At 71.0% G+C, this 43,895-nt stretch carries 33 protein-coding genes; 17 read left to right on the top strand and 16 right to left on the bottom strand.

Annotated elements, in window-relative coordinates; all coding sequences use genetic code 11:
- The 3 genes from QIS96_RS17905 to QIS96_RS17895 form a co-directional block, all read right to left on the bottom strand.
- Positions 1 to 1,458 (bottom strand): exo-alpha-sialidase (locus QIS96_RS17905; RefSeq protein ID WP_282543626.1); only part of this gene is annotated, 1,458 nt, incomplete at its 3' end.
- A gap of 25 nt (positions 1,459 to 1,483) precedes the next feature.
- Positions 1,484 to 2,497 (bottom strand): acetylxylan esterase, encoded by a 1,014-nt coding sequence (locus QIS96_RS17900; RefSeq protein ID WP_282543625.1) that lies wholly within the window; start codon positions 2,495 to 2,497, stop codon positions 1,484 to 1,486.
- A 244-nt stretch (positions 2,498 to 2,741) separates the two neighbouring features.
- On the bottom strand, positions 2,742 to 3,461 hold the full coding sequence (locus tag QIS96_RS17895) for a FadR/GntR family transcriptional regulator (protein WP_282543624.1): 720 nt from the start codon (positions 3,459 to 3,461) through the stop codon (positions 2,742 to 2,744).
- A gap of 192 nt (positions 3,462 to 3,653) precedes the next feature.
- Between QIS96_RS17895 and QIS96_RS17890 the strand changes: the two genes are divergently transcribed.
- From QIS96_RS17890 to QIS96_RS17860, 7 genes are all read left to right on the top strand, one after another.
- The gene (locus QIS96_RS17890; protein WP_282543623.1) at positions 3,654 to 5,252 is read left to right on the top strand and encodes an ABC transporter substrate-binding protein; all 1,599 of its coding nucleotides are present in this window, start codon (positions 3,654 to 3,656) and stop codon (positions 5,250 to 5,252) included.
- A 78-nt stretch (positions 5,253 to 5,330) separates the two neighbouring features.
- Positions 5,331 to 6,281: an ABC transporter permease gene (locus QIS96_RS17885; RefSeq protein WP_282543622.1), complete on the top strand. Its 951-nt coding sequence runs from the start codon at positions 5,331 to 5,333 to the stop codon at positions 6,279 to 6,281.
- On the top strand, positions 6,281 to 8,260 hold the full coding sequence (locus QIS96_RS17880; protein WP_282543621.1) for a dipeptide/oligopeptide/nickel ABC transporter permease/ATP-binding protein: 1,980 nt from the start codon (positions 6,281 to 6,283) through the stop codon (positions 8,258 to 8,260). The genes QIS96_RS17885 and QIS96_RS17880 overlap by 1 nt, the downstream gene beginning before the upstream one ends.
- A gap of 47 nt (positions 8,261 to 8,307) precedes the next feature.
- Positions 8,308 to 9,297 carry an oligopeptide/dipeptide ABC transporter ATP-binding protein gene (locus tag QIS96_RS17875; RefSeq protein ID WP_282543631.1) on the top strand — a complete coding sequence of 330 codons (990 nt, stop codon included), beginning with the start codon at positions 8,308 to 8,310 and terminating at the stop codon, positions 9,295 to 9,297.
- Between the two features lie 231 nt (positions 9,298 to 9,528).
- The gene (locus QIS96_RS17870; protein ID WP_282543620.1) at positions 9,529 to 10,842 is read left to right on the top strand and encodes an MFS transporter; all 1,314 of its coding nucleotides are present in this window, start codon (positions 9,529 to 9,531) and stop codon (positions 10,840 to 10,842) included.
- Between the two features lie 91 nt (positions 10,843 to 10,933).
- Positions 10,934 to 12,163, top strand: coding sequence for an aminopeptidase P family protein (locus QIS96_RS17865; RefSeq protein WP_282543619.1), 1,230 nt, complete (start codon positions 10,934 to 10,936; stop codon positions 12,161 to 12,163).
- 92 nt (positions 12,164 to 12,255) lie between these two features.
- Positions 12,256 to 13,074 carry an IclR family transcriptional regulator gene (locus tag QIS96_RS17860; protein WP_282543618.1) on the top strand — a complete coding sequence of 273 codons (819 nt, stop codon included), beginning with the start codon at positions 12,256 to 12,258 and terminating at the stop codon, positions 13,072 to 13,074.
- Positions 13,075 to 13,160: 86 nt separating this feature from the next.
- Here QIS96_RS17860 and QIS96_RS17855 read toward each other — a convergent pair whose 3' ends face one another.
- Positions 13,161 to 14,051, bottom strand: a complete 891-nt coding sequence (locus QIS96_RS17855; RefSeq protein WP_282543617.1) for a polysaccharide deacetylase family protein — start codon at positions 14,049 to 14,051, stop codon at positions 13,161 to 13,163.
- Entirely contained in the window at positions 14,048 to 15,580 is a 1,533-nt protein-coding gene (locus QIS96_RS17850; protein ID WP_282543616.1) for a purine-cytosine permease family protein, read from the bottom strand. The genes QIS96_RS17855 and QIS96_RS17850 overlap by 4 nt, the downstream gene beginning before the upstream one ends.
- Before the next feature lie 150 nt (positions 15,581 to 15,730).
- Between QIS96_RS17850 and QIS96_RS17845 the strand changes: the two genes are divergently transcribed.
- A complete protein-coding gene (locus QIS96_RS17845) occupies positions 15,731 to 17,236 on the top strand; it encodes a PucR family transcriptional regulator (RefSeq protein ID WP_282543615.1) in 1,506 nt (501 codons plus the stop codon).
- 90 nt (positions 17,237 to 17,326) lie between these two features.
- Here the strand turns inward: QIS96_RS17845 and QIS96_RS17840 are convergent, their stop codons facing one another.
- Both QIS96_RS17840 and QIS96_RS17835 read right to left on the bottom strand, forming a co-directional pair.
- Positions 17,327 to 18,853 carry an APC family permease gene (locus QIS96_RS17840; protein WP_282543614.1) on the bottom strand — a complete coding sequence of 509 codons (1,527 nt, stop codon included), beginning with the start codon at positions 18,851 to 18,853 and terminating at the stop codon, positions 17,327 to 17,329.
- A 63-nt stretch (positions 18,854 to 18,916) separates the two neighbouring features.
- Complete coding sequence (locus QIS96_RS17835) at positions 18,917 to 20,029, bottom strand: DmpA family aminopeptidase (protein WP_282543613.1); 1,113 nt, start codon at positions 20,027 to 20,029, stop codon at positions 18,917 to 18,919.
- A 203-nt stretch (positions 20,030 to 20,232) separates the two neighbouring features.
- Here QIS96_RS17835 and QIS96_RS17830 point away from each other — a divergent pair, with 203 nt between their 5' ends.
- Entirely contained in the window at positions 20,233 to 20,841 is a 609-nt protein-coding gene (locus QIS96_RS17830) for a TetR/AcrR family transcriptional regulator (protein WP_282543612.1), read from the top strand.
- A 19-nt stretch (positions 20,842 to 20,860) separates the two neighbouring features.
- Here the strand turns inward: QIS96_RS17830 and QIS96_RS17825 are convergent, their stop codons facing one another.
- Together QIS96_RS17825 and QIS96_RS17820 are read right to left on the bottom strand one after the other, a co-directional pair.
- Positions 20,861 to 21,643 carry a class II aldolase/adducin family protein gene (locus tag QIS96_RS17825; protein ID WP_282543611.1) on the bottom strand — a complete coding sequence of 261 codons (783 nt, stop codon included), beginning with the start codon at positions 21,641 to 21,643 and terminating at the stop codon, positions 20,861 to 20,863.
- Positions 21,644 to 21,651: 8 nt separating this feature from the next.
- The gene (locus QIS96_RS17820) at positions 21,652 to 22,638 is read right to left on the bottom strand and encodes a C-terminal binding protein (RefSeq protein WP_282543610.1); all 987 of its coding nucleotides are present in this window, start codon (positions 22,636 to 22,638) and stop codon (positions 21,652 to 21,654) included.
- Positions 22,639 to 22,841: 203 nt separating this feature from the next.
- Here QIS96_RS17820 and QIS96_RS17815 point away from each other — a divergent pair, with 203 nt between their 5' ends.
- The 3 genes from QIS96_RS17815 to QIS96_RS17805 all read left to right on the top strand — a co-directional run bounded on the left by QIS96_RS17815 (position 22,842) and on the right by QIS96_RS17805 (position 27,000).
- On the top strand, positions 22,842 to 23,741 hold the full coding sequence (locus QIS96_RS17815; RefSeq protein ID WP_282543609.1) for an Lrp/AsnC family transcriptional regulator: 900 nt from the start codon (positions 22,842 to 22,844) through the stop codon (positions 23,739 to 23,741).
- Between the two features lie 149 nt (positions 23,742 to 23,890).
- Positions 23,891 to 25,552, top strand: a complete 1,662-nt coding sequence (locus tag QIS96_RS17810) for an amidohydrolase (RefSeq protein WP_282543608.1) — start codon at positions 23,891 to 23,893, stop codon at positions 25,550 to 25,552.
- A 107-nt stretch (positions 25,553 to 25,659) separates the two neighbouring features.
- Positions 25,660 to 27,000, top strand: coding sequence for an MFS transporter (locus QIS96_RS17805; RefSeq protein ID WP_282543607.1), 1,341 nt, complete (start codon positions 25,660 to 25,662; stop codon positions 26,998 to 27,000).
- A 125-nt stretch (positions 27,001 to 27,125) separates the two neighbouring features.
- Here the strand turns inward: QIS96_RS17805 and QIS96_RS17800 are convergent, their stop codons facing one another.
- The 3 genes from QIS96_RS17800 to ald all read right to left on the bottom strand — a co-directional run bounded on the left by QIS96_RS17800 (position 27,126) and on the right by ald (position 31,669).
- Complete coding sequence (locus QIS96_RS17800) at positions 27,126 to 28,634, bottom strand: amino acid permease (protein WP_282543606.1); 1,509 nt, start codon at positions 28,632 to 28,634, stop codon at positions 27,126 to 27,128.
- Between the two features lie 463 nt (positions 28,635 to 29,097).
- The gene (locus QIS96_RS17795) at positions 29,098 to 30,468 is read right to left on the bottom strand and encodes an aspartate aminotransferase family protein (RefSeq protein ID WP_282543605.1); all 1,371 of its coding nucleotides are present in this window, start codon (positions 30,466 to 30,468) and stop codon (positions 29,098 to 29,100) included.
- Between the two features lie 85 nt (positions 30,469 to 30,553).
- Entirely contained in the window at positions 30,554 to 31,669 is a 1,116-nt protein-coding gene (gene ald, locus QIS96_RS17790; protein WP_282543604.1) for an alanine dehydrogenase, read from the bottom strand.
- A 336-nt stretch (positions 31,670 to 32,005) separates the two neighbouring features.
- Between ald and pdxR the strand changes: the two genes are divergently transcribed.
- On the top strand, positions 32,006 to 33,466 hold the full coding sequence (gene pdxR, locus QIS96_RS17785; protein ID WP_282543603.1) for a MocR-like pyridoxine biosynthesis transcription factor PdxR: 1,461 nt from the start codon (positions 32,006 to 32,008) through the stop codon (positions 33,464 to 33,466).
- A 40-nt stretch (positions 33,467 to 33,506) separates the two neighbouring features.
- Here pdxR and QIS96_RS17780 read toward each other — a convergent pair whose 3' ends face one another.
- From QIS96_RS17780 to QIS96_RS17770, 3 genes are all read right to left on the bottom strand, one after another.
- Complete coding sequence (locus tag QIS96_RS17780) at positions 33,507 to 35,273, bottom strand: cobaltochelatase CobT-related protein (RefSeq protein ID WP_282543602.1); 1,767 nt, start codon at positions 35,271 to 35,273, stop codon at positions 33,507 to 33,509.
- On the bottom strand, positions 35,270 to 36,277 hold the full coding sequence (locus QIS96_RS17775) for an AAA family ATPase (RefSeq protein WP_282543601.1): 1,008 nt from the start codon (positions 36,275 to 36,277) through the stop codon (positions 35,270 to 35,272). Before QIS96_RS17775 ends, QIS96_RS17780 begins: the two co-directional genes overlap by 4 nt.
- A 144-nt stretch (positions 36,278 to 36,421) precedes the next feature.
- On the bottom strand, positions 36,422 to 37,219 hold the full coding sequence (locus QIS96_RS17770) for an IclR family transcriptional regulator (protein ID WP_282543600.1): 798 nt from the start codon (positions 37,217 to 37,219) through the stop codon (positions 36,422 to 36,424).
- A 195-nt stretch (positions 37,220 to 37,414) separates the two neighbouring features.
- Between QIS96_RS17770 and xsc the strand changes: the two genes are divergently transcribed.
- From xsc to QIS96_RS17755, 3 genes are all read left to right on the top strand, one after another.
- Complete coding sequence (gene xsc / locus QIS96_RS17765) at positions 37,415 to 39,223, top strand: sulfoacetaldehyde acetyltransferase (protein WP_282543599.1); 1,809 nt, start codon at positions 37,415 to 37,417, stop codon at positions 39,221 to 39,223.
- 320 nt (positions 39,224 to 39,543) lie between these two features.
- The gene (locus tag QIS96_RS17760) at positions 39,544 to 40,722 is read left to right on the top strand and encodes a phosphotransacetylase (RefSeq protein ID WP_282543598.1); all 1,179 of its coding nucleotides are present in this window, start codon (positions 39,544 to 39,546) and stop codon (positions 40,720 to 40,722) included.
- A 124-nt stretch (positions 40,723 to 40,846) separates the two neighbouring features.
- On the top strand, positions 40,847 to 41,548 hold the full coding sequence (locus QIS96_RS17755) for a phosphonatase-like hydrolase (protein WP_282543597.1): 702 nt from the start codon (positions 40,847 to 40,849) through the stop codon (positions 41,546 to 41,548).
- 137 nt (positions 41,549 to 41,685) lie between these two features.
- Here QIS96_RS17755 and QIS96_RS17750 read toward each other — a convergent pair whose 3' ends face one another.
- A complete protein-coding gene (locus QIS96_RS17750; protein ID WP_282543596.1) occupies positions 41,686 to 42,609 on the bottom strand; it encodes a LysR family transcriptional regulator in 924 nt (307 codons plus the stop codon).
- Positions 42,610 to 42,717: 108 nt separating this feature from the next.
- Between QIS96_RS17750 and QIS96_RS17745 the strand changes: the two genes are divergently transcribed.
- Positions 42,718 to 43,848 carry a YeiH family protein gene (locus QIS96_RS17745; RefSeq protein WP_282543595.1) on the top strand — a complete coding sequence of 377 codons (1,131 nt, stop codon included), beginning with the start codon at positions 42,718 to 42,720 and terminating at the stop codon, positions 43,846 to 43,848.
- Positions 43,849 to 43,895 lie beyond the last annotated feature (47 nt).

Raw genomic sequence — 43,895 nt, 5'->3', positions numbered from 1 at the left:
CGGGGCGGTGATGTTCAACGAGGCGTCGCCATAGGCGTGTTGGCGGCTGCGGACCTGGTAGTCCGCGGTGGTCTTGACGGGGCCCGCGGCGGCGTTCGCGGGGACGCTGACGGGCACCTTCACCGTCGCGCCCTCGCCGGGGTCGAGGGCGGGCACGGTCACGGTCGGCGCGCTGTAGCCGTCGGGCAGGTCGAGCGTGACCGAGCCGGCGGGCAGTGCGACGTCGTTCTGGCTGACGACGCGCACGGCGACCTCGGTGGTGGCGCCGGCGCGCAGGCCGGACGGCGGCGTGACGGTGACGGGCGCGCACACACCACCGAGCCACTGCAGGTCGAACGACGAGTAGGTGATGTGCTTGTAGCCGGCGCGTTCCCACAGCAGGCCCATGCGGGGGTTGGCGCCGGTGCCGTCGCTGAGCGGGGTGAGGGTCGAGTACGCGGCGGAGCCGGGCTCGACGGTCTTGCGCATCGGCCAGTTCTCCCCGTTGTCACAGGACATCCGGACGGTGAGGTTGCTGCGGCTGTCGGTGGTCGCGGTGTTGCTGAACATCAGCCAGGATGCGCGCGGGTGCGAGGCGTCGACGTCGGGCGCGAAGCGGGTGATGGAGCCGTTGTTGGCCGGGTCGGGCAGTTCGGTGTCCGGCTTGAAGGGCGTGTAGGTGACGCCGCCGTCCTTGGAGTAGGCCACCGTGCGGTACGGCTTGGAGCGGTTGTTGAGCATGACGCGGCCGTCGGAGAGTTCGACGGTCTTGTTCTCGTCGCCGCCCGGCCCGACGGGGGTGCCCATCTTCCAGGTCTTGCCGTGGTCGTCGCTGTAGGCGCTCACCGCGTAGTTGGCGCCGTTGTCGCGGATCGCGTACTGCTGGATCAACCGGCCCTTGTACTTGCCGTGGCGCAGTTGGATGCCTTCGCCGGAGGCGGCGAACATGCCTGCCCAGGCGGGGTTCTTGATGTCGGCGGTGATGCGCTCGTGCTTCCAGGTCCGGCCGTCGTCGTCGGAGTAGCTGTAGTCGGCCTGGAGGACGTCGGGGTCGTTCTCGTCGTTGCCGGTGGCCGAGCCGAAGAAGCCCTGGTTCACGGAGGCCGCGTAGAAGACGAAGATACGGCCGGTCTCGCGGTCCACGAGGAGGCTCGGGTCGCCGTAGCCCTTGGGGGCGGGGTCCTTGCGGACGGTCTGCTGGGCCTGCCAGGTGGCGCCCCCGTCGGTGCTGCGGCGCACGACCACACTGATGTTTCCAGGCAGGTCGGCGAGGGTGGGACGGGCGTCGTAGGCGGCGATCAGCGTGCCGTCGTTGGTCTTGGTGAGCGCGGGGATCCGGTAGTACGGGGAGCCGGTGCCGGCCGTCGCCAGGTCCTCGGAGGCGAGCGTGCCGATCTCCGCACCGTTGGCACCGGTCGTGGTGGCGGCCACCACGGCGAGTGCGGCGGCGAGGGTCACCAGGGGGACTCTTGTCTGCATGGACGGGCCTCTTCTCGGATGGGGTTCAGGCGAGTTGGGGTGCATGCGGGGGGTGTGCTCCGGTGGGTTTCCCGGCGGCGAGGAGGTCTCGCACCCAGGAGAGCTGTTCGCGCCGGTGGTGGCCCTGACCGCCTTCGTGGCCGTTGAACTCGTAGACGCGCAGGTCTTTTCGGCCGGCGTAGCGGTGGTAGGCGGCGAAGCAGGTGGAGGGAGGGCAGATGTCGTCCATCATCGCGATGGAGAACAGGGCGGGCGCCGTGGCCCGGGAGGCGAGCAGGGCGGCGTCCACGTACGACAGGGTGCGGAACACGGTGTCGGTGCGGTCGCGGTGCAGGCGCAGGTACTCGGCGATCTCGGTGTAGGGGCTCGTGGCGGAGATGCGGGCGGCGCGGCGGATGTCGCAGAGGAACGGGACGTCGGGCATGACGCCGGCCAGGCCCTGGGCGAGCGCGGCCACGGCGAGGGCGATGCCGCCGCCCTGGCTGATGCCGGTCACCACGATCCGGTCCGGGTCGACGGCCGGGTGGTCGCGGACGGCGTCGACGCAGCGCACGGCGTCCGTGAACACCCGTCGGTAGTAGTGGTGTTGCGGGTGGTCCACGCCCCGGGTGAGGAATCCGGGGACCGTGCCGCCGAGGGTGGCCGTGTCGGTGGTGTCGCCACCGGCCGTCGACCAGCCCTGGCCGCGGGTGTCCATGATGAAGTGCGCGTACCCGGCGTTCGCCCAGAGGAGGTTCTCGTGCGGGAGGCCTCGGCCCCGCCCGTACCCGAGGAACTCGACGATGCAGCCGAGGGGTTGGGGTCGGCCGGCCGGCAGGTGCAGCCAGCCGCTGACAGGGTGTCCGTCGTGGCCGGGCACGGTCGCGTCGTAGGTGGTGACCTGAGTCAGGCCGGTGTCCACCGGTGCGTAGCGGGGGCGGGTGTCGCAGGCCCGTGCTTCGTCGAGGGTGCGGGTCCAGAACCGGTCCAGGTCGGCGGGTTCGTCGAGGTCGGGCCGCAGTGCGAGGCACTGGGCGAGCGTGAGGTCCGTCAGTGGCATGTGAGGCCCCGGGGGTGAGGCGTGCGCGCGGCGCAGCACGGAAGTACGGGAGCGCGAGGAAGCCCCGCACACCGGGACAGCAGACGTCTGATGTCCTCTGTCCTGGGACCTTAAGGATCCGCACCACGGGCGTCAAGAGCCGTACGGAGAAGCGGAGTTGAGGCAATTCACCGGAGGGCGCGCCACGGCATGCCGGAGCGGCGCACGCCCTTCGGGGTGTGCGCCGTCCGCGACGGTTACGAGGTCAGCGGCGGGTGCGAGCCTCGGTGATCCGCTGACGCACAGGGCCGTAGTGCTCGGTCAGGGCTGCCGCGAACTCCGCCGCGTCGCGGGCCCGCACGGCGTCCACGATGCGCTGGTGGTTGGCGATGGTGGTCGCCCCGTACTCGTCCGTGAAGACGTCGAGGTGCGGCGCGACGATGACGTACACATCCCAGAACGCCTCGGACAACTGCCCGATGAGGTTGTTGCCCAGCGGCGCGACGAGCAGCGTGTGGAAGGAGCGGTCGGCGTCGACGAAGCCGCTCCCCGCGCCGACTTCGGCCTCGCGCATCCTGTCGACATGCCCCTGGAGGCGGTCGATCTGCTCCTCGTCCAAGGTCTCGACGAGGCGTTCCGCCATGCCGCGCTCGAACAGTTCGCGCACCTCGACGAGGTCCCACAACACCTGGAAGTCGTCGTCCGGGCTGAGCAGACCGCGGAAGGTCAGGCTCTCCACCAGGGCCGAGAGGCTCAGGCGGCCCACGTAGGTGCCGTGACCGTGGCGCACCTCGACGATATCGAGGGCGGTGAGGATCCTGATGGCCTCCCGCACGCTGGAGCGGCTCGCCCCCAGGGCATCACAGAGGGCCTGCTCGGCGGGGAGCGGATCACCGGGACGCAGTTTGTTGCGCAGAATGTACGACTTGATACCGTCGACAACCTCCTGCCTCAAGGGCTGCCGCGCGGACTTGGGCTCCGGCATGATCGGGCTTGCCACCCCCTGCTCAACCGCCACCTCTTGACCCCTCTTCTCGACCGGACTACCTTCCCACACTATCAAGGCGTCAGACATCATACGTCTTACGCCCAGCCGGCGAGGAAGCGAACACTCTCGCCGCAGGACGGCCCCTTCTCCGGCTGTCCTCTCCTCTCTTTCTCCCGCCTGGAGGACCTCTTGCCCTCGTGCAGCGCAGCCGGCGTCGACCGCCGCACCTTCCTGAGAATCACGAGCGCCATCGGTGTGACGACGGCCATCACCACCGGACTGACGGCCTGCGGCGGCCCCGCCTCCAGCGGCGACAACGGGCAGCAGAGCGGCGGCAGCGGTAGCGGCACCCTCGAGGCGGGTCTGTCCTACCCCCTGTCGACCGGCTTCGACCCGATGATCACTTCCGGCGCCACCCCGTACGCCGCGAACATGCACATCTTCGAAGGGCTGGTCGACCTCGACCCGGCCACCCTCGTCGCGGCGCCCGCGCTGGCCACCGCCATGCCGAAGAAGCTCAACGCCACGACGTACCGGGCCACCCTGCGCGAGGGGGCGACCTTCCACGACGGGTCCGCCGTCACCGCCGACGATGTCGTCTTCAGCTTCGAGCGCGTCCTGGACCCGAAGAACGCCTCGCTGATGGCCCAGTTCGTGCCGTTCATCGACAAGGTGAGCGCGGTCGACACGAGCACGGTCGAGTTCAAGCTGAAGTACCCCTTCGCACTGTTCCCCTCCCGGATATCCGTCGTCCGGATCGTGCCGAAGAAGATCGCGGGCGCCGACGCCAAGGCCTTCGACGCGAAGCCGGTCGGCTCGGGCCCTTACCGCTTCGTCCAGGCGGTACGCGAGGACAAGATCGTCATGGCGAAGTACGGCAAGTACAACGGCCCGCACCCCGCCAAGGCGGAGAAGCTGGTCTGGCATCTCATCTCCGACCCCTCCGCCCGCGTCAGCGCCCTGCAGTCGGGCCGTGTGCAGGCCATCGAGGACGTGCCCTACATCGACTTGAAGGGCTTCACCGGCAAGAAGAAGGTCGAGTCCGTCCAGTCGTTCGGGCTGCTCTTCCTCATGTTCAACTGCGCCGACAAGCGGTTCGCCGACAAGCGGGTGCGCCAGGCCCTGCACTACGCCCTGGACACCGAGAAGCTCATCAAGACCGCGCTGCTCGGCAACGCCGAGGCCGCCAGCGGTTACGTACCGCCGAACCACCCCGACTACCACAAGGCCGCCACCGTCTACGGCCACGACGTGGCCAAGGCCAAGAAGCTGCTCGCCGAAGCCGGCGCCGAGAAGCTGTCCTTCACGCTGCTGCTCACCGACACCGGCTGGGTCAAGGACATCGCCCCGCTGATCAAGGAGAGCTGGGCGGAGGCCGGCGTCGAGGTCAAGCTCGACATCGCGCAGTCCCCCGCCCAGTACGCGAAGACGGACAAGGGTGACTTCGACGCGTTGGCCGCGCCGGGCGACCCGTCCGTCTTCGGCAACGACGCCGACCTGCTGCTGCGCTGGTTCTACTACGGCTTCTGGCCGGAGAAGCGGTACGGATGGTCCGGCTCGGCCGCGTACAAGAAGACCAAGTCGCTCCTCGACCGGGCCGCGAACACCGCCGACGAGAACAAGCGCAAGGAGCTGTGGGGGCAGGTCACCGACCTGGTCGCCGAGGAGGCCGCCCTCTACCCGGTGCTGCACCGCAAACTGCCCACCGCCTGGGACTCCGGAGCACTCGCCGGCTTCCAGCCGCTGCCCACGACAGGCCTGTCCTTCGTCGACGTCGGCCGCGCCTGAGCCTCGCGCCGCCCGAGACCGCCGGGCCCGCTCCGATGGTGGTGGGTGGGCCCGGCCCCGATCTCTAGGAACCTCACGATGGTTGCATTCCTCCGGCTCGCGCTGCGCCGCCTCGCCATGATGCCGGTGATGATTCTGGGCATCGCGCTGCTGGTCTTCGTGGTCCTGCAGTTCTCGCCGGCCGATCCCGCGTACAACGCGCTCGGCGACAGTGCGAGCCCGCAGGCGCGGGCCGCGTTCGCCGAAGCGCACGGCCTCAACGACCCTTTGCCGGTGCGGTACTTCGACTTCCTGGGCCGACTGGTGCAGGGAGACCTCGGGATGACGGTGCCGCCGAGCCAGCCCGTCGCGATCCGTATCGTGACAGCGTTTCCGCTGACGCTCCAGCTGACGCTGCTGGGTCTCGCGCTGGCGATCGTGCTCGCGCTGGCCCTCGGCGTCACCAGCGCCATGTACCGGGACCGCTGGCCCGACCAGGTCTTCCGGGTCGTGTCGATGGCCGGGATCGCGCTGCCGTCGTTCTGGCTGGGTGTCCTGCTGATCCAGCAGTTCGCCCTGAACACGCCGCTCTTCCCGACCGGCGGCTACGTCAACCCGGCGGACTCCTTCACCGGCTGGCTGCACAGCATGGCCCTGCCCGCCGTCTCGCTCGCACTGCCCGTCGCGGCGTCGCTCGCCCGGCTCATCCGTACGTCGATGGTGGCCGAACTCGACCGCGACTACGTCCGCACGGCGCGCGGCAGCGGGCTGCCGCCGTCCCTGATCGTCCGGTCGGTGCTGCGCAACGCCCTGGTCACCCCGCTCACCGTGCTCGGCGTCAAGGTCGGCTACCTGCTCAGCGGCGCCGTGGTCATCGAGGCGATCTTCGACCTGCCGGGCATGGGCAAGCTGATCCTCGAAGGCGTCACCGGCGGCGACGTCGCGCTCGTGCAGGGCACCGTGCTCACCATCGCCATCGCGTTCCTCGTGGTCAACGTCGTCGTCGACCTGCTCTACCTGCTCGTCAACCCGCGTATCAGGACGGTGTGATGTTCGCCCCCCGCTCCCTCGCCGAGCGCCTCGCCCGGCCCGGCACGCGCCTGCGCCGCCTGCCGCTCAGCTCCCGCATCGCACTCGGTGTGCTCGTCGTGGTCATCCTCGGCGCGCTCTTCGCCCCCTTGCTCACGCAGGACCCGCTGACCACGGGCACGCCGGCCCAAGCACCGGACGGCGACCACTGGTTCGGCACCGACCGGGCAGGGCGCGACGTCTTCGCCCGCGTGGTGCACGGCGCCCGCTACTCGCTCACCATCGGCTTCGGCGCCACCCTGCTCGCCCTGGTCCTCGGCGCACTGCTCGGCGCGCTCGCCGCCACCTCGCGGCGGCTCGCCGACGAGGGCGTGATGCGCACCCTCGACGTCGTCATGTCGTTCCCGCCGATCGCGCTCGCGGCCGTTCTGGTCGCGGTGTTCGGCCCGAGCCTGCCGGTCATCATCTTCACCATCGCGTTCGTCTACTCACCTTCGCTGGCACGCGTGGTGCGCGCCAACGTCCTGGAGCAGTACGGCGAGGACTACGTCGCCGCCGAACAGGTCATCGGCGCCCGGCGCAGGTACATCGTCGCCCGGCACGTGGCCGTCAACTGTGCTGCTCCGGTGCTGGTGTTCGCCACCGTGATGGTCGCCGACTCGATCATCTTCGAGGCGAGCCTGTCGTTCATCGGCGCCGGTGTGCAGGACCCGGACCCCAGCTGGGGCAGCGTCCTGGCGTACGGCAGGCAGATCCTGCTGTCCGGCGGCTGGTGGGCCACCTTCTTCCCGGGCCTGTGCCTGCTTGTGACCGTGCTCGCGCTGAACATCCTGTCCGAGGGCATGACCGACGCGGCCGCGTCCCCGGACAAGTCCCGTACCGGCGGCAGCGATCCGGCCGAGGCTCCGGCGGCGGCCGCCGCGGATTCCGGTGCCGTCGACGCCGCGCTCGCCGAACTCGCCGAGCGCCTGGCCGCCATCGAGCCCGCCGTCCGGCCGCTTCCGGCCGATGCCCCCGAACTCCTCGTCGTGCGGGACCTGACCATCCGGTTCCCCGACCGGTACGGCGACACCCGTGTCGTCGACGGGATCTCCTTCACCGTCCGGGAAGGCGAAACCCTGGGCCTGGTGGGCGAGTCCGGCTGCGGCAAGTCCATCACCAGCCTCGCGATCATGGGTCTGCTCGCCCGTAACGCCGAGGTCTCGGGCGAGATCCGTTACCGCGGCCGCGACCTGCTGACGCTCTCCGCCAAGGAACGCCGTGCCCTGATGGGTCCGGAGATCGCGATGGTCTATCAGGACGCCATGTCGTCCCTGAACCCGTCCGTCCTGATCGGCACGCAACTGAGGCGCCTCACGTCCCGCGGCGGCACCCGCACTCCTGCCGAACTCCTCGATCTGGTCGGCCTCTCCCCCGAACGCACCTTGCGCAGCTACCCGCACGAACTGTCCGGCGGCCAGCGCCAGCGTGTCCTGATCGCCATGGCGCTCTCCCGCAGCCCACGGCTGCTCATCGCCGACGAGCCGACGACCGCGCTCGACGTCACCGTCCAGGCCCAAGTCGTCGAACTTCTCGTGCAGTTGCGGGACGAGCTCGGCTTCGCGATGGTCCTCGTCTCGCACGACCTCGCCCTCGTCGGCGACCTCTCCCACCGGGTGGCCGTCATGTACGCGGGCCAGGTCGCCGAGGCCGGCGAGACCCGCGCACTGCTGACCGACCCCGCACACCACTACAGCCGCGGCCTGCTCGGATCGGTCGTCTCGCTGGAGGCGGGTGCCGAGCGGCTGCACCAGATCCGTGGTGTCGTGCCCGCGCCCCGCTCCTTCGGCGACGGCTGCCGCTTCGCCTCCCGCTGTGCCGCGGCGACCGAACTCTGCACCACGACACCACCGACCGCCGCCGCACGGGACGCCCACGACGACCATCGGTTCGCCTGCCACCACCCCGCGAACCCGGCTCGCCCGACGCAGCCGGCCCAGCCTCTCGGGAGCACCCGATGACCGCGACGCAGCACTCCCCGGACACCCGGGCCACCGCCGTCGACCCGCTGATCCGGCTCGACCGGATCCACGTACGCCACAAGGCCCGCAGCGGAGGCGTGCTGCGGCGGGACTCCGTCCACGCCCTCACCGACGCGTCCCTGGAGGTGCGCCGCGGCGAGATCGTCGGCATCGTCGGCGAGTCGGGCTGCGGAAAGTCCACGCTGGCCCGCGTCATCACCGGGCTGCAACGTCCCACCGACGGCCAAGTGCACTTCCGCGGTCAGGACCTGTGGTCCCTCAGCCCGTCGGCACGGCGCACCACGTTCGGGCCCGCCGTCGGCGTCGTCTTCCAGGACCCGTCCACCGCGCTCAACCCGCGCCTGCCGGTCCGCCGCATCCTGCGCGACCCGCTGGACGTGCACCGGCGTGGTACGGCACGGGCCCGCGAGGCGCGCGTCCTGGAACTCCTCGATCTGGTCGGGCTGCCGGGCCACACGCTCGAAGCGCTGCCCGGCCAGCTGTCGGGCGGTCAGCGTCAGCGGGTGGCCATCGCGCGTGCCCTCGCCCTCGAACCGGAGCTGATCGTCGCCGACGAGCCCACCAGCGCCCTCGATGTCTCGGTGCGCGCCCAGATCCTCAACCTGCTCACGGAGCTGCGCGATCGTCTCGGCCTCGGCATGGTGTTCATCTCCCATGACGTGCAGACCGTGCGGTACCTCGCGGACCGCATCGCCGTGCTCTACCTGGGCCGTGTCGTGGAGGAGGGGCCCGCGGACCAGGTCACCGACCGGCCGCGGCACCCGTACACCCAGGCGTTGCTGTCGGCCACGCCGAGCCTGCTGGAGCGCCCGGAGCGAATCGTGCTGCACGGCCCCGTGCCCTCCGCCACGCACCCTCCGACCGGCTGCCCCTTCCGTACCCGCTGCTGGAAGGCGGACGACGGGTGCGCCACCGCGTTCCCCGACGTGGAAGAGGGCGACGGCGGACACCGGTGGCACTGCGTGCGCCCGCTGCCCGCGGCGGCAGCGCCGGCTCCGCGCAGCCGCCTCGCTTGAGCAGGGACTCAAGAGACCGAGATCCGTAGAGGACGTCGACAGGCCGTGCCGGAGCTCTCCGGCACGGCCTTCTCCTTGCCTCACACTCGACCAGCTGGTTGCACAAATAGCAACAGTGATGCTGGAGATGCATCTCTTCGCGCCGCCCCTCTTGACACTCCGGAGCTCCGTTCCCATATTGGCACCCATCGTTGCTTCTCGCGCAACACCGATGCATGGGAGCCAGGTTCCATGAGCAACTCCACCGTCCCGCCGGGCACCGACACCGGGACCGACACCGGGACACGTCGCCGGGTCGTCGCCGCCAGTTTCATAGGCAACTTCGTCGAGTGGTTCGACTACGCCGCGTACGGCTACCTGGCGGCGACCATCTCGACGGTCTTCTTTCCGGCGACCGACCGCACCACGGCCCTCCTCGCGACGTTCAGCGTGTTCGCCCTCTCGTTCCTCGTGCGGCCGCTCGGCGGGTTCGTGTGGGGGCACATCGGCGACCGGGTCGGGCGGCGCAGCGCGCTCTCGCTCTCCATCGTGATCATGTCCGTGGCGACCTTCTGCATCGCCCTGCTGCCCAGCTATCAGGCCGTCGGGCTGCTCGCGCCGCTGCTGCTGCTCGCCGTCCGCATCGTGCAGGGCTTCTCGGCCTCCGGCGAGTACGCGGGCGCCTCCGCGTTCCTGGTGGAGTACGCGCCCGAGGGACGGCGCGGGCTCTACGCCTCCGTCGTCCCGGCCAGCACCGCGACGGGGCTGCTGCTCGGCTCGCTGCTCGCGGCGCTGCTGACCGATCTGCTCTCCGCGGAGCAGATGCAGAGCTGGGGCTGGCGGCTGCCGTTCCTCCTGGCCGCGCCCATGGGCCTGATCGGCCGGTACATCCGGCTGCGCCTCGAGGACACCCCGGCGTTCCGCGCCCTTGAGGGGCAGCAGGAGGTCACCCGGACCCCCGCCAAGGAGATGCTGCGGGACAACCGGCGCCCGCTGCTGCTCGCGATGGGGGCCACCGTGCTCAACGCCGTCGCCTTCTACATGCTGCTCAGCTACATGCCGACGTACCTCTCCGAGGAGCTCGGCGTCGACGCCACCGCATCGTTCCTCGCCACCACCGTCGCGCTCACGGTCTACATCGCCTTCGTCTTCTGCACCGGCCTGGCCTCGGACCGGTTCGGCCGGAAGAAGCTGCTGATCGGGGCCTCCGCCCTGTTCGCCCTGGGCGCCGTGCCGGCGTTCCTGCTGCTCGACGGGGCCGGGCTGCTGACCGTCATCGCGGTCCAGGTGCTGCTCGGCGGCATGCTCGCGCTCAACGACGGCACCCTGCCCAGCTTCCTCGCCGAGCAGTTCCCGACCCGGGTCCGCTACAGCGGCTTCGCCATCAGCTTCAACCTGGCCAACGCGCTGTTCGGCGGCACCGCGGCCTTCGTCGGCACACTGCTCATCTCCTGGACCGGCAGCCCGCTCGCACCGGCCTGGTATCTGGCCGCCGCGGCGCTCGTCTCCCTCGGAGCCGTGCTCGCCGCGCGCGAGACGGCACGCCGGCCGCTCCGCGAGGAGTGAGCCCTCCCCTCGTCCGACCACTCCCCGCCCCGGCCGGCCCCGGCCGGCGGCACCGCACCACACCGCACCGCAACCATGAGAAGGAGCACCCATGTCCGTCACCGACCTCCAGCGCCTGAAGCTCATCCGCAACGGCGAGAAGGAGCAACTGACGTTCTCCGACGCCGAGATGGAGCGGCGGCTTGCCGGGCTGCGCAAGGTGATGGCCCAGGGTGACATCGACGTCGCCCTGTTCACCTCGTACCAGAACATCAAGTACTACTCCGACTTCCTGTTCACGGCCTTCGGTCGTCCGTACGCGCTGATCGTCACCGCGGACGACCAGATCACGGTCACCGCGAACATCGACGCCGGCATGCCCTGGCGGCGCTGCTACGGGGACAACGTCGTCTACACCGACTGGCAGCGCGACAACTACGTGCACGCCATCCACGAGACCCTGAAGCAGCGGGCGATCGCCCCGCGCCGGATCGGCGTCGAGCACGACAGCCTGCCGCTCGACCAGCTGCGGAAGTTCCAGGACGCCTTCTCCGGCGCCGAGTTCACCGACATCGCGGCGGCGACCATGCGGGAGCGGATGGTCAAGTCGGACGAGGAGATCGCCCTCATCAAGGAGGGCGCACGCATCGGCGACCTCGGCGGTGAGGCGGTGCGCGCGGCGATCGCCGAGGGCGTCGCGGAGTACGAGGTGGCGCTGGCCGGCACCCAGGCCATGGTCCGTGAGATCGCCCGCGCGCACCCGCACACCGAGATCCGGGACACCTGGGTGTGGTTCCAGTCGGGCATCAACACCGACGGCGCGCACAACTGGCCCACCACCCGCCAGGTGCGCCGCGGCGACATCCTCAGCCTCAACTGCTTCCCGATGATCTCCGGTTACTACACGGCCCTGGAGCGGACGTTGTTCTACGGCGAGCCCGACGCCCGCTCGCTGCAGCTGTGGGAGATCAACGTCGAGGTGCACCGCCGCGGCCTGGAGCTGATCAAGCCCGGCATCAGCTGCGCCGAGATCGCCCACGCCCTCAACGAGATCTACATCGGCCACGGCCTGCTGCCCAACCGCACCTTCGGCTACGGCCACTCCTTCGGCGTGCTGTCCCACTACTACGGCCGCGAGGCGGGCCTCGAACTCCGCGAGGACATCGACACCGTCCTGGAACCCGGCATGGTGGTCTCCATGGAGCCGATGCTCATGGTGCCCGAGGGCGAGCCCGGCGCGGGCGGCTACCGCGAGCACGACATCCTCGTCGTCGGCGAGACCGGCACCGAGAACATCACCAAGTTCCCGTTCGGCCCGGAACACAACATCCTGGGCGCCTGACGCCCGATCAGCGACAGTGAGCGCGGTGCCGCATCGTCCTGAACGGACGGTGCGGCACCGCGCGTACGACCATGCGGCAGGATGGGCGCACCATGGCAGACACTCAGACGGACAAGACGACCGACGGCGCGGGCGAGAACCGCGGCATCTCCGTGCTCCACAACGGCATCTCCGTACTGCTCAGCTTCAGCGCGGACGAGCCGCTGCTCGGCGTCACCGAGATCGCGGCACGGGTCGGCCTGCACAAGAGCACCGTCTCCCGCATCCTCGCCACCCTGGAGCTCGACGGGCTCGTCGAGCGGGACCCGGAGACCCGGCGCTTCCGCCTCGGACTCGGCGTCATCGCCATGGCAGGCCCGCTGCTCGCCGATCTCGACGTACGACGGGTCGCGCACCCGGTGCTGCGGGAGCTGAGCCGCCGTACCGGCGAGACCTCGGCGCTGATGCTGTGGAACGGGTCGGAGGCGGTCTGCGTCGAGCAGGTGCCCAGCCACCACGAGGTCAAGCACACCACCCCGCTCGGCACCCGCTACACCACCGCGGCCAGCTCCTCCGTCCAGGTCTTCCTCGCCCAACTGCCCGCCCCCGCCGCGCGATCCCTGCTGACCGGCGGCGCCCTGGTCCTGCCCGGCACGGACGACACGTCGCTCGACGCGTACCTGGCGCGGCTCGACGAGGTGCGCGAGCGGGGGTACGCCACCAACTACGGGGAGACCTCGCTGCAGGAGGTCGGCGTGGCCGCGCCGGTCTTCGACCACCGGGGCGACGTGGCCGCCACCGTGCTCATCTCCGCGCCGCGCTTCCGGATCTCCCCCGACCAGCTGCCGATCCTCGGCGAGACCGCGCGCGAGGCGGCGGACCAGGTGACACGGCGGTTGGGCGGGCACCGGCCGGGACCTGACACGGACTGACGGCTCCCTGCCGGCCGAAGGCGACGCCGAGCAACTCCCGTACCGCCTTGCCTGGTACGGGAGTTGCTCTGCGTGCAGCGGGAACGTCAGCCGGCGGCCGGGCCCGTGGGCCGCGGCACGTACTTCTCGGGTACCTCGACGCGCTCGATGTGCCGGATCTCGGTGACCGTGCGCGCCGTGTGGGCGGCGATCTCGGCGAGTGTGGTGACCCACATGCCGTCCAGGGCGCGGACGTCGGCGATCAGCCGTTCCAGGGCGGCGGCTCGGGCGGGCCGGCCGGAGAGGAACGGGTGGTTGGTGAGGACGAAACAGCCGCCCTCGGCGTGCTGCGCCTCCGCTTCGAGCAGCCACATCTCGTGCGCCTTGCGCGGGCTCTCGATCACGCCGCTGCCGGTCCAGCCCGGGTAGAAGGCGTACTGCTCCCAGTCGTCGAGGCTCCAGTCGACGGGTATCTCGACCAGGTCGCCGGGCTCGGCGCGGCCGCGCAGCCGGTAGGGAACGTCGCCGTCGAGGAGGCTGGAGTCGTAGGCGAAGCCGCGCTCGACGAGCAGGTCCGGCGTGTGCCAGTTCATCTCCCACCACGGGGCCCGGTAGCCGACCGGGTGTGCGCCGGCCCGGTCCAGGGCCTCCAGGCCGCGGTCCAGGTACTCCGCCTCCGTCGCCGCGTCGATGCCCCGCATCGGCTCGTGCAGGTAGCCGTGGTGGGCGACCTCGTGGCCGTCGTCGACGATCGTGCGCACCAGGTCGGGGTAGGTGTCGGCGGTGAAGCCCGGGACGAAGAAGGTGGCCCGCACATCGAGGCGGCGCAGCAGCCGCAGCAGCCGGGGGACGCCGACGCGCGGCCCGTACGCCTGATGGGACATCAGGGACATCCGGGAGGAGGCCGCGGGGTCGTGGGCCAGGACGCAGGACTCGGCGTCCACGTCGAAGGTGAACGCGGCGGCGGCGCGGCGGCCCTCGGGCCAGGGGAAGTTCATCGTCGGGCCTTTCCAGGTGCGGGGGACGCGGGGCGGCCGGAGGCAGCGGTCTGCTGCGTCGGGGGCGCGGTCGGGATGCGGCGGGCGGCGCGTGGGCCGAGCACGGCGTACACGCCCGCGCTGGTGAGTCCGCCGGCCAGCCAGGACAGGTCGACGCCGCCGAGGGCGACGGCGGCCGGGCCCTGGAACGGCGGGATCACTCCGTACATGAAGAGCCAGGTGGCGAGGACGCCGGCGGCGAAGGCGGCGAGGCCCGCCCCGTTCACGTCCGGCAGGCGGCGGGTTCCCACCGGGTCGAAGAGGCGCTCGACGCCTGCCGTGCCGCGGTCGATGCGGCCGTAGTGGACGAGCATGATGCCGCCCCAGGAGGAGACCCAGGCGACCAGGCCGATCAGCCAGCTGTCGAGGATGGCGGCGAAGTCGGACTGGTAGATGAAGAAGACCACGACGCCCATGGAGAGGACCCCGACGACGCTGCTCAGGGTGCGCCGGTGCACCTTGATGTCGAGGGCCTGAGCGGCGACGGTGAAGGTGTAGATGTTGAGGATGTTGGTGGCGATCGGCCCGTGCAGGACGAGCAGCAGCACGGGGACGGCCAGGGCGCCGAAGTTCTCCACGATCAGTCGCCCGGGGTCGACGTCACCGTTCTTGGTGGCGAGCGTGGCGCCGAGGACGCCGAGCCAGACGACGGGCACGAACTGACCGAGTGTGCTGGCCAGATAGAGCTTGTGCCGGGGCATGCTGCGGCTGACGAAGCGCGAGTAGTCGGCGGCGTAGGTGAACCAGGTGATGCCCCAGCCGATGCCGATGGCGGTCATCACGGCCGTCATGGCGGCGAACCGGTCCTGGCCGGTGAGCACCTCGCCGGGCGGTCCCGCGTACGACCAGTCGATGTCGAGGAAGAACCACGCGGCCACCGACATCGCCACCAGGACCACGATGGTGGGCGGCACCGTCCAGCGCTCGAACGCGGAGATCGCGCGGTAGCCGACCCAGGAGATGACCACCTGGATCCCCATGATCAGGGCGGCCACCCCGATCTTCCAGGCGTGGTTGGCCTGGAGCGGGTCGACCACGCCGAGCCGGCCGAGCAGCGCCATGACCAGGTCGAGGATGATCCAGGTGTTGACCGAGCACCAGCCGACGGCGAGCAGCGCCTGGATGGCGGCGGGCAGATAGTTGCCGCGGCGCCCGAAGGCGGCCCGGCCGAGGACCATGCCGGTCACTCCGGTTCGCTGCCCCAGGAGGACGAACACCCCGAAGAACGCCATGCCGATGAGGTTGCCGACGACCAGCACGATCAGGGTGTCGGCGAGGCCGAGGCCGAGGTGCACGCCCAGCGCGCCGAGGACCCAGTTGATGGGCGCGATGTTCGCCCCGCACCAGATCCAGAACTGCCCGGAGACGCCGGTGGTCCGCGCGCTCTCCGGTACGGGCTGCAGCGTGCCTTCGATGTCATGGGCGGACGGCCCGGGGACCGGGGACCCCTGAGGAGATGGGGGTGGCTGGGGGGATGGGGACGGTGACATCGGTTGACTCCCAACGGGGGCAGGCTCCGTGCGGATGGCCGGGCGGCACGGCCGGGCCGCCCTGCTTGCCGAGTCATCCTGGTGGCCTGCATCACACAGGCCAACGCACGATCTGTCGCACAGTCGGCGGGAAGTGCTACACAAACCGTCATGCAGATGACGGTGTCGCGCGTCCTCGCCCATCCCAGCCTCGCCCCGGCAGGGCCCCGGGTCCTCACCGGCTCGGAGGGGCTGGAGCGAGCGGTGCGCTGGATCCACTCCAGCGAGGTCCTCGCGATCGCGCCGCTGCTGCGAGGTGGCGAGCTGCTGCTCACCGGCGGCACCAACCTCGCGCATGCGAGCGAGGACCAACTGCGGTGCTACGCAAGGAGTCTGGCGGAGCGCGCGGTGGCGGGCGTGGCGATCGAGACCGGCGGGGAGCTGTCCGCCGTACCGCCCGCGCTGCTCGCCGAGGCCTCCGCCCTCGGCTTCCCGGTGGTCGAGCTGCGGCGGGTCGTCCCGTTCGTGGAGGTCGCCGAGGTGATCAACGCGAGCCTGGTGGACGACTCCGTGGTGCGGCTGCGCTCAGCGGGCGTGCTGTCCCACGCGATGTCCGGGAGCCTCGCCGACGGCGGCGGTGTGCAGGAGGTTCTGGACACGCTCGTACGGCATGTTCCGGCCGGGGCCGCGCTGTTCGACGCCGTCGGCCGGGTGATCGCGACGAGCGGTCCCGTGGGCCGTTCGGGGCTCGAACTGCCGGACTCCAGGGGCGGAACGGCGGCGCCGCTGGCGATTCGCGGGGTGCCCACGGCCACGCTGGTGCTCTACCCGGACGCCGCGGCCGATGTCGCCCTGCTCGAACTGGCGCAGGACCGGGCGGTGGAGGCGCTGCAACTGGCGCTGATGCGCACCCGGCCGCCCGGCGCACAGGAGCTGGCCGCGAGCGAGCTGGTCCGCCTCGCCGCGGGCGGCAGCGCCCATCCGCAGCGCATCCGCCGCCTCGGCGCGTCGCTCGGCTTCCCGCCCGACGCCCCGGTGGTGGCGGTCGCGGTGCGGGCGGCGCGGACCCCGGCCGCGCTTCGGGGCCTGGACGCCGTCCTCGCCCGGCACGGGCGGACCGCGGTCGACATGCCTTCCCCGCTCGCCATGCACGCGCTGGTCTCCCTGCGCGCACCGCACCGCGCCGCGAGCGGCGTCCGGCCCCGCCTGATCGCGGCACTCACCGAGTGGTGCGCCGACGACCGTACGGCGATCGCCGTCGGGCCCGCACTGCCCGAACTGGCGGACGCGGCGGCCTCGTTGCGGGCGGCGACGGAGTGCCTGCCGCGTCCGGGCTGCGCGTTCACGGGCGGCGTCGCCGACGCGACCGAGCAGGGCGTACAGCGGCTGCTGCTCGACGACGCGTTCCGCACCCCCGCGGAGCGGCTCGTACGCGAACAACTGGGGCTGCTGCTCACCCTGCGCGACGAAGAGCGCGACCTGCTGCTCACCACGCTGGGCGCGTACTTCGACTCCGGCTTCAACAAGACCCGCACGGCAGCCGACCTGCACCTGCAGCGGCAGTCCCTCTACGCCCGTCTGCAACGCGCCTTCGACCTCCTCGGCGGCGACCCGACGGGCACCCCTCGCGCACTGCCGTTGCATCTGGCGCTGCGGCTTTGGCGGGGGTTGCTGTGAGGCCGGCGATACCTCGACGCTCCTACGACCGGTGCGGCCCGGCCGGACCTGCCCGAACGCCACGTGCCGTGGGAGACGGTGGGAGACGGTCTACGAACGCTTCCGGCTGTCGTCGGCCGACGGCACCGTGGCGAGCGTCTGTCCGGCGCTGTCACCGGCCGGGGCCTTGCCTCTCCGCAGCAGCCCGAGCACGACACCGGCCAGGAAGAGCACCGGCGTGGGCAGGAGCATCAGCCAGTTCGCCAGGCCCGTCTGCCCAGTCACCACCTCGAAGTTGGTGACGATCAGGACGACGCCGACGATCAGGCCCAGCGCCCCGAGGGCAGGTGCGACCAGGACTCGCGAGCTGCTGTGACCCCGGCGGTCCCTGCCGAAGAAGGCCACCATGGACAGGGCGCAGACGGCCTGGGCGACGACGATGCCGACGACACCGGACGAGTAGGTCCAGATGCCGAACTGCAGATAGGGATCGAGGCCGGCCGCCAGCGCCAGCAGCACCGCGACAGCGGCCACCGCGGTCAGCGTGTGACTCGCCGCGTACGGGGATTTCAACCGGCGGTGGGTCCGGGCCAGGGCCCGTGGCAGCAGTCCCTCCCTGCCCAGGGCGAACAGGTAGCGGGCGCAGGCGTTGTGGAAGGCGATCACGCAGGCCACGAAACTGGTCACGATGAGCACGCGCATCAGGACGACGGCGCTGGTGCCCAGATAGTCCCCGGACATGGCGAAGAGCATGTCCCCGAAATCATCCGCACCGGCCGCGGCCACCACGCCTTCCACGCCGAACGCGACGATGACCGTCCAGTACGTGAACGCGTAGAACCCGGCCAGGAAGGCGATGGCGATGTATGTGGCGACGGGCACCGTCCGTTCGGGCCGCTTCGCCTCTTCCGCGTAGATGGCCGTGCCCTCGAAGCCGATGTACGAGCCGAATCCGAGGACGAAGAGGCTGCCGGCGCCCGAGGCGAAGTACACGTGCGCAGGCGAGAACGAGGCGAAGGAGACCGGCTCCGGCCCGCCCTTGGCGAGCACGGCGAGGGAGAGAACGAGGAGCAGGCCCACCTCGGCGGTCAGCAGGACGGCAAGTACCTTGGCGCCGACGTCCACCTGACGGAAGCCGAGCAACCCGACCAGGGCCAGAGTGGCGAGCGCCCACACCCCCCAGGGCAGATCGACCCCCAGGAGGTCTTCCGCCGTCTCAGCCGCGAAGTAGCCGATGAATCCGTAGAAGCCCAGGAGGAGCAGCGCGTAGGCGGACATGGTGGTGAGCGCGACCCCGGCTCCTGTGGAACGGCCGAGCCCGCGGGTGACGTACGCGTAGAAGGCTCCGGCGTTGCGTACGTGGCGGGACATGGCGGTGAAGCCGCAGGAGAAGAGGATCAGCACGATTCCGCAGGCGACGATGGCGCCGGGTGCGCCGATGCCGCCGAGCCGGATGGTCAGGGGCGCGCCGCTCACCAGGACCGTGAGCGGCGCGGCGGCGGAGATGACGAAGAAGACGATGCCCGCCACGCCGAGGCGCCCGCCGGCCAGGCCGCCGGCCCCGGTGGAGTCGGCCGAGGTGGAGTCGGCCGAAGTGGTCGCGTCGGTGGTGCCGGTGCGTTCTTGCGACGGTGACATGAGGAACTCCTCAGTGCGGTGAGAGGCGAGGTGGTTCCGGGAGGCCCCGGGGAAGCGGGCCGTTCAGGCCAGGCCCATGGCGGCGCGCAGCCGGTCGTGGTTCAGGGCATGGGCGGTCACGCCGTCCCGGCCGACCATGGTCTCGGCGGCGACGAGGGAGTTGACGATCGCCTCCTCGGTCGCCTCGATGACCATGTCGAAGAGCGGCGTGAGGTGAGCGTTCGCGGCCATGCGCAGCGGGGTCTCGTGGGCGTCCTGGCGGACGTATTCGTCGTACGCGTACGGCGGGAGCCCCCGGTTGCCCGTGGAGAACGCCAGGAACAGGTCGCCGCTGTACTGCTCTCCCGTGCCGCCGAGTCGGCCGATGGCCAGTCCGGCCCGCTGGGCCAGGCGCGCGCACTGGTGCGGCAGCAGCGGCGCATCCGTCGCGACGACGACGATGATCGATCCGCTGCCCGGCTCCCACATCTCGGGCGCCTGAGGCACGGGCGTGACATCGGATCCGATCAGTTCGCCGACCGGTACGCCGTTGATGCGCAGCCGGTGCCGGCGGCCGTAGTTGGCCTGGACGAGGACACCGACGGTGTACGCCCCGTCGGCGGTCGGCCGGACACGCGAAGCGGTGCCGATGCCGCCCTTGAATTCGTGGCAGATCATGCCCGTGCCGCCGCCGACGCCGCCCTCGGCGACAGGGCCGTCCGATGCGGACGCGAGGGCCTCGAAGAAGTGATCGGGGCGGACGTGGTGGCCGTTGATGTCGTTGAGCAGTCCGTCGTACGTCTCCCCCACCACCGGCAGGCACCAGTAGAGCTGCTTCGTGCCACGTGCGTGCACCTGCGCCTGGACGAGTGCGTCGCGCACCACGCCGACGCTGTGCGTGTTGGTCAGGGCGATCGGCGAGGTCAACTGGCCGGATTCACGGATCCATTCGAGGCCGGTGATCTCGCCGCTCCCGTTCAGCCGGTGCGGGGCGGCGAAGACCGGCTCGCTCCAGATGTCCTCGTGCGGCATGACAACCGTGACACCTGTACGCACCGGACCTTCGCCGACGCGGAGCGGACCACTGCCCTCGACGAGCGTCGCGTGCCCGACGCGCACGCCCGGGACATCGGTGATCGCGTTGTGGTGGCCGGGGGTGTGCTCCCCGATGACAATGCCCAGATCACGAGCTCGCACAGTGCCTCTTCTCCCGAGTTATTTTCACGTGCGGAAAAAAATGGAAGAGGGAAGCTCGATACACAAGACCCGGGGTCAAACGAGTTGCTGCGGGCGAGTTGCAGCGGGCGAGAGCTTAGACTGGGGGAGTTCCCTGCCGGAACGTCAAGAAACGGCTTGCAGGGTGCGCCAAGACATCCGGAGCACTCGGAGGGGACAACGGAATGGCTCGGCCGAGCACGAAGGAGGAGCGGCGTCTCGACATCCTTGCGGCTGCCCGTGCGCTGCTGCTGCGGTGGGACACCGAGGTGAAACTGCCGGACGTGGCCAAGGAGTTGGGCGTGACGCCCAACGCGATCCGGTACTACTATCCCGACGTCGAGGAACTGATGCGGGACATGCACATCCGGGCGACGGAGCGGTTCTACACCCGGCGCGTCGAGGCGGCCGAGTCCGTCGACGACGCACGCGAGCGTCTCGCCATCACCATCGCCGCGGGCCTGCCGACCGGCCCCGACGACACCGAGTGGCGCCTGCTGTGGCGCACCCTGATCGCCTCCGGCGTCGAGCGCGGACGCTCCGAGGTCACGAGCTCCGTCTACCACCGCCAGGTCGGCCTCTACCAGTCCATCCTGGAAGTCGGCCAGGCCCTCGGGCAGTTCTCCCTCTCGGGCAGGGCGATCGACGTCGCCCGGACTCTGATGGCTCTCGAGGACTACCTGGGCTTCCGGGTCATCGCCCACGACCCCGCGTTCGACCGGGCCACGGCACTGCGGATGGTCCGGGACTACGCGGAACTGGCCACGTCGTCGGAGCTGCCGCCGACGACGTGACCGGGCGTCGCGCGGCGCGTCAGTTCTTGTAGTCGGGGCAGGTCCGGTCGAGCAGGCGGAGCATGGCCGCCCAGGCGAGGTCATAGGCGTCGACGTCCTCGAAGTCCGCCTCGGCCTCCCCGGCAAGCTGCTGGGCGGTGTACTCGCAGACCTCGGCGGGCGGGACGACCAGAGGGACACCGCCGGCCTGGGCGGTGACCTGGATCTCGCAGGCCTTCTCCAGGTAGTACATGCGCAGGAAGGCGCGGGCCGCCGTCTCGCCGACGGTCAGCAGGCCGTGGTTGCGCAGGACGAGGGCCGGGTGGTCGCCGATGTCGGCGACCAGGCGCTGCTGTTCGTCGAGGTTGAGGGCGACGCCCTCGTAGTCGTGATACCCGACCCGGTCGTGGAACTCCATCGACATCTGATTGAGCGGCAGCAGCCCGTCGCGCTGGGCGGCGACGGCGCAGCCGGCCTTGGTGTGGGTGTGGAGCACACAGTGGGCATCGGGGCGGGCGGCGTGGATGGCGCTGTGGATGACGAAGCCGGCCGGATTCACGGCGTACGGGGTCGGTTCGACCGGCTTCCCGTCGAGGTCGATCTTGACAAGGCTGGAGGCGGTGATCTCCTCGAAGAGCAGCCCGTAGGGATTGATGAGGAAGTGGTGGTCCGGGCCGGGCAGCCGCATCGAGATGTGGGTGAAGATCAGGTCGGTCATTCGGAAGTGCGCTACGAGCCGGTACACGGCCGCGAGTTCGCGCCGGAGGCGGAGCTCCTGGTCGGCAAGGGTCTGCTCGGCGGCGGCGGGGAGAGTCGTGCTCATGGGGTTCCTCAGCGGGTGGGTTCGACGACGGGTGTCAGCGGTCGGCCGGTGCGGTACCAGGCGAGGATGTTCTCGGCGGGCTTGCACACGTAGGCGCGACGCGAAGCACCGGACAGGTATGCGCTGTGCGGCGAGAGCCGGATGCGTGGATGGCGGAGCAACGGGTCGTCGGCGGGCGGCGGTTCGACGGGGAACACGTCGAGGGCCGCCCCGGCGAGCCGACCGGTGTCCACGGCCTCCACCAACGCGTCACGGTGGACCAGTTCGCCGCGCGCCACGTTCACGAGAAAGCCGCCGGGTCGCATCCGGCCGAGGAGCCGCGCGTCGACCAGTCCCTGCGTTCCGGGGGTCAAGGGGAGGTGGAGGGAGAGGACGTCGGTGGCCGCGGCGAGGGCTTCCGCACTTTCGTACCGTGCGACGCCCTCGGGCCACAGCGCCGGGTCGGCGTGCGGGTCGAACGCGGCGACGTCCCCGAAGACCGGCGCGGCGAGGACGGCGAGCTTCCGTGCGATACGGCCGAAGCCGATGAGCCCCAGGGTGAGTTCACCGGCTCGGCGCGGCAGTGGGGTGCCGTCCGCAGGGGCGGCGAACTCCGCGTTCCAGCCACCGGCCCGCACGGTCGCGTCCGCCCGCGGCAGGTCGCGCACGAGCGAGAGGGCGCAGGCCAGTGCGTGAACGGCGACGTCTTCGGTCGCCGCGTCGGGGAGGTTGGTGACCCAGAGCCCGCGCCGGCCGGCCTCCGCCGTGTCGATCATGTCGTATCCGGCGGACATCGTGGCCAGGATGCGCACTCGGGGCAGCCGATCCATGAGCGCGGCGCCGACGGGGGCGTACCCGACGATCAGGGCCGACGCGTCAGCCGCGACGGCCGCGATGCGATCCGGGTCGCGGCTGCCCACGGTCCGGACCTCGAAGCCGGCGTCGGAGAGCAGCCGCACCCCGGGGTCCGGATCGAGGTCCTCGGTGTCGGTGAAAACGACGACGGGTTTGCGCACCGATCTCCTTCCTCAACAGGACGAGCGATTCGTACGCTCAAGACGCAGTCAACTTACGATTCATTCATCATGGCGTCCAGACGGAGACGTAATGGAACCTCGTGATGCACATCACCTACGGAGTGAGGCGACGGCCCTCCTGGTCGACAATGGGTCGGCTCGGTGCGCATGACACCGGGCATCCGAACCGAGGGGATCACCAGGTGGACCTGGACCACATCGACCTTGCCGTCGTCCGCGAACTGCAGACCGACGGCCGACTGACGTACGAGACGCTGGCGCAGCGCGTGGGCCTGTCCCGGCCGGCCACACGGGCACGGGTGCAACGCCTGCTCGAGTCCGGGGCGGTCCGGGTCGTCGCCGTGGTCCACCCCGCGGTGCGGCACCTCACCGCGTCCGCCCACCTCTCCGTGAGCGTGCGGGGCGCCACGGAAGAAGTGGCGCGCAGCATCGCGCGGCTGCCGCAGGCGCCCTTCGTCACCCTCACCGCCGGCCGGCACGCCATCATGGCCGAATTGCGCACCGACGGATTCGGCGAGCTGGATCGGGCGATCGAAGAGGTGCGGTCCGTGCCTGGCGTCACGGCAGTGGACCCGCTGATCAGCACCCGGCACCTCAAGGACCCGTACCTCCTGGCCGACGAGCCGACCGTGGCCGACCTCGACGGCACCGATCTGCAGATCCTGGACGCCCTCGAAGAGGACGGCCGGCTCCCCTTCGCCGACCTGGCCGTCCGCATCGGCCTCTCCCCTGGAGCCGCCCGCGCCAGAACCCTCCGACTCCTGGACGGCGGCGTGGTCAAGGTGCTGGCGCTCGTGCGTCCCGAGCTCCTCGGGCTGGGCTTCCTGTGCGGCTTCGCCGTGCGCGTCGACGGAGCCCGGGAGCCCGTCGCGCGCGAGCTGGCCGAGCTGGAGCAGGTTTCGTTCCTGTCCGCCTGCGTGGGACGGGCCGAGCTCGTGGGCACCATCACGGCCGATTCGCTGAGCACGGTGCGGGCCACCCTCGACGCGATGCGGGCCTGCGCGGGCGTGCAGGACGTGGAGAGCTGGATCCACCTGGAGCTGGTCAAGGAGCGCTACGACCTCAGGACCAACAACCACTGACCCAGACAGACGATCCGTAGGTCTGAAGCCTGCAAACTTTCGAAGAGTTACTTAAGAACACGTCTAGCCAATCTCTCGTTCGTTACCTATGTTCTTCACGAACGAATCAGCCGTCCTGGCTATCACTTGGCCGAAAGCAGGCTTCCCTCATGCACCACCCGCTCATCGAGCCCCGTACCCACCGCACCCTCCTGGTGACCGGGGCGGCCGTCGCCGCTGCAGGGACGGCGGTAAGGGCCGAGGCCCTCGCCGTCCGCGGCGACCGCATCGTCCACGTCGGCACCGCCGAGGAAGCCCGTGCCGCTCTCGGCGGCCGCGCCGACGAGACGCTCGACCTGGACGGCGGCCTCGTCCACCCCGGCTTCGTCGACGCCCACTGCCACCCGGTCATGTACGGCCAGGCCCTCGCCTGGGTCGACTGCCGCCCCGAGCTGGTCCCCGACATCGACACGCTCGTCGCCGTCCTGACCGAGGCCGCCCGCGACCTCCCGGCCGGAGTGCCGGTCCGCGGCTTCGGGTACGAACACCGTCGCCTCGCCGAGCGCCGGCACCCGACCTGTCACGACCTCGACCGCATCGCCACCGACCGCGAGGTGTACGTCATGAACGCCTCCGGTCACGGCGGCGTCGTCAACACCCACACCCTGCGGACCTGCGGTATCACGGCCGGCACCCCGGACCCCGAGGGCGGCTCCATCGGCCGCTTCGCCTCGGGCGATCCGGACGGACAACTGTGGGACGCCGCCTGCGACATGCTCACCGGCCCCGGCGGTGTGAAGATCGGCAACCACGGCCCGAACTTCCACCTCTCCGAGCCCGACGCGATCATGGCGGACCATCTGATGCGCGCCCAGGAGACCTTCCTGGCCGCCGGTGTGACGACGGTCGGTGACGCCCAGGCGTCACGCCGGGAGATGGAGACGTACCTGCGGGCGCGCGCCGACGGCTCGCTGCGGATGCGTGTCTCCGCGTACCTGACCTCCGCGCTGCTCGACACCGCCCTCGAACTCGGCGCCGTGCGCGGCTTCGGCGACGACCTGTTCCGCATCCAGGGCGTGAAGTTCTACGCCGACGGCACGCTCGGCGGCTGGACCGCCTACTTCCCCGAGGGATACGCCTCCGACTGCTGCCACCACGGTCAGCTGTACCACTCCGCGGAGGAGTACGCGGAGATCGTCGCCAAGGCCCACCGCGCCGGCCTGCAGACCGCCACACACGCGCAGTCCCCGTTCGCCATCGGCATGGTCCTGGACGCGATCGAGAAGGCGCAGGCGGACGTCCCCCGGGCGGACATGCGCCACCGCGTCGAGCACTGCGGTCTGCCGACGGACGAGCAGATCACGCGCATGGGCGCCCTGGGCGTCGTACCCGTGATGCAGCCCCAGCATCACCTCCGTACCGGTGACGGGACGCTGACCGCGATCGGAGACCTCGGGCACCGGTACAACCCGGCAGGTCCCTGCCTGCCCGCAGGAGTCCCGGTCGTCTTCAGCTCGGACGCCCCGGTCGCCCCGCCCGCCCCCTTGGAGGCGGTCTCCGCGGCCGCGACGCGCCGCACGGTCCTGGGTACGGTGCTCGGCGACGAGTCGCTGCGCCTGCCCGTCGCCGACGGCCTGCACGCCCACACGGCCGCCGCCGCCGCCGCACTGCACCGCGAGCACGCGGTCGGCACGCTCGCACCCGGCATGCTCGCCGACTTCGTCGTCCTGGACGCCGACCCGCTGACCAGCGCACCGGAGGCGCTCACCGCCATCGGCGTCCGCGAGACATGGATCGGCGGCGCGCGCGCCTGGGCCGCTCCCGGCCGCTGACACGACGCCCGGCCACGGCTCCCCGGGCCGTGGCCACCAGCCCGCACCGTCCCCCTGCTTCCCCGCTCCCCTTCCCTCCCCTCTCCCCGCTCCTGCCGGAGGCACCCGTGTCCCAGCCTCGACCCACCGCTCCGCAGAACCCGATGAGAGCCGCGCTCGCCGCGCTCGTCGGCACCTCCATCGAGTGGTACGACTTCTACGCCTTCGCCACCGCCGCGGCGATCGTCTTCGACGATGTGTTCTTCCCTGCCGACATGCCGCCGTTCCTGCGGACACTCTCCGCCTTCGGCACCTTCGCCGTCGGCTTCCTGCTCCGTCCCCTCGGCGGCATCGTCTTCGGTCACATAGGTGACCGGGTGGGCCGCAAGAAGACCCTCGTCATCACCTTGATGATGATGGGCGTCGCGTCCTTCGCGATCGGCCTGCTCCCGACGTACGCACAGGTCGGCGCCCTCGCGCCGATCCTCCTCATCGTGCTCCGGCTCATCCAGGGCATCGCGATAGGCGGCGAGTGGGGCGGCGCCGTTCTCGTCGCCGTCGAGAACGCCCCGAAGGGCAAGGCCACCTTCTTCGGCTCGTTCGCCCAGCTCGGCTCCTCCGTCGGCGCGCTGCTCTCCACCGGCGCGTTCTCCCTGATGAACCTGTGGGGAAGCGAGGCCTTCAACAGCTGGGGCTGGCGCGTGCCGTTCCTCGCCTCCGCGGTCCTCGTGGTCATCGGTCTCGTCATCCGGCTCCGGCTGGAGGAGGCCCCGCTCATGGACGAGATCAAGGCCGAGCAGACCGAGCAGGACAAGCTGCCGGTCGTCGAGGTCTTCCAGTCCGCCTGGCGCACCGTGCTGACAGGTGTCTTCGCCCTCGCCACCGCGACCGGCGGCTACTACGTGGTGACCAGCTTCCTCCTCGCGTACGGCACCGGAGAGCTGCGGCTGTCCGAGTCCATGCTGCTCAACGGCCTGACGCTGGCCGCGTTCCTGGAGCTCGCCGTCACCCCCGGGCTGTCGTGGCTCGGCGACCGCGTCGGCGCGCACAAGGTGGTCGTGGCCGGCCTGGCCGGCGTGATCGTCCTTTCCCTGCCGCAGTTCCTCGCCCTGGAGACGGGCAGTGTCGCCCTGATCTACGCCTCGATGCTCGGCATGCGACTCGTGATGTCCGCCCTCTACGGACCGATCGCGGCGATCCTCGCCGAGGGCTTCGCCCCGCGCGTCCGGTACACCGGCATCTCGCTCTCGTACCAGGTCTGCAACATGATCTTCGGCGGCTTCGCGCCCCTCGCGGCGGTCTCGCTGTCGGCCACGGCGGGCGGCCATTACTGGCCGGCCGCGGCCATGCTCATGGCGATCTCCGCCATCGGCATCTGGTGCACCCTCCACCTTCGACGGCTCGGCACCGCCGCCCCTGCCGGGGTGACGGAAGACCAGACGCCGGACGAAGCGCGCGTCACCACCTGACCCCACCGGGCGTGCGGCCGGGGCGAGTCCGCTCGCCCGGCAACGAGACGCCCTCCGACCCGAGGGGCCGCCGCAGAAGAGATCTGCGGCGGCCCCTCGGTTCACGCACATGCGCGGCGGCTCCCTCACTGCTCCTGGGCGGGGACCCGTGGTCGCCGGGACTCGGTGGCGGGCGGGCCGATCGGGCCCGGGAGCGGAGTGGGCTGCGGGCCGCCGGACGGCGTTGTCGGGGTGGGCCCGTCCGTGGCTCGGCGACGCAGGCGGATCACGCCGTACGCGCCGAGCACCGTGAGGAGCGTCAGGAGGCTGGTGCCGAAGTCGAGGCGGGTCGAGGGCAGCACCGCCATGGTGAGGATCACCAGGGTCATGGCGGCGACCGTGAACCAGCTCAGATAGGGGTAGCCCCACATCTTCAGGGTCAGCGCCCCGGGGTCCTCGCGCTCCAGGCGGCGGCGCAGGCGCAGTTGGGACAGCGCGACCAGGAGGTAGACGAACAGCGCCACCGCTCCGTACGAGTGGACGATGAAGGAGAAGACGGTGTCGGGCGAGACGTAGGCGAAGATCACGGAGACGTAGCCGAGGACGGTGGCGAGCAGGATCGCGCGCTGCGGCACACCGCGTCGGCTGAGCTTCGTCAGGCCGCTCGGCGCATCGCGGTGCCGGGTGAGGGCGAAGACGATGCGCGAGGCGCTGTACAGGCCGGCGTTGAGGGAGGACAGCACGGCGACGAGCACGAGGACGCGCATGAGGGTTCCGGCGTACGGGATCCCGATGTGCTGCAGGGCGGAGATGTACGGCCCCTCGGTGATGCTGCCGTCGTTCCACGGCACGATGGCGACGACGAGGAAGATGGAGCCGACGTAGAAGAGAAGGACCCGCAGGACGACCGAGCGGGTGGCCCTGGCGACGTTCCGGCCCGGCTCCTTGGACTCGGCGGCGGCCAGGGCCGCGATCTCGGCGCCGGTGAAGAAGCCGACCGCCGGGATGACCGAGGTGAGCACGGGGCCGATGCCGTGCGGGGCAAATCCCTGATGCTCCGTCAAATTACCTGCGTCCGCGTGGACTCCGGGCCACAGGCCGACGACGAAGACCACGCCCAGGATGAGGAACACGCTGATCGCGGCGACCTTGATGGACGAGAACCAGTACTCGAACTCGCCGAACGACTTCACCGAGAACATGTTGACCGCGGTGAGCAGCAGCATCAGGCCGAGGCTGATGGCCCACAGCGGCACGCCCGGGAGCCAGGCGTGGATCTGCGTGGCGCCGGCCACCGCTTCGAGCGCGACCACGTTGACCCAGAAGTACCAGTACAGCCAGCCGATGGTGAAGCCGCCCCAGGGGCCGAGGGCGAGCCGCGCGTATTCGTAGAAGGAGCCCGCGGAGGGGCGGGCGACCGCCATCTCGCCGAGCATCCGCATCACCAGGATGACCAGGCCGCCGGCCAGGACGAAGGAGATGATCGCCGCCGGACCGGTCTCCTGGATGACGACGCCGCTGCCGACGAAGAGGCCGGCGCCGATCACCCCGCCGAGGGCGATGAGCGTCATATGCCTCTGTTTGAGCTCGCTGCGCAGTCCAGCTGTCTCGCCCTGCTCGGGCTTGTCGCCGTCCACGAGTCTGTTCTCTCCCACAGGTAACCCATTTCGTTCAGGAATCGCGGCGCTGCCGTACCACCCCGGCCGGAATACGCGGGTGGCCGCCGCGGAATACAGCAGTGCCGGGATAATGGCTGCTCCCCGCATTCCGGGAAAAGCACCAGTTCTGGACCTACTAGGGGTGCCAGGGCCGACCGGAGAGCCTCGACTCCGCAGGAAGCCGCAGCGCACAGGTCGGGCGTACCGACTTCCCGGCCCCGTCGGGATTTCATGGAAATGCCAATTGCCCGTACGCGAGGGGGGCGCGACGGGCATCTGGAGGGTTGGGCAATACGCGTAAAAAAGCAGGGCCGAATTTTTTCAGCTTTCCAGCGGTATCACGGCGCGAGAACGGCACGGCCCGATGGCGGTACGTCCGGCGGCCCCGCGGCGCGAATCCGGTACGTCGGCGTCCTGCGGGCGGGCCCGGTCCCTCTCGGACCGGGCCCGCCCGGTCGCCTCAGGCGCTGACGCTGCGCTGTACGTCGCCGACCATCACGTCGATACCGGCGAGCAGCTCGTCGAGCACGGCGCGATCAGCCACCAGCGGCGGCGAGACCATGATCATCGTGGCGCCGCGGTCGTCCGGGCGCAGGATGACCCCGGTCTTCTTGAACGCCGCCGGGAGCACCGCGCGCAGGATCTCGGTCGACTGCTCCGCCGAGAGTTCCCGGTCCGTCTCGCGGTCGGCCATGAGCTCGATCGCGTAGAAGAAGCCCATGCCGCGGACGTCCTTGACGACGCGGTGGCGGTTCTTGATCTCCTCAAGGCCCGCGCGGAGTTCGGGGCCGAGGGTGCGGACGTTGCCCAGGACGTCCTCGTCGCGCATGGCCTTGATGTTGGCGACGGCGACGGCGGTGGAGACCGGGTGGCCGCCCCAGGTCGCACCGTGGGTGAACGTGCCGCCCTTCGGGGAGTCGAAGAGCTCCTGGACCAGCTGCTCGCGGGCGATCATGCCGCCGAGCGGGGCGTAGCCCGAGGTGGCGCCCTTGGCGAAGGTGACCATGTCGGGCACCACGCCGAAGTAGCCGCTGCCGAACCAGTGGCCGAGGCGTCCGAAGGAGCAGATGACCTCGTCCGCGACGAGCAGGACGCCGTACCGGTCGCAGATCCTGCGCAGCTCCCGCCAGTACCCGTCCGGCGGGACCAGTGCGCCGCGGCCGTTCTGCACCGGCTCGGCGAAGACCGCGGCGACGGTCTCGGGGCCCTCTTCGAGGATGGCCTGCTCGATCGCGCGGACGCAGTCGAGCTCGGCGGCGGGGCCGCAGTCGCCGGTGTGGCCGAAGGTGTTGGGGACGTGGCGGACGCCCGGCAGCAGGGGCAGGAACGGGTCGCGGATCTTCGGGAGCCCGGTCACCGACAGGGCCCCGAGGGTGACGCCGTGGTAGGCCATCTGCCGGCTGATGATCTTGGTGCGCTCGGGGTTGCCCTGGCTCTTGTGGTACTGCCGGGCGAACTTGATGGCCGTCTCGACGGCCTCCGAGCCGGAGTTGACGAAGAACGTCACCCCGAGGTCGCCGGGCGCCAACTCGGCTATGAGGCTTGCCGCTTCGATGGACGGCGGGTGGGCGGCGCCCCAGTTGGTGGAGTACGGCAGGGTCTCCATCTGCTTGCTCGCGGCGGCCACGATGTCGCTGCGGCCGTGGCCGATGTTCACGCAGAACAGGCCCGCCAGGCCGTCGAGGAACCGGCGCCCCTGGTCGTCGTACAGGTGGCAGCCCTCGCTGCGCACGAAGACGGGCAGCTCGGCGTCCTGCCAGACGTCCTTGCGGGTGAAGTGCGGACCGAGGTGGCGCCGCGCCTTGGCGCGGAGGCCGGAATCGGTGGTCACGTGGGTCTCCCCTCCTGGCCCGGCGGACGGCCGGGCGAGTGTCGGATGCGGTGGGTTGCGGGCCTCCGGAGAGGTCTCGGTGCTCCTAGACGAGGGCCTCGTCGACCTCGACGTGCTTCAGGTCGTGCGCCTCCGCGACGGGCCGGTAGGTGACCTGGCCGCCCACCACGTTGATGCCGCGCTTGATCGCGGCGTCCGCCCGCGCGGCCTCGGCGAGCCCGTTGTTCGCGATGGCGAGGACGTACGGCAGGGTGACGTTGGTGAGGGCGTACGTGGAGGTGTTCGGCACCGCGCCCGGCATGTTCGCGACGCAGTAGAAGACCGAGTCGTGGACGTCGTAGACGGGGTCCGCGTGGGTCGTCGGCCGGGAGTCCTCGAAGCAGCCGCCCTGGTCGATCGCGATGTCGACGAGCACCGAGCCCGGCTTCATCCGGGAGACGAGTTCGTTGCTGATCAGCTTCGGCGCCTTCGCACCGGGCACGAGGACCGCGCCGATGACCAAGTCGGCCTCCAGGACGGCCTGTTCCAGCTCGTAGCCGTTGGAGGCGACGGTGGCGATGCTGCCCTGGTACATGCGGTCGGCGGCGCGCAGCTTGTCGATGTTCTTGTCGAGCAGCACCACGTCGGACCACATGCCGGTCGCGACGGCCACCGCGTTCATCCCGGACACTCCGGCGCCGATGACGACGGTCTTCGCGGGGTGCGTGCCGGAGACGCCGCCCATCAGGACGCCTCGCCCGCCGGCCGCCCGCATCAGGTGGTACGCGCCCACCTGCGGGGCGAGCCGCCCGGCGACCTCGGACATCGGGAACAGCAGCGGCAGTGTGCCGTCGGCCGGCTGCACCGTCTCGTACGCGACACCGGTGACCCCGGCCGCGAGCATCGCCTGGGTGCACTCCCGGGAGGCCGCCAGGTGCAGGTAGGTGAAGAGCACCTGGCCGGGGCGCATGCGGTGGTACTCCTCCGCGACGGGCTCCTTCACCTTGAGCAGCAGGTCACCCTCGGACCAGACCTCGTCGGCCGTCCTCAGTACGGTGGCGCCGGCTGCCTGGTACTGCGCGTCCGAGATGAACGAACCGGCCCCGGCGCCCTGCTCGATGTACACCGTGTGGCCGGCCTGGACCAGCTCGTGGACGCCGGAGGGGGTGATGGCCACGCGGTACTCGTGGTTCTTGACCTCGCGCGGAATTCCGATCTTCACGAAGAACTCCCATCTGGGATGAGGGGGTTGGCGTCGAGCTCTCGTCTGGAGCCGCCGATGGCGCTAGATTGCAGAGCCAACTGGTCCGGCGAGAAGCACCAGAACCGGGCCCTTTGATGGGTCCAGGAGGAAATCGCCGCGTAGGCGACCGTTTACGTCCCGTATGCGACCGGTTTCACGGCCGTTCACAGCCGGTTCCACGGCCGGCTCCACGCCCGGTCGCGGGACCGGTGGTCCGAGCGTCGCGCGGCCGGTGGTCCGACCGGCCGGCGAACCCGGTTCGCTTGCACATACGTCCCGCGCCCGGCGCAGGCCACGAGAGCTCAGGAGCGTTCCATGCCACGCACGTTGATCGAGGTCGACCGGGAGTCGAGTGAGCCGCTGTACCGCCAGATCCGCAAGGCCATCGAGCACGGCATCGCAGTCGGCACGATCGACGCAAGGCGTCGGCTGCCCTCGTCCCGGGAGTTGGCGCGCGAGCTGGGCCTTTCCCGCAACACCGTCAACGCCGCCTACCAGGAACTGGTGGCCGAAGGTTTCGTCGAGAGCCGGGTCCGCCAGGGGATCTTCGTCAACCGGGAGATACGCGCGTACTGCACCGCCGAGGAACGGCCCGCGACCCCGCGTTTCGACTGGGCCTCGCGACTGCGCGGGCACCCCGAGGACACCCTGCCGCACATCGAGAAGCGGCCGGACTGGGCGCGCTATCCGTACCCGTTCCTCGCAGGTCAGGTCGACCTGCGGGCGTTCCCGGCGCGGGACTGGTCGAGGGCGCTCAACAAGGCGCTGTACCCGCCGCACATCCAGTACAGCCTGCAGGACGGCATAGCGGCCGACGATCCGCTCCTGGTCGAGATGGTCTGCCGGCACCTGCTGCCGGCCCGTGGGGTGGAGGCGTCGCCGGAGGAGGTGCTGATCACCGTCGGCTCGCAGCAGGGGCTCGACCTGCTGAGCCGGGCGCTGCTCGGCCAGGGCTCCGTGGTGGCGGTCGAGGACCCCGGCTATCTGGACGCCCGGCACATCTTCGTACGCGCGGGAGCCACGCTGCTGCCGATGACGGCGAACGAAGCGGGGCTGAAACCGCCGAAGAGCCTGGCCGGTGTGGACCTGCTGCATGTGACGCCCAGTCATCACCACCCGACGAACGCCACGTTGAGCATCGGTCGCCGACGGGAGCTGCTGTCGCTCGTGCGGGAGAGCGGGACGGTGATCGTGGAGGACGACTACGACAGCGAGTTCCGCTACCAGGGCAGCCCGACGCCCGCCCTGAAGGGCCTGGACGAGACCGATCAGGTCGTCTATCTGGGCACGTTCTCGAAGTTCCTCGCACCGGGGCTGCGGCTCGGGTACCTCGTGGGCTCGCGGGAGCTCGTCCGGGAGCTGCGCGATCTGCGCCGCTACTCGGTGCGACATCCGTCCGGGCACATACAGCGCGCCCTGGCCCTGCTCATCGAGTCCGGCGAGTACCACCGGGCGGTGCGCAGGTACCGGGGCCAGCTGATGCACAAGTGGGAGGCGGCGAGCCGGGCGGTCAACGCTCACCTGCCGTGGCACACCACGCCTCCCCCGGGCGGGGTGAGCCTGTGGATGTCGGGGCCGGCGGAGCTGGACTGCCGCCGGCTCGTGGACCTGGCGCAGGAGCGCGGGGTGCTGATCGAGCGCGGCGACATCTACTTCCTGTCGGAGGACCCGCCGCTGAACCACTTCCGCATCGGCTTCGCGGCGCCCCCGCTCTCCGTGATCGACCCGGGCATCCGCATCCTGGGCGAACTGGTCGACCGGGCGATGGTCGCGTAGCGGGAGACGGGTCCGGGGTGTCCCTCCGGGGAGACACCTGCTACCGGCGAGGGTGGCCCGCGAGCAGCGTGAGCGTCTCCCGGATCATCTCCCTTCCGGTGGTCCGGGACGGGTCGAGGGCGTGGCAGCGGCTGTAGTACGGGCTCAGGTCGAGCCCCACGCCGAGGCCGTGGACCTCGACAACGCCGGACCGTTCGAGGCCCGCGACCACGTCCTTGAGGTGGTGGTCCAGGTAGTGGCGGTCGTTGACCAGATGGGTGGCGGTGTCCATGGGGCTGCCGTCGGACAGGACGACCAGGAGCCGCCGCCGCTCCGGCCGGGCCTGTGCGCGCCGCGCGGCCCAGGCCACCGCCTCGCCGTCCACGCCCTCGCGGTACAGGTCGGCCTTGAGCAGCGCGGCGATGTCCCGCCGGGCCCTGCGCCACGGTGTCTCCGCGTCTTTGAACACCAGGTGGCACTGCTCGTTGAGGCGGCCGGGGTGTGCGGGTCGCCCCGCTCTCAGCCAGGCGCGGCGGGCCCGGCCGCCGTTCCAGGCTCCGGTGGTGTAGCCGAGGATCTCGCAGCTCACGCCGGCCTGTTCGAGCGCTCGGGCGAAGACGTCGACCAGAGCGGCCACCGGCTCTCCGTGCTCCTTCATGGAGCCCGAGCAGTCGACGAGGAACGTCACGAGGGCGTCGGGCACGGGTGCGACGCGTTCGGTCCGGAAGAGGCGGCGCTCCCTCGGCGAGCTGATCAGCCGGGCGAGCAGGCGTCCGTCGACCCGGCCCTCCTCCTGCCCGCCGTCCCATCCGTCGCGTGCCGGGTCGGCGAGCAGCGCCGTCAACGCGCGGGCGAGCCGGCCGACGTTCACGCTCTGCGCGGCGATGCGCCGGTCGAGCCGTTCCCGGTACTCCCCGAGCAGCTCGGGCCGGACCAGGCGGCCCGCCGGGTGCTGCCGGTCGTAGGCGGTGGTGAAGACGCGATAGCCGTCGGTGGCGTCCTCCAGGACGCGGCTTCGGCCCAGGGATGCGGTGCCGAGCTGCTCGTCGTCGCCGAAGTCCGTCAGGAGGGTGAAGCGGGACCGGTCCTCGGCCCGGTCGTCGGGGTCGTCCGCGCGCGCGTCCTCGTCTCCGGCGCCGGAGCCGGTGCCGCCCTCGCCTTCGGCGGACGTGAGCAGTGCGGCCACGGTGCAGGCGAGGGACAGGGCGTGGGCGGCGAACGCGGCCTGGTCGGCCCGGTGGCGCCGCAGCCCGGCGAGGTCGTGCCCGATCGAGGGGCCGACGGCGGCGCGGGTGGCCTCGATCAGGTCCTCGGTCTCCGCGACGACGGGTTGTGCGGTGATCCGGGACCGGCAGACCTGCGCGACCGTGTAGAGCAGCAGCCCGCGCGCTGTCTCGGTGAGGCCCGAGCGGTGGAAGGCAAGAGACCACTGCTCATGGCGGTGGCGCAGGTTGCGGGTGATGCCGGGCATCGCCGCCGGGGCCAGCGACTCGACGCGGAACTGTTCGAGCATCTCGAAGACCAGCCGTTCCACCGGTTCGGCGGGGCGCTCCCGGCGGTGCAGCCCGGCGTCCGAGCGGGTCAGCCGCAGGGCCATGCCGTCGGCCGCGCCGCGGAACGAGCCGAAGTCGTCCTCCGGGGTGGGGTGCAGATGGGGGGCGTGCAGCGGCAGCGGGCGCCGTCCGCGGTGCAGTCGGCGCCCGCGGAAGCGCAGGTCGGGGTCGGCGCTGAGGGCTCGTACGGCCGCCGCGCAGAGCTCTTCGACACGTTGCCTGCGGCGGGCGTCGGCGTGCGGTTCGGCGGGGCGTTCGGCGGGGGCGTCGGTCACGGCGCGGCCTGAGCCGAGTCGGCGGTGAGCGCGTACGACACGTCGAGCTCGCGGTCGAAGCAGCGCTGGAAGTACTCGGCGACCACGGTGCGTTCGGCCTCGTCGCACCTGTTGAGGAAGGACACCCTGAACGCGAGCGCGGGGTCGCCGAAGATCTCCAGGTTCTCCGCCCAGGTGATGACCGTACGGGGCGACATCAGCGTCGACACGTCACCGGCGTGGAAGCCCGTACGGGTCAGGGCGGCGACCGCGACCATCGAGGCGATCAGCTCCGCGCCCCGCTCGTCGGCGAGGGACGGGACGCGCGCCCGCACGATCGCCGCCTCCTCCGCCGCCGGCAGGTAGTCGAGCGAGGTGACGATGTTCCAGCGGTCCAGCTGCGCGTGGTTGAGGCGCTGAGCCCCGTGGTACAGGCCGTTGAGGTTGCCCAGCCCGACCGTGTTGGCGGTGCCGAAGAGCCGGAAGTACGGGTGGGGGCTGATGACCTTGTTCTGGTCCAGGAGCGTCAACTTGCCGTCGCGCTCCAGGATCCGCTGGATGACGAACATGACGTCGGGGCGGCCCGCGTCGTACTCGTCCAGGATCAGCGCCACGGGCCGTTGCAGCGACCAGGGCACGATGCCCTCCTGGAACTCGGTCACCTGACGGCCGTCCCGCAGCACCACCGCGTCCTTGCCGATCAGGTCGGGGCGGCCGAGGTGGCCGTCCAGATTGACGCGTACGCAGGGCCAGTTGAGCCGTGCGGCGACCTGCTCGACGTGTGTGGACTTGCCGGTGCCGTGCAGGCCCTGCACAAGGACCCGCCGGTCGTGCAGGAACCCGGCGAGCAGGGCCAGGGTCACGTCGGGGTTGAACCGGTAGGCGTCGTCGGCCTCGGGGACGTGCTCGCTGCGCTCGCTGAAGGCGGGGACGACCAGCGGCGAGTCGATGCCGAAGACGTCCTTGACGGCGAGCCTCAGGTCCGGCCGGTCGGGGGTGGTCGGGTGGGTCACCGGGTGTGCCATGTGCGGCCCTTCGGGTCGGGTGTGGTCACGGGGTGGCCACAGGTGCGGTCACGGATGTGGTCACGGCTGTGGTCACGGGGCGCCACACGTGTGGTCACGGGGGTGGTCACTGGTCGGCGGCGGGGGCCGTGGTCACGGCTGCGGTCACTGCTCGGCGGCGGGGGTGCCCTCGGCCTCCACGCGGGCGATCGCCTCGGCGGCCCGCTGCAGGGCGGGGAGCAGCTGCAGCGCCTTGTCGGGGGTGAGTCGCATGACGGGGGCCTGGACGGCGACGCACAGGTTGGCGCGTCCGGGGACGAGCACGGCCACGCAGACCAGTCCGGGCAGGAACTCCTCGTCGTCGAGCGCGTAGCCGTTGCGCCGGACGCGCTTGAACTCTTCTTCCAGGGCGTCGAGTTCGGTGACCGTCGTGGGCGTGTACTGCTTGAGCGGGGCGTGGGCCAGGAGCTTGCGGCGCTGGGCCGGGCTCATCTGGGACAGGATCATCTTGCCGCTGGCGGAGCAGTGGACGGGGACGCGCGAGCCCGGCCGCAGGTAGAAGCGCAGCGGCTCCGGGGTCTCGACGCGGTCGAGGTAGACCACCTCGTTGCCCGAGAGCGTGGTGATGTTGCAGCTCTCCCCCAACTCCTCGACCAGGTTGCGCAGTACGGCATGGCGGGCGCCGTGGTGGGTCGCGTTCAGGAGGAGGTTCTCGGCGAGCCGGCGCAGCCGCGCGCCGGTGCCGTAGTGGCGGCCGTCCGCCTGCCGGATGAGGAGCCCGGCCGCCTCCAGCTGCTGGAGCATGCGGTGCAGCGTCGGCTTGGGCATGCCGGTCTCCTCGACCAGACCTTGCAGCGAGACCAACTGGTCCTTGGCCGCGATCAGTTCGAGCAGCGAGAACAGGCGCATCGTCGGCGTATCGCCGTTCAGCGCGGTCGGATCGGGCTCGCGAGTCAGGTCCATGACTCCCCCACGTATAGGGATCACATCTAGAGATCACATCGGCTCAGGTTCCGGAATTTAGCCTAACAGATCTCGTTTTCTTGAACGACTCGTTGACGACCCCGACGGAGCACCCTACAGTCCACCCAGATCCTGATTTCAGGAACGCCACGTACCGATTTCTGCACCCAATGGGTCTGTCGAAGGAGTGGAACCATGAGTGAGAAGCAGACGGACGCCAGCCGTGCCGTCGTCACCGGCGTCCAGAAGATGACCCCTTCAGAGGCCTTCGTCGAGACGCTGGTGGCCAATGGGGTCACCGACATGTTCGGCATCATGGGCTCGGCGTTCATGGACGCCATGGACATCTTCGCCCCGGCCGGCATCCGCCTGATCCCGGTGGTCCACGAGCAGGGCGCCGGCCACATGGCCGACGGGTACGCCCGCGTGAGCGGCCGGCACGGTGTCGTGATCGGCCAGAACGGCCCCGGCATCAGCAACTGCGTCACCGCGATCGCCGCCGCGTACTGGGCGCACAGCCCGGTGGTCATCGTGACCCCCGAGGCGGGCACCATGGGCACCGGCCTCGGCGGCTTCCAGGAGGCCAACCAACTCCCGATGTTCCAGGAGTTCACCAAGTACCAGGCGCACGTCAACAACCCGAAGCGGATGGCCGAGTACACCGGCCGCGCCTTCGACCGGGCCATGTCCGAGATCGGCCCCACGCAGCTCAACATCCCGCGCGACCACTTCTACGGCGAGATCGAGGCCGAGATCCCGCAGCCGAGCCGTCTCGACCGCGGCCCCGGCGGCGAGCAGAGCCTGAACGACGCGGCCGAGCTGCTCGCCACCGCCGAGTTCCCGGTCATCATCTCCGGCGGCGGCGTGGTCATGGCCGACGCCGTGGAGGAGTGCAAGGCGCTCGCCGAACGCCTCGGCGCCCCCGTGGTCAACAGCTATCTGCACAACGACTCGTTCCCGGCGAGCCACCCGCAGTGGTGCGGCCCGCTCGGCTACCAGGGCTCCAAGGCCGCGATGAAGCTGATCTCCCAGGCCGACGTGGTCATCGCCCTGGGTTCGCGCCTCGGCCCGTTCGGCACGCTGCCGCAGCACGGCATGGACTACTGGCCCAAGAACGCGAAGATCATCCAGATAGACGCCGACCACAAGATGCTCGGCCTGGTCAAGAAGATCACCGTCGGCATCTGCGGCGACGCCAAGGCCGCCGCCTCGGCCCTGACCGAGCGCCTGGCCGAGAAGACCCTCGCCTGCGACGCCACCCGTGCGGAACGCGCCGCGAAGACCCAGGCGGAGAAGGACGCGTGGGAGCGGGAGCTCAGCGACTGGACCCACGAGACCGACCCGTTCAGCCTCGACATGATCGCGGAGCAGGAGCGGGAGGAGGGCGACTGGCTGCACCCGCGCGAGGTGCTGCGCGAACTGGAGAAGGCCATGCCGCCGCGGGTCATGGTCTCCACCGACATCGGCAACATCAACTCCGTCGCCAACAGCTACCTGCGCTTCGAGGAGCCCCGCTCCTTCTTCGCCCCGATGAGCTTCGGCAACTGCGGCTACGCGCTGCCCACCATCATCGGCGCCAAGGCCGCGGCCATGGACCGCCCGGCCATCGCGTACGCCGGCGACGGAGCCTGGGGCATGAGCATGGGCGAGGTCATGACCGCCGTACGCCATGACATCCCCGTCACCGCCGTCGTCTTCCACAACCGGCAGTGGGGCGCGGAGAAGAAGAACCAGGTCGACTTCTACAACCGCCGTTTCGTGGCGGGCGAGTTGGAGAGCGAGAGCTTCGCCGGGATCGCCCAGGCCATGGGCGCCGACGGCATCGTCGTGGAGAAGCTGGACGACGTCGGCCCGGCACTGCGCCAGGCCGTCGACGCCCAGATGAACCAGGGCCGGACCACGGTCATCGAGATCATGTGCACCCGCGAGCTGGGCGACCCGTTCCGCCGCGACGCGCTCTCCAAGCCGGTCCGGTTCCTGGAGAAGTACCAGGACTACGTCTGACCGGTCCACGGCACCACCGCCGGAGCCCCGACGGCTCCGGCACCGCCGGCGGCCCGGCCCCTCCGGCAGCCCCGGCATCCCGACCGGCCGCCCGCACCACGACCGCCTGCCCGTCTGCCCTGACCGGTGCGGCGGGTTCCGTACCGCGGGCGTGCCCCGGCGCCGTGTGCGATCCCTCCTCGGGCACCCGGCGCCGGACCGGCCGGACCAGTCACCGCACTGGTCCGGCCGACGCCGGTCTCCTGCGGGGCCGCAACACTCGCATCCCCTCCCCCCTGGCACCCTCTTCCGCCGTCCCCCTCCCAACGGAGCCCCGAACCATGCTCGTTGATCCGCTCGCCCCGGCGCAGCCGCCCGCAGGAGAGGCGGGGCCCGCCGTACACCGCCTGGTCGAATCGTGGGCCGCACGGCTGCGCCGGTACGACCGCCGGCCGCGCGTCGCGCTCGCCGACGGGACCGATGCGCGGGCGCTGTGGGCCGCCGCCCGCCTCGCCGCCCAGGGCGCCGTCACCCCGGTCGTGGTCGGCGACCCCGCCCGCGTGCGGGCGCTCGCCGCCGACATCGGGCTGCAACTCCCGGACGACCCCGACCTGTTCGACATCCTCGACCCCGCCCGGATGGCGGCCGACCCCCGCTACGCGGACACCCTCGGCGCGGCCCTGGACGCCCGCGGCCGGCTCTCGGCCGGCGAACGCCGCGAACTCTCCGCCGATCCGCTGTTCCTCGCCGCCACGGCGCTGCGCCTCGGCGATGTGCGGGCCTGCGTCGCGGGCAGCACCCGCCCCACCGCGGACGTGCTGCGCGCCGGGCTGTACGTCGTAGGCCTGGCGCCCGGCATCCGCACGCTGTCCAGCAGCTTTCTGATGGTCCGTCCGGACGGCCGCACCCTCGGCTACGGAGACTGCGCGGTGGTCGTCGATCCGGACCCCGCGCAGCTCGCCGACATCGCCCAGGCCACCGGCGCCACCTACCGCGCGCTGGCCGGGGAGGACCCGCGGGTCGCCTTCCTGTCGTTCAGCACCAGCGGCAGCGCCTCGCATCCCCGCGTCGAGCGCGTACGCGAGGCCATACGGCTGGCCCGTGCCGCAGCGCCCGAACTCACCGTCGACGGCGAGCTGCAGTACGACGCGGCGGCGGTCCCCGCCATCGGTCATTCCAAGGCGCCCGCCTCGCCGGTCGCGGGCAGCGCCAACACCTTCGTCTTCCCGAGCCTGGAGGCCGGCAACATCGGCTACAAGATCGCCCAGTGGACCGGTGGCGCCGCGGCCATCGGCCCCCTGCTGCAGGGTCTGGCGGCGCCGCTGCACGACCTTTCCCGGGGCTGCTCGGGCTCGGACATCGCAGCGATCGCGCTGGTGGGCGGGTTGCAGGCGATGGAAAGGGCGGCTCCTACGGCCCCCCTGGCGCCCTCGGCCGCTGCAACCCCCACGACTGCTTCGCCCACGCCCGCCCCCGCGCCCGCGCCCGCTCCAGCCGCTCCAGCCGAGTCCGCCCGTTAGCCCGTTGCCCCGTTGCCCCGTTGGCCCGTTGGCCCGCGTCGCCCGCCGTTGCTGCCCGTCCGGCCTGTCCAGCACCTCCGGCCGGCCCGAGCGCATCCGGTTCATCGCACCAGGAGGAGTCCGCATGTCCCTGCCCCGCACCCCCTCCCCGGACGACATCCGCCTCGCCGTCCTCGACCTCGCCGGTACCACCGTCACCGACGCCGGGGCCGTCGAGGAGGCCTTCTCCCGCGCCCTGCGCCGGGCGGGGGTGGTCGAGCGCTCGGAGCGTTGGGCCCGGATGACGGAGCACATCCGCGCCACCATGGGCGAGTCCAAGATCGCGGTGTTCCGCCACCTGTTCGGCGACGATCGAGCCGCCCAGGAGACCAACCTGGCCTTCGAGGAGGCGTACGCCGAGCTGGTCGCCGACGGCCGCTGCCGGCCGATTCCCGGCGCCCGAGCGGCCGTTGAGGAACTCCGCTCGGCGGGCGTCGCCGTCGTACTGAACACCGGCTTCTCACCCCGCACCCGGGACGGTCTACTCTCCGCCCTCGGCTGGCAGGACCTGGCCGACGCGGTCCTCTCCCCGGCCGACGCCGGGCGCGGCCGCCCGTACCCAGACATGGTCCTGACCGCGCTGCTGCGCACCGAGGCCCCCTCCGTGCGGCAGACCGTCGTGGTCGGAGACACCCCCTACGACATGGAGGCGGGCCTGCGCGCGGGCGCGGGCCTCGTCGTCGGCGTGCTGACCGGAGCCCACGACAAGGACGACCTGCGCACGGCGGGCGCGCACCACGTGCTCGACTCCGTGGCGCAGCTCCCCGGCCTGCTCCGGGAACGCTGAGCGGCACGGCCCGCTCCCCCGCGCGGGGACCGGGTCACGCGCGAACGACTGCGGCGTGCTCCCGTACGAGGAGCACGCCGCAGTCGTCTTGTCCTGTCCGCGGAGCGGCACCGGCTCCACGCGCCGGGCCGCACGTCTCACCACTCCCCCGGTCGTTCCTTCTTCCCTCGGCGTCGGGTCACGGCCAGGAGTTCCGCGGCGGGCCCCACGAGGGTGCGCCCCGTCGCCCAGACGGCGCGCAGGGCACGGCGCAGTTCCATGCCCTCGACCTCCACCGGCAGCAGCCGGCCGTCGGCGAGGTCGGCCCGTACGGCCAGTTCGCTGATCACCGCCGGGCCGGTGCCGGCGATCACGGCATTGCGCACGGCGGTGGCCGAGCCCAGCTCCAGGAGCGGCAGCGGCTCGCCCACACCGGCCTTGCGCAGCGCCTGGTCCAGCGTTTCTCTGGTGCCCGATCCGCGTTCGCGCAGCACCAGCGGCGCGGCGGCGAGCTCGGCGATGCCCAGCGGGCGGCGGCGCCGCGTCCAGGGGTGCCCCGGCGCGACCACGACGAGCAGCCGGTCGCAGGCGACCTGACAGGCGGTCAGCCCGGTCGGGGCCAGCGGTGACTCCACGAACCCGAGGTCCGCCATCCCGCTGCGCAGCAGCTCGGGGACGTGCTCGCTGTTGGTCACCTGGAGTCCGATGTACAACTCCGGCCGTGCTCGGCGCAGTTCCCCGATCCAGCCCGGCACCAGGCACTCGGCCACCGTCATGCTGGCCGCCACCCGCAGCTCGGCGTCCCGCTTCGTCCGCAGCGCCTCCGCGCCGGTCAGCAGCCCCTCCATCTCCTGCTGGACCCGCTGGGCCCAGCCGGCCACCGCCCGGCCCGCGTCGGTGAGTTGCGATCCGCGCCGCGTCCGGTCCACAAGTACCAGGCCCAGCTTGCGCTCCAGCATGGAAAGCCGCTTGCTCGCCGACGGTTGCGCGAGGCCGAGCTGCGCTGCCGCACTGCTCAGGCTTCCCGCATCTCCGACCAGGACGAGCAGCCGCAGGGACTCCAGATCGGGCAACTGGCTCATGGCTCCAGGGTATGGGCCGAATCCGGTCCGCAGTCATATCAGTTGGTTATGACCTCCTCGCGAACTCGGGGCTACAACCGCACAACGGGGCGTCCCAGAGTCGAGGCCATGAGCGAAGATCTGGACCGTCAGGTCACCCCACCGAAGGCTGAGTCCGCGTCGGCGGCCCGGCCCTCCGGGCACCGCCCCGAGCCGCCCCTCCCGCGCACGGGCACCACCACGCGCACGAGCCCGACGGGACCGGCCTCACTCGTACCGGGGCTGGCCCTCGCCCTGGCCCTCGCCCTGGCGGCCACGGCGATCGGCAAGGTGTTCCCCCTCGTCGGCGGCCCGGTGGCCGGGATCGTCCTGGGCGTGCTGGTCGCCGCCCTGCTGAAGCCGGGCCCACGCTGGCGTCCCGGCATCGCGTTCGCCGCCAAGCGGGTCCTGCAGATATCGGTCGTCGTCCTGGGTTCCCAGCTGTCGCTGACCCAGATCGTCCACGTGGGCGTCAGCTCGCTGCCGGTGATGATCGGCTCGCTGGTGATCTGTCTGGCCTGCGCGTACGGCATCGGCCGCCGGCTCGGCGTCGTCAGGGACCTGCGTACGCTGATCGGCGTGGGCACCGGCGTCTGCGGCGCCTCGGCGATCGCGGCCACCGCTCCGGTGATCCGCGCGGCCGGCGTCGAGGTCGCGTACGCGGTCTCCACCATCTTCCTGTTCAACGTCGCGGCCGTGCTCACCTTCCCGTTGATCGGCCACCTGCTCGGGATGAGCCAGGAAAGCTTCGGCCTCTTCGCGGGCACGGCCGTCAACGACACGTCCTCCGTGGTCGCGGCGGCCGCCACGTACGGTCCGATCGCTTCGAATCACGCGGTCGTCGTCAAACTCACCCGCACTCTCATGATCATCCCGATCTGTCTGGGACTCGCCTGGCTGGTGCAGCGCCGCGACCGTGCCGAGTCGGACGCCACGACCGGCCCCCGGCTCCGGGTGGTCAAGCTGGTGCCCGTGTTCCTGGTCGGCTTCCTGCTGATGACCACGGCCAACAGCCTCGGCCTCATCCCGGCGGCCGCCCACCCCGGACTCAGCGAGCTCTCGGTCTTCCTCATCACCGTCGCGCTCGCCGCCACGGGACTCTCCACCGACCTCGCCGGACTGCGCCGCACCGGCCCGCGGCCGCTCGTCCTCGGCGCCAGCCTGTGGATCGTCGTCTCCGTCACCAGCCTCGTCCTCCAGTACCTGACCGGAACCCTTTGACCGAACCCTGCGTTGAACGGCCGACCGGCCCCCACCCGTGTATCGGT

Source organism: Streptomyces cavernicola (genome assembly GCF_029968035.1).
GTDB classification, from domain to species: Bacteria; Actinomycetota; Actinomycetes; order Streptomycetales; family Streptomycetaceae; genus Streptomyces; species Streptomyces cavernicola.
Note: the sequence above shows the minus strand (reverse complement) of the source record. Positions and strands in the feature narration are given on the sequence as shown.

Coding starts and splice junctions, on each gene's coding strand:
- QIS96_RS17900 (WP_282543625.1), bottom strand. CDS start 2,497: ATGCCACTGACGGACCTCACGCTCGCCCAGTGCCTCGCACTGCGGCCC.
- QIS96_RS17895 (WP_282543624.1), bottom strand. CDS start 3,461: ATGCCGGAGCCCAAGTCCGCGCGGCAGCCCTTGAGGCAGGAGGTTGTC.
- QIS96_RS17885 (WP_282543622.1), top strand. CDS start 5,331: ATGGTTGCATTCCTCCGGCTCGCGCTGCGCCGCCTCGCCATGATGCCG.
- QIS96_RS17880 (WP_282543621.1), top strand. CDS start 6,281: ATGTTCGCCCCCCGCTCCCTCGCCGAGCGCCTCGCCCGGCCCGGCACG.
- QIS96_RS17870 (WP_282543620.1), top strand. CDS start 9,529: ATGAGCAACTCCACCGTCCCGCCGGGCACCGACACCGGGACCGACACC.
- QIS96_RS17865 (WP_282543619.1), top strand. CDS start 10,934: ATGTCCGTCACCGACCTCCAGCGCCTGAAGCTCATCCGCAACGGCGAG.
- QIS96_RS17860 (WP_282543618.1), top strand. CDS start 12,256: ATGGCAGACACTCAGACGGACAAGACGACCGACGGCGCGGGCGAGAAC.
- QIS96_RS17855 (WP_282543617.1), bottom strand. CDS start 14,051: ATGAACTTCCCCTGGCCCGAGGGCCGCCGCGCCGCCGCCGCGTTCACC.
- QIS96_RS17850 (WP_282543616.1), bottom strand. CDS start 15,580: ATGTCACCGTCCCCATCCCCCCAGCCACCCCCATCTCCTCAGGGGTCC.
- QIS96_RS17845 (WP_282543615.1), top strand. CDS start 15,731: ATGCAGATGACGGTGTCGCGCGTCCTCGCCCATCCCAGCCTCGCCCCG.
- QIS96_RS17840 (WP_282543614.1), bottom strand. CDS start 18,853: ATGTCACCGTCGCAAGAACGCACCGGCACCACCGACGCGACCACTTCG.
- QIS96_RS17830 (WP_282543612.1), top strand. CDS start 20,233: ATGGCTCGGCCGAGCACGAAGGAGGAGCGGCGTCTCGACATCCTTGCG.
- QIS96_RS17825 (WP_282543611.1), bottom strand. CDS start 21,643: ATGAGCACGACTCTCCCCGCCGCCGCCGAGCAGACCCTTGCCGACCAG.
- QIS96_RS17810 (WP_282543608.1), top strand. CDS start 23,891: ATGCACCACCCGCTCATCGAGCCCCGTACCCACCGCACCCTCCTGGTG.
- pdxR (WP_282543603.1), top strand. CDS start 32,006: ATGCCACGCACGTTGATCGAGGTCGACCGGGAGTCGAGTGAGCCGCTG.
- QIS96_RS17775 (WP_282543601.1), bottom strand. CDS start 36,277: ATGGCACACCCGGTGACCCACCCGACCACCCCCGACCGGCCGGACCTG.
- QIS96_RS17770 (WP_282543600.1), bottom strand. CDS start 37,219: ATGGACCTGACTCGCGAGCCCGATCCGACCGCGCTGAACGGCGATACG.
- xsc (WP_282543599.1), top strand. CDS start 37,415: ATGAGTGAGAAGCAGACGGACGCCAGCCGTGCCGTCGTCACCGGCGTC.
- QIS96_RS17760 (WP_282543598.1), top strand. CDS start 39,544: ATGCTCGTTGATCCGCTCGCCCCGGCGCAGCCGCCCGCAGGAGAGGCG.
- QIS96_RS17755 (WP_282543597.1), top strand. CDS start 40,847: ATGTCCCTGCCCCGCACCCCCTCCCCGGACGACATCCGCCTCGCCGTC.
- QIS96_RS17750 (WP_282543596.1), bottom strand. CDS start 42,609: ATGAGCCAGTTGCCCGATCTGGAGTCCCTGCGGCTGCTCGTCCTGGTC.
- QIS96_RS17745 (WP_282543595.1), top strand. CDS start 42,718: ATGAGCGAAGATCTGGACCGTCAGGTCACCCCACCGAAGGCTGAGTCC.